The sequence below is a fragment of the Rahnella sp. AN3-3W3 genome, from assembly GCF_003263545.1.
GTDB lineage: Bacteria > Pseudomonadota > Gammaproteobacteria > Enterobacterales > Enterobacteriaceae > Rahnella > Rahnella variigena.
The window spans coordinates 1-51,277 of record NZ_JYDG01000008.1 but is presented as its reverse complement, the minus strand read 5'-3'; the positions used below and the strand labels follow the sequence as shown (position 1 = coordinate 51,277).

At 52.5% G+C, this 51,277-nt stretch carries 44 protein-coding genes and 1 pseudogene; 24 read left to right on the top strand and 21 right to left on the bottom strand.

Going from position 1 to position 51,277, the window contains the following annotated elements:
* Both UC15_RS04080 and UC15_RS04075 read right to left on the bottom strand, forming a co-directional pair.
* Positions 1-245: hypothetical protein (locus UC15_RS04080; protein ID WP_112287250.1), on the bottom strand; the 245-nt coding region annotated here is incomplete at its 3' end.
* Between the two features lie 65 nt (positions 246-310).
* A complete protein-coding gene (locus tag UC15_RS04075; protein WP_112287249.1) occupies positions 311-1,810 on the bottom strand; it encodes a PLP-dependent aminotransferase family protein in 1,500 nt (499 codons plus the stop codon).
* A gap of 145 nt (positions 1,811-1,955) precedes the next feature.
* On the opposite strand from UC15_RS04075, the gene UC15_RS04070 reads away from it, so the two are divergent.
* Complete coding sequence (locus tag UC15_RS04070) at positions 1,956-2,564, top strand: LysE family translocator (protein ID WP_112287248.1); 609 nt, start codon at positions 1,956-1,958, stop codon at positions 2,562-2,564.
* 130 nt (positions 2,565-2,694) lie between these two features.
* On the opposite strand, the gene UC15_RS04065 is transcribed toward UC15_RS04070, so the two are convergent.
* The 8 genes from UC15_RS04065 to UC15_RS04030 all read right to left on the bottom strand — a co-directional run bounded on the left by UC15_RS04065 (position 2,695) and on the right by UC15_RS04030 (position 14,209).
* Entirely contained in the window at positions 2,695-3,243 is a 549-nt protein-coding gene (locus UC15_RS04065) for an MltR family transcriptional regulator (protein WP_014411435.1), read from the bottom strand.
* 136 nt (positions 3,244-3,379) lie between these two features.
* Positions 3,380-4,528: a mannitol-1-phosphate 5-dehydrogenase gene (locus tag UC15_RS04060; protein WP_112287247.1), complete on the bottom strand. Its 1,149-nt coding sequence runs from the start codon at positions 4,526-4,528 to the stop codon at positions 3,380-3,382.
* Positions 4,529-4,626: 98 nt separating this feature from the next.
* Entirely contained in the window at positions 4,627-6,540 is a 1,914-nt protein-coding gene (locus UC15_RS04055) for a PTS mannitol transporter subunit IICBA (RefSeq protein WP_112287246.1), read from the bottom strand.
* A 523-nt stretch (positions 6,541-7,063) separates the two neighbouring features.
* Complete coding sequence (locus UC15_RS04050) at positions 7,064-7,858, bottom strand: DsbA family protein (protein ID WP_112287245.1); 795 nt, start codon at positions 7,856-7,858, stop codon at positions 7,064-7,066.
* A 177-nt stretch (positions 7,859-8,035) separates the two neighbouring features.
* Positions 8,036-8,758 (bottom strand): DUF3053 domain-containing protein, encoded by a 723-nt coding sequence (locus tag UC15_RS04045; RefSeq protein WP_112287244.1) that lies wholly within the window; start codon positions 8,756-8,758, stop codon positions 8,036-8,038.
* 284 nt (positions 8,759-9,042) lie between these two features.
* Positions 9,043-11,112 (bottom strand): glycine--tRNA ligase subunit beta, encoded by a 2,070-nt coding sequence (gene glyS, locus UC15_RS04040; RefSeq protein ID WP_112287243.1) that lies wholly within the window; start codon positions 11,110-11,112, stop codon positions 9,043-9,045.
* A 9-nt stretch (positions 11,113-11,121) separates the two neighbouring features.
* The gene (glyQ, locus tag UC15_RS04035) at positions 11,122-12,036 is read right to left on the bottom strand and encodes a glycine--tRNA ligase subunit alpha (protein WP_014333298.1); all 915 of its coding nucleotides are present in this window, start codon (positions 12,034-12,036) and stop codon (positions 11,122-11,124) included.
* Between the two features lie 166 nt (positions 12,037-12,202).
* Positions 12,203-14,209 (bottom strand): autotransporter outer membrane beta-barrel domain-containing protein, encoded by a 2,007-nt coding sequence (locus UC15_RS04030; RefSeq protein WP_112287242.1) that lies wholly within the window; start codon positions 14,207-14,209, stop codon positions 12,203-12,205.
* Positions 14,210-14,401: 192 nt separating this feature from the next.
* On the opposite strand from UC15_RS04030, the gene UC15_RS04025 reads away from it, so the two are divergent.
* From UC15_RS04025 to ghrB, 10 genes are all read left to right on the top strand, one after another.
* Positions 14,402-14,974 (top strand): DNA-3-methyladenine glycosylase I, encoded by a 573-nt coding sequence (locus tag UC15_RS04025; protein ID WP_112287241.1) that lies wholly within the window; start codon positions 14,402-14,404, stop codon positions 14,972-14,974.
* Positions 14,971-15,414, top strand: a complete 444-nt coding sequence (locus UC15_RS04020; RefSeq protein WP_112287240.1) for an N-acetyltransferase — start codon at positions 14,971-14,973, stop codon at positions 15,412-15,414. Before UC15_RS04025 ends, UC15_RS04020 begins: the two co-directional genes overlap by 4 nt.
* 221 nt (positions 15,415-15,635) lie before the next feature.
* Entirely contained in the window at positions 15,636-16,298 is a 663-nt protein-coding gene (locus tag UC15_RS04015; RefSeq protein WP_112287239.1) for an OmpA family lipoprotein, read from the top strand.
* Between the two features lie 101 nt (positions 16,299-16,399).
* Complete coding sequence (locus tag UC15_RS04010; RefSeq protein ID WP_112287238.1) at positions 16,400-17,407, top strand: LacI family DNA-binding transcriptional regulator; 1,008 nt, start codon at positions 16,400-16,402, stop codon at positions 17,405-17,407.
* Positions 17,408-17,547: 140 nt separating this feature from the next.
* Positions 17,548-19,674, top strand: coding sequence for an alpha-galactosidase (locus UC15_RS04005; RefSeq protein WP_112287237.1), 2,127 nt, complete (start codon positions 17,548-17,550; stop codon positions 19,672-19,674).
* Positions 19,675-19,732: 58 nt separating this feature from the next.
* Positions 19,733-21,019 (top strand): MFS transporter, encoded by a 1,287-nt coding sequence (locus UC15_RS04000; RefSeq protein ID WP_112287236.1) that lies wholly within the window; start codon positions 19,733-19,735, stop codon positions 21,017-21,019.
* Between the two features lie 68 nt (positions 21,020-21,087).
* Positions 21,088-22,122 carry a LacI family DNA-binding transcriptional regulator gene (locus UC15_RS03995; RefSeq protein WP_112287235.1) on the top strand — a complete coding sequence of 345 codons (1,035 nt, stop codon included), beginning with the start codon at positions 21,088-21,090 and terminating at the stop codon, positions 22,120-22,122.
* Between the two features lie 213 nt (positions 22,123-22,335).
* Positions 22,336-23,085 (top strand): sugar phosphate isomerase/epimerase, encoded by a 750-nt coding sequence (locus UC15_RS03990; protein ID WP_112287234.1) that lies wholly within the window; start codon positions 22,336-22,338, stop codon positions 23,083-23,085.
* A 57-nt stretch (positions 23,086-23,142) separates the two neighbouring features.
* Positions 23,143-24,423 carry an MFS transporter gene (locus UC15_RS03985; RefSeq protein WP_112287233.1) on the top strand — a complete coding sequence of 427 codons (1,281 nt, stop codon included), beginning with the start codon at positions 23,143-23,145 and terminating at the stop codon, positions 24,421-24,423.
* A 38-nt stretch (positions 24,424-24,461) separates the two neighbouring features.
* Positions 24,462-25,442 (top strand): glyoxylate/hydroxypyruvate reductase GhrB, encoded by a 981-nt coding sequence (gene ghrB, locus UC15_RS03980; RefSeq protein ID WP_112287232.1) that lies wholly within the window; start codon positions 24,462-24,464, stop codon positions 25,440-25,442.
* Between the two features lie 68 nt (positions 25,443-25,510).
* On the opposite strand, the gene UC15_RS03975 is transcribed toward ghrB, so the two are convergent.
* Positions 25,511-26,722: a hypothetical protein gene (locus UC15_RS03975; protein WP_112287231.1), complete on the bottom strand. Its 1,212-nt coding sequence runs from the start codon at positions 26,720-26,722 to the stop codon at positions 25,511-25,513.
* A gap of 252 nt (positions 26,723-26,974) precedes the next feature.
* Between UC15_RS03975 and UC15_RS03970 the strand changes: the two genes are divergently transcribed.
* The 3 genes from UC15_RS03970 to UC15_RS03960 all read left to right on the top strand — a co-directional run bounded on the left by UC15_RS03970 (position 26,975) and on the right by UC15_RS03960 (position 30,560).
* A complete protein-coding gene (locus tag UC15_RS03970; RefSeq protein ID WP_112287230.1) occupies positions 26,975-28,225 on the top strand; it encodes a valine--pyruvate transaminase in 1,251 nt (416 codons plus the stop codon).
* 340 nt (positions 28,226-28,565) lie between these two features.
* Complete coding sequence (locus UC15_RS03965; protein ID WP_112287229.1) at positions 28,566-29,357, top strand: YopT-type cysteine protease domain-containing protein; 792 nt, start codon at positions 28,566-28,568, stop codon at positions 29,355-29,357.
* A gap of 414 nt (positions 29,358-29,771) precedes the next feature.
* Entirely contained in the window at positions 29,772-30,560 is a 789-nt protein-coding gene (locus UC15_RS03960) for a YopT-type cysteine protease domain-containing protein (protein ID WP_112287228.1), read from the top strand.
* Positions 30,561-30,633: 73 nt separating this feature from the next.
* Here the strand turns inward: UC15_RS03960 and ibpB are convergent, their stop codons facing one another.
* Positions 30,634-31,068 carry a small heat shock chaperone IbpB gene (gene ibpB / locus UC15_RS03955; protein WP_112287227.1) on the bottom strand — a complete coding sequence of 145 codons (435 nt, stop codon included), beginning with the start codon at positions 31,066-31,068 and terminating at the stop codon, positions 30,634-30,636.
* 156 nt (positions 31,069-31,224) lie between these two features.
* Positions 31,225-31,635 carry a small heat shock chaperone IbpA gene (ibpA, locus tag UC15_RS03950; protein WP_112287226.1) on the bottom strand — a complete coding sequence of 137 codons (411 nt, stop codon included), beginning with the start codon at positions 31,633-31,635 and terminating at the stop codon, positions 31,225-31,227.
* Positions 31,636-32,016: 381 nt separating this feature from the next.
* Between ibpA and UC15_RS03945 the strand changes: the two genes are divergently transcribed.
* Positions 32,017-32,394, top strand: a complete 378-nt coding sequence (locus tag UC15_RS03945; protein ID WP_112287251.1) for a YceK/YidQ family lipoprotein — start codon at positions 32,017-32,019, stop codon at positions 32,392-32,394.
* A gap of 62 nt (positions 32,395-32,456) precedes the next feature.
* On the opposite strand, the gene UC15_RS03940 is transcribed toward UC15_RS03945, so the two are convergent.
* The 6 genes from UC15_RS03940 to dnaA all read right to left on the bottom strand — a co-directional run bounded on the left by UC15_RS03940 (position 32,457) and on the right by dnaA (position 40,866).
* A complete protein-coding gene (locus UC15_RS03940; protein ID WP_112287225.1) occupies positions 32,457-33,719 on the bottom strand; it encodes a DUF3748 domain-containing protein in 1,263 nt (420 codons plus the stop codon).
* A 25-nt stretch (positions 33,720-33,744) separates the two neighbouring features.
* Positions 33,745-34,560: a sugar-phosphatase gene (gene yidA / locus UC15_RS03935; protein WP_112287224.1), complete on the bottom strand. Its 816-nt coding sequence runs from the start codon at positions 34,558-34,560 to the stop codon at positions 33,745-33,747.
* Between the two features lie 155 nt (positions 34,561-34,715).
* Positions 34,716-37,130, bottom strand: coding sequence for a DNA topoisomerase (ATP-hydrolyzing) subunit B (gyrB, locus tag UC15_RS03930; protein WP_112287223.1), 2,415 nt, complete (start codon positions 37,128-37,130; stop codon positions 34,716-34,718).
* A gap of 19 nt (positions 37,131-37,149) precedes the next feature.
* Complete coding sequence (gene recF / locus UC15_RS03925) at positions 37,150-38,238, bottom strand: DNA replication/repair protein RecF (protein ID WP_112287222.1); 1,089 nt, start codon at positions 38,236-38,238, stop codon at positions 37,150-37,152.
* A gap of 131 nt (positions 38,239-38,369) precedes the next feature.
* Positions 38,370-39,470 (bottom strand): DNA polymerase III subunit beta, encoded by a 1,101-nt coding sequence (gene dnaN / locus UC15_RS03920; RefSeq protein WP_013573353.1) that lies wholly within the window; start codon positions 39,468-39,470, stop codon positions 38,370-38,372.
* Positions 39,471-39,474: 4 nt separating this feature from the next.
* Positions 39,475-40,866 carry a chromosomal replication initiator protein DnaA gene (gene dnaA / locus UC15_RS03915; protein ID WP_112287221.1) on the bottom strand — a complete coding sequence of 464 codons (1,392 nt, stop codon included), beginning with the start codon at positions 40,864-40,866 and terminating at the stop codon, positions 39,475-39,477.
* Between the two features lie 695 nt (positions 40,867-41,561).
* Here dnaA and rpmH point away from each other — a divergent pair.
* The 5 genes from rpmH (at position 41,562) to mnmE (ending at position 45,415) form a co-directional block, all read left to right on the top strand.
* Entirely contained in the window at positions 41,562-41,702 is a 141-nt protein-coding gene (gene rpmH, locus UC15_RS03905; RefSeq protein ID WP_009637487.1) for a 50S ribosomal protein L34, read from the top strand.
* 18 nt (positions 41,703-41,720) lie between these two features.
* Positions 41,721-42,080, top strand: coding sequence for a ribonuclease P protein component (gene rnpA / locus UC15_RS03900; RefSeq protein ID WP_071823635.1), 360 nt, complete (start codon positions 41,721-41,723; stop codon positions 42,078-42,080).
* Complete coding sequence (gene yidD, locus UC15_RS03895) at positions 42,044-42,301, top strand: membrane protein insertion efficiency factor YidD (protein ID WP_112287219.1); 258 nt, start codon at positions 42,044-42,046, stop codon at positions 42,299-42,301. The genes rnpA and yidD overlap by 37 nt, the downstream gene beginning before the upstream one ends.
* A gap of 2 nt (positions 42,302-42,303) precedes the next feature.
* Complete coding sequence (gene yidC, locus UC15_RS03890; RefSeq protein WP_112287218.1) at positions 42,304-43,938, top strand: membrane protein insertase YidC; 1,635 nt, start codon at positions 42,304-42,306, stop codon at positions 43,936-43,938.
* Positions 43,939-44,050: 112 nt separating this feature from the next.
* Complete coding sequence (gene mnmE, locus UC15_RS03885) at positions 44,051-45,415, top strand: tRNA uridine-5-carboxymethylaminomethyl(34) synthesis GTPase MnmE (protein ID WP_112287217.1); 1,365 nt, start codon at positions 44,051-44,053, stop codon at positions 45,413-45,415.
* A gap of 71 nt (positions 45,416-45,486) precedes the next feature.
* Here the strand turns inward: mnmE and UC15_RS03880 are convergent, their stop codons facing one another.
* Positions 45,487-46,086 carry a short chain dehydrogenase gene (locus UC15_RS03880; protein ID WP_112287216.1) on the bottom strand — a complete coding sequence of 200 codons (600 nt, stop codon included), beginning with the start codon at positions 46,084-46,086 and terminating at the stop codon, positions 45,487-45,489.
* 100 nt (positions 46,087-46,186) lie between these two features.
* On the opposite strand from UC15_RS03880, the gene UC15_RS03875 reads away from it, so the two are divergent.
* Positions 46,187-47,074: a LysR family transcriptional regulator gene (locus tag UC15_RS03875; protein ID WP_112287215.1), complete on the top strand. Its 888-nt coding sequence runs from the start codon at positions 46,187-46,189 to the stop codon at positions 47,072-47,074.
* 75 nt (positions 47,075-47,149) lie between these two features.
* Here UC15_RS03875 and UC15_RS03870 read toward each other — a convergent pair.
* Positions 47,150-49,044, bottom strand: a pseudogene (locus tag UC15_RS03870) (methyl-accepting chemotaxis protein).
* A gap of 323 nt (positions 49,045-49,367) precedes the next feature.
* Between UC15_RS03870 and UC15_RS03865 the strand changes: the two are divergent.
* The 3 genes from UC15_RS03865 to UC15_RS03855 all read left to right on the top strand — a co-directional run.
* Positions 49,368-50,093, top strand: a complete 726-nt coding sequence (locus UC15_RS03865; RefSeq protein WP_112287214.1) for a 4'-phosphopantetheinyl transferase superfamily protein — start codon at positions 49,368-49,370, stop codon at positions 50,091-50,093.
* 91 nt (positions 50,094-50,184) lie between these two features.
* The gene (locus UC15_RS03860) at positions 50,185-50,754 is read left to right on the top strand and encodes an NADPH-dependent FMN reductase (protein ID WP_112287213.1); all 570 of its coding nucleotides are present in this window, start codon (positions 50,185-50,187) and stop codon (positions 50,752-50,754) included.
* A gap of 85 nt (positions 50,755-50,839) precedes the next feature.
* The coding region (locus UC15_RS03855) for a helix-turn-helix domain-containing protein (RefSeq protein ID WP_157960963.1) at positions 50,840-51,277 on the top strand (438 nt) is incomplete at its 3' end.

Sequence of the window (51,277 nt, the reverse complement as noted above, 5' to 3'; positions counted from 1 at the left end):
TCAGCCTGTTCTTTCTTGGTGATTTCACGACTGAACAGCTTTTCCAGTTTCTGCGCTTCGGTGCTGAGTTTTTTCACACGCACTTCTTTCAGACGCGCGATCTCGGCAGCCAGCTTTTCTTTCTCTTCTTCGTGCTTGTCGATCAGTTCAGCATTACCTGCCTGAATAACGGTCGCATCTTTGTGATTCAGTGCATCCAGCATGTCGCTGAGACGCTTGATCTCGGCTTTTTCGACTTCTTTCATGATTTCAGATCCGTTCATGCCGCAGCGGGCACGATTGTAAATTGGGAATAATAACCGTCAGTGTATCAGGAAGTGCGCGATTCTTCAGCTTGCTCCTGCGTTTCTGCCAGCCCGGGCGGTAAACCACACATCTCGCAGGCCCGCTCGCCAATGCGGATCATCGCCGAAATATAACGGGTATCAAAAACATAACAGCACGACAACCGGAGGCCGTTACTGTAGCGACCGCTCGGCGAATACAGTTGTCCTGGCGTCATGCAGATTTTATCTTTCAGCAACTGGCGAAACAGCGTGACGCAATCAACGCCCGGCGGGAAATCGACCCAAATCACAAAGCCACCCGCCGGTTGTGTGGCACGCGTTCCCTGCGGGAAATGGCGGGCGATCAGCGCGCGCGCCTGTTCAACCTGTGATGCGTAGCGTTTGCGCAAAGCCCGCAGATGATGGTCATAACCGCCCGATTCCAGAAACACCGTCAGCGTTTGAGAAAGCAACGCGGATTCTGCCATTGATGACACCGCTTTCAGTTTATGCAGCTTATCGGCAAAGCGCCCGCCTTCTACCCAGCCAATGCGGAAATCGGGCGCCAGCGTTTTGGTAAAGCTGGTGCAAAACAGGATCCAGCCGTCACGGTCAAAAGATTTCACCGCCGGAGACAGCGTTGCGCCAAACTGAATTTCAGCGTAAAGCCCGTCTTCTATCAGTGGAACCTGATGATCGTTCATCAGGCGTGCCAGCCGTTTCTTCGCTGCCAGCGGCATAGTGAAGCCGAGCGGATTTTGCGCCGTCGGCATGGCGATCACCGCATTCAGCCGTTTCTCGGTGAGCAGCATTTCCAGCACATCCAGCGATAAACCGGTTTGAGGATCGGTCGGGATTTCCACCGCTTTTAGCCCGAGGCTCGCCAGCATCGGCAGCAGATAAAAATAAGTCGGCGTTTCCAGCCCGATGCTGTCGCCCGGTTTGGTGGTGACGCGCAGCGCCAGTTGCAACGCTTCCATACAACCGTGCGTAATCGTGATGTCGGCGGGTTCTAAAATCATGCCGAGCGTCAGCGCACGGCGGGCAATTTGCTGGCGTAACGCCGGACTGCCCGGCGGCAACGCGTATTGCCCGATGAGATTTGGCTGACGGCGCAGCAAAGACGACATAATCCGTCCGAGCTTTCCGGTCGGATAAAAATCATTCGACTGCGGGCAGGCCAGCGACAGATTGGTATACGTCGGGTCGATTTGCGAGGCGAAAACTTTGTCGATCAAATCCAGCACTTCATCTGCCGGTTCTGCGGCGAGCGTCTGCGGTTGTTCGTGTGTCTGATGGGTCAGTGCAGGCAATGCTGCACGGACATAAAATCCGGACTGCGGACGCGCCTCGATAAACCCGCGATCTTCCAGCCGCCGGTAAGCCGCCACCACGGTATTGATGCTGACTGACCAGGTTTGCGCACTGCGCCGCACCGATGGCAAACGGCTGCCGGGCGCGAGTGTGCCCCGACGAATGGCATCTGCCAGTTGTTCCGCCAGCTGGTTATATCGGGTATCGCTGAAATCCGCAGTGTCAGTCATGGTGTCAGTTCCGTGAAAAGTGATGGGTACAGTTTTTCGTTACACAATCTGTAGCCATGACAATAGCGCATTTCTGGTTCTGTTACCTTTCCTGTTCACTGTTTAATCTGGTTGTCTGGAAAACAGGGGATGCAGGAAAACTAAAATGATCGATACCGCTTTTGTCAGTTACGTCACCGTGATGTCAATTACGCCAGGCCCGAACAATCTTTTGCTGGCGGCTTCCGGGGTGAATTTCGGGCTGCGCCGCAGCGTGCCGATGATGTTGGGGATAACCCTCGGCTGCGTGGTGCAGTGCGCCCTGATGACGTCCATGCTGGCGATTTTACTCAGCTGGATGACAGTCGTGCGCCTGCCGATGGCGGCGATCGGTTGCGCGTATCTGTTCTGGCTGTCGTGGAAAATTTACCGTTCAGGTTCGCCGAAAGAAGGCGAAAAACAACAGCCGATGAATATGATTAATGGCGCGTTATTTCAGGCGGTGAATCCGAAAGCCTGGCTGATGGCGACCAACGTAGCGATTCTGTTTACCCCGCCGGATGGCAATATGCTGCATCACACGCTGCTGATTTGCCTCGGCTTCGCGCTGATCAATCTGCCGTGCATTCTGGTCTGGGTAGTGATGGGTGACAGATTACGTCAGGCGTTACGTGTGGAATGGAAACTGAAGATGTTCAACACGATCATGGGCGGCATGATGGCGTTAACCGCGCTGTGGCTGCTGGTGGGTGAAGTGCGCCATGCGCTTAACTAAAACGAATCCCCAAAATAGTTCGGGTTGCAGGAAGGCGGCAAGTGATGGAATCCCGATGAGCTGACTCAAGTAAGTGATTCGGGTGACTGAACGCAGCCAACGCATCTGTGGCTCTAAGTATGACGGGGATTTATTTTTGCACCGGAGAAAGCCTGGAAGGCTGCTGATTACTGATATGGGCGATCAGCCCGGTCACGGAAAGAACCATCGTGGAGCGGACGATTTGCTGGTAACGCTGACGTTGCATGGCGATCAGCGATTCGTCAGCTTCTCCCGGTTTCAGGAACGTCGGTGCCGGTGGCAGCTCCGTCACACAATGCAGTTCACCGAACGGGCCGAGAATTTCATCATCGGTAAAACGATACTCTTCGCCGTCGTAATTCAGCTCTTCACGCAGCGCCATCAGTAATTCCGCATCTTCATATTCATGACGGCTGATCACACCCAGCGCATAAATCAGTTTGAGACGCACCGACAAATCACCGAGCGGACCAGTGCCGGTCAGTAACGGTTCGACCGCATATTTCACCGCGTAATCGTCTTTGCGAAAAACCTGCACCACCAGAATATCCAGCGCTTCGGCCAGTAATTCCACGGCAGTCATCAAAAAACTGCGCACAGTTTTACCCGCATTGAGCTTTTCGAGTACACGGTTTTCAAACGCCTGAGCTTTTTCCATAGGGCTTACTTGCAGTAAAGTGCCGATGCTGACAGCGCCCCTGGCGTCATCCATGATGCGCGCATGTCGGACAGAAACATCCTGCCCGACAGGGCTTTCTTTGCCTGGTGTTGGCGAAATCAAAATAAACGCAGTATTAGTGCATCGATTCGTAGAGAGCGATGGCTTTCGCCACAACTTCGCCATCTTCTGGCAGACCTGAAATCTGGGCGAGGGCGGCTTTTGGCCCGACTTTCTCCAGCAATTCTACCAGTTCTTTAGCTTGCGGGTCTTGCTCGCTGCGGTAATGCATCGCGGCGGCAATCCCTCTGATCAGGTTGTCGTTCGGCAGGCGGTATTCCTGCGTGCCGAGCAACGGTTTGATCAAACGGTCGCCTGCGCTCAGTTTACGCAGTGGCTGACGGCCAACGCGCTCAACGTCGTCATGCAGGTACGGGTTTTCGAAACGGGTCAGAATTTTTTCGATGTAGGCAAAATGTTTTTCCGGGTCAAAACCGTAACGGCGGATCAGCACTTCACCACTTTCTTCCATCGCACCGCGAACCACCAGACGCACCTTCTCGTCCAGGATTGCATCACGGATTGTCGCGTGACCGGCCTGCTGACCGAGATACGCGGTGATCGCGTGACCAGTGTTCAGGGTGAACAGTTTACGCTCGACGAATGCCATCAGATTATCGGTCAGTTCCATACCGGCGATGTGTGGCAATTCACCTTTGAACTGGGTTTTATCCACAATCCATTCGCTGAAGGTTTCAACCGTGACTTCCAGCGGATCGGTAGTACCGGCTGCCGCTGGTGGAACGATACGGTCTACGGCGGAATCGACAAAACCGATATGCGCTTCAACCCAGGCCTTTTCATCTTCCGGCAGCGCGTTGAATACGTGCTGTTTGAACTGGCTGGTGCCGCGCACCATGTTTTCACAGGCGATAATATTCAGCGGCTTTTCGTTGCCCTGCTGATGACGCAGAACCAGACCTTTAGCCACGTTTGGCGCGATTTTTTCCAGCACGGTCGGGCCGACAGCAGTGGTCACCAGATCAACTTCGGCGATCAGGTTAATGGCATCCTGACCGGCGCTGTTTACGGCATTCACATTACTGACAGGCTCAACGGTGGCCTGTTCACCGACAACGTGCACGTCATAGCCTTTGCGGCTGTTCAGCGCATCCAGCAAGGCAGGGCTGACATCGGCAAACGTCAGTTCAATCCCGGCATCAGCCAGTAATTTACCGATAAAACCGCGACCAATGTTACCTGCACCAAAATGTAATGCTTTCATATTTATTCCTTCAAATCGTGAGGAGCACCGGGCTCCGAATCAACAAGCGGGTCTCGCAAGACCCGCTTAGTAATTACTTTTCGATTAACTGCTCAGTATCAGCCGCGAAGAATAGTCAGTACTTCTTCAACGCTGGTGGTGTTCGCCAGACGCTCGATAACACCGTCTTCGTCCAGCGCCGTGGTCAGTTTGGTGATCACGTTGATGTGCTCATTATTGCGTGCTGCGATACCGACGACCAGACGTGCGCGGTCATCTTCATCATCGCCCCAGCGGATACCCGCCGGATACTGGCAGAACACGATACCGGTTTTCAGTACACGGTCTTTTGCTTCGATGGTGCCGTGTGGCACAGCGATGGATTCGCCCAGATACGTCGAGGTCAGCTGCTCACGTGCCAACATCGCGTCGACATATTCTGCCTGAACATACCCGCCTTTCACCAGTTGCTCACCCGCAAAACGAATCGCTTCTTCTTTCGTGCCAGCGCTCAGGCCGAGGAAGATATTGCTTTCGCTGATACGGAACAGGTTTTCGTTTTCATTGTCAGCCACGATGCTGTCGCCCAGCGTCGTCGTCACTTTCTCTTTGTACTGGCTGGCTTTGTTCACTTCCACCAGACGGGAAGTCAGGTCAGTGTACAGGCCGCTGTCGAGGAAGTTGGTCAGCGAAATGTGCTGCGCATGTGGCACCTGACGCATGGCGCGTTCAGTCAGGTCACGGTGCGTAATCACCAGATCCACATCATCAGGCAAATTGTTAATGGCGCTGTTGGTGACTCTGATGTTGGTCAGTCCTGCATCCTGCACTTTTTTGCGCAGAACACCGGCACCCATTGCGCTGGAACCCATACCGGCGTCACAGGCTACGATGATTTTACGTACGGTAGACAGGTCGCCCGCCACGCCTGCAACAGCAGGTTTGCCGCCTTTAGACTGGGCTTTCATGTCCTGCATACGGCGTGTTGCTTCGTCCAGATCGTCGCCGTCTTTCGCTTTGGTGGTTTTCAGCAACAAAGCAGAGATAACGAAGGACACCGCAAAGGCTGCCACGATGGCCGCGATATTAGCGAAGTACGCACCTTTTGGCGTCATCGCCAGCACGGCCAGGATGGACCCCGGAGAAGCCGGAGACACCAGACCGCCGTTCAGCAGGGTCAGGGTAAACACGCCAGTCATACCGCCCAGAATGACCGCCAGTAACAGGCGCGGGTTCATCAGAACGTATGGGAAGTAAATTTCGTGGATACCCCCCAGGAAGTGGATGATTGCCGCGCCGCCAGCAGATTGCTTGGCGCTGCCACGACCGAAGAACATGTACGCCATCAGGACGCCCATACCCGGACCAGGGTTCGCTTCGATCAGGAAGAAGATTGATTTACCGGTTTCAGTCGCCTGCTGGATACCCAGCGGAGAGAAGATACCGTGGTTGATGGCGTTGTTGAGGAACAGGATTTTCGCCGGTTCAACAAAGATAGAGGCCAGCGGCAACAGGTTATGAATAACCATGATGTGCACGCCTGCAGCCAGCACTTTAGACAGCGCTTCTACCAGCGGACCAATCGCCAGGAAGGCCAGGATCGCCAGCAGCATACCGATAATACCGGCAGAGAAGTTGTTAACCAGCATCTCGAAGCCGCTTTTGATTTTACCGTCAACCCAGCGGTCGAAACGCTTGATGCACCAGCCGCCCAGCGGACCTGCAATCATTGCGCCGAGGAACATTGGCATATCCGCACCAACGATAACACCCATAACGGTGATTGCGCCGACCACACCACCACGGTCACCCCCCACCAGACGACCACCGGTATAACCGATGAGCAATGGCAGCAGATAAGTGATCATCGGGCCAACCAGCTTCGCTAATGTTTCATTAGGGATCCAGCCGGTAGGAATGAACAGAGCAGTAATGATACCCCAGGCGATAAACGCGCCGATGTTGGGCATTACCATGTTACTCAGGAAGCGACCAAAGTTTTGAACTTTGATCTTAACGTCTGGTGAAAACATAAAACGCACCCCTATTGATACGCGCTGACAATAGAGCGCGTGATATCAGTTAATTATCGGTGACGGTTGTTTCGGTTTTTGTGCCACTGCTTTAAAAATCCGTCCGTCGAATTGCTGTCTGCGAGGCGGACTCTACCACGTGATTATAGGCCTCGCGTAGCCACCCGGTAGCCCGTGACGGAGATCACACGTATACGGCCACCACCCCCTCATTTTTGGTGATCATGATCACAAAAACACCCTGTAACCCAGCTACACTGATTATTATTTAAACGCAACACCGTCAAAAATGTGATTTACATCACTATTTGTTAACGATTCTTTATCATTAAAATGTGATATTCATCACAAAGTATTTTTGGGCAGACCGGCTTATTTCGCTTAAAAAGCATTCAGACGTGTCACGGGAATGGAAAAGTGAGTTTACGGAGGAGAGGTTGAAATAAAATTACAAGGGGGCGGAAATCAAAACGGCGAACAGTCAGACAGTCCGCCATTTTTTATCATGTCCTGGAAGATGAAATTACTTCCCGCCCTGGGCCTTCACAATGGCCGCCTGCAAATCTTCGGCAGACACGGCTCCCGGCAGCACGGTGGTGTTTTCAGCGGTCGCGCCGCTGGTTGGCATCACCACGAAACCTGGCGTGCCGCTGAAGCCCAGCGTACGTGCCAGTTCATCGTTCGAGGCGATGGCTTCGTGCGTTGCTTTACGCTGTGCGTCGTTCGGTGCTGTGGCTTTGGCGGCTTTCACTGCGCCCGCGATGTCGGCATCGGTGAGTTTACCTTCGTCATGGCCGGTGCGGTAAATGCTGTTGTGGTAATCAAAGTACGCCTGAGCGCCTTTTTCTTTCCAGATTGCCATACCGGTTTCAGCCGCAGAGATGGACGCTTTCCAGCGGTCACCGAAGATTGGCCATTCTTTAAAGACGAAACGCACGTTCGGATTGGCTTTCACGGTCTGCTCAACCAGCGGCGCCATGTGGCTGCAATACAGGCACTGGTAATCGAAGAATTCCACGAATGCCACTTTGGCATCTTTCGGGCCGTAGCTTGGGGTCGCCGGGTCATTCACCAGCGCTTTGGCGTTTGCCAGCACTGCACTCAGGGTTTGCTGTTGTTGCTGATCCGCCTGCTGTGCCTGCAATTTCTGGCTGACCTGCACCAGAATTTCCGGATGCTGCAACATGTAATCCGCCGCAATTTTACCAATGGCTTCCTGCTGCGCCGGGGTGAAATCTGCGGTTGCGCTGTCGGCAGCAAAAGCCAGCGTCGGCGCCAGCACCAGAGAAGCCAACAGAGTCATCGTCTGACGTTTCATCAAAAATCCTTAAAGTGAAATACGGGGAAAATCGGACAGTTGCCTTCAAAAGTAGAGGAATTTGGCCGGATTTGCAGGTTAAAAATTGTCATTTTTTATAAATATAAGGGCAGGAACGGCGGAAATAAAAAAGCCACGTACGCGATGACGTGGCTTGTTTGAAAACGATGGTCTGGATTAGTTGCTGAAATCGCCCTGGGCGACTTTCTGCGCCTGAAGCAATGTCTGCTGTTTGCCGACCAGATTGGACATCATGGTGTTGTATTGTGTTGCCTGCTGCTGCGTCGGGAACTGTACGCCACCATTGGCAAAGGCGACCTGATTACCCTGTTGTTGCAGGTAATCACCGACAGAGACGATATCCTGCGTGAAGCTTTGCAGCGCTGGCACCAGAGGCGTCAGCACGTTCGCTGGCTGGGTGACAACCGTGTTGTACACCTGGCCGTAAACCGCCTTCAGATCATCCGGTTGTTTCAGTGCCGCCATCGCCGTATCGGCTTTCACTTTTGAATCACGCAACTGTGCATTCAGCATACTCAGGGTGCTGGCCGCCTGTTGCAACGCGCTGCGCTGGGTCATGTAATCCTGCGGAGTACGCACCTGACCAATCGCGCTGACCACCGGTACCAGGCTGCCATCTACGGCGCCTTTCATCTGGCGGGAGAATGACAGGATAATGCCGTAGTCGTTCGCGTAATTACCAAAACGTTGTTTCTGATCTTCACTCAGCGAAGGCAAATTTTGCCCGCTGCGCATGACGGTATTTTGCAAATAATCGATAAAGGCTTTGCGTTGTTCCGGTTCTTTATCGCCACAGGCAGTGAGCTGGAAAACGACCAGCAATGCGATAAACGGCGCCAGCCAGCGAGAAAATACACCGCTTCTGATCCCTACAGCCATGAGTCCTGACTCCTGATTTCAATGTTCTTCTTCCGGCCAGTTCCCTGCCGATGCTGTGCATTCCATGCGGGTTATAGGATAGAACAATTGGGGGGAGAACGCTTTTTAAAAAAGCGTAGAAATTGGCATCCGATAAGGTGCCTTGCTCCTCCCCCTGCGAAGGGGGAGGACGGGAGGGGGTATTAAAGACAAAACAAGGGTCAACGCATACTTCAACTTTTTGATGTTGCTGTAATACCCCACCCCAACCCTCCCCTTCGCAGGGGAGGGCGCAAAAGCTAAATTTACTGAAGCAGCGAAATATCCGCGACCTGCAGGAACAGCTCCCGCAGTTTAGACAGCAGCGTCAGACGGTTGATACGCACCGCTTCGTTCTCATCCATTACCATCACGGTATCAAAGAACGTATCGACGGTTTCGCGCAGCGCAGCCAGTTCCACCAGCGCTTCTTTGTACTCACCGGCCGCAAACAGCGGTTCCAGTTTGTCGCGCAGAACCACCAGATGCGTCGCCAGTTTCAGCTCAGCAGGTTCTTTCAGCACGGACGCGTGAACATGATCCAGCAGAACGTCGGTGGATTTCGCCAGAATGTTGGACACACGCTTGTTGGCCGCAGCCAGCGTTGCCGCTTCATCGAGCGTACGGAAGTAGCTCACCGCTTTCACGCGCGCATCGAAATCTGCCGGTTTGGTCGGACGACGTGCCAGCACAGCCTGAATGGTATCGACCGCGTGACCTTCTTCCTGATACCACGCGCGGAAACGACCGAGCATGAAATCAACCACTTCATCGACAACCTTGGCGTTAGTCAGCTTGTCGCCGTACAGGCGCACGGCTTCTTCGGTCAGGGTTTGCAGATCAAGCGGCAGGTTTTTCTCAACGATGATACGCAGAACACCGAGCGCGGCACGACGCAATGCGAACGGGTCTTTATCGCCTTTCGGATGCTGACCGATGCCGAAAATACCGGCCAGGGTGTCCATCTTGTCAGCGATTGCCAGCGCGCACGCTACCAGCGAAGCCGGTAACTCGTCGCCCGCAAAGCGTGGCTGATACTGTTCGTTCAGGGCTACCGCGACTTCTTCCTGCTCGCCGTCGTGACGCGCATAGTGCATGCCCATCACGCCCTGCGTGTCGGTGAATTCGAAGACCATGTTGGTCATCAGGTCACATTTTGACAGCAGACCGGCGCGTTTTGCGTTCTCAACGTCGGCACCGATTTTCTCAGCGATCCAGCCTGACAGCGCCTGAATACGGTCGGTTTTGTCGCGCAGCGTACCCAGCTGTTTCTGGAACAACACGGTTTCCAGACGCGGCAGGTTATCTTCGAGACGTTTTTTGCGGTCGGTGTTGAAGAAGAATTCGGCATCGGCCAGACGCGGACGCACCACTTTCTCGTTACCGGAAATGATTTGCTGCGGATCTTTCGACTCGATGTTAGCCACGAAGATAAAGTTCGGCAGAAGTTTGCCCGCAGCGTCGTACACCGGGAAATACTTCTGGTCGCCTTTCATGGTGTAAACCAGCGCTTCAGCCGGAACCGCCAGGAATTTCTCTTCGAATTTCGCGGTCAGCACCACCGGCCATTCGACCAGAGACGCCACTTCTTCCAGCAGGCTTTCGCTCAGATCGGCGATGCCGCCAATCTCTTTCGCCGCTTTCTCCGCATCCTGTTTGATCAGCGCTTTACGCTGTTCGTAATCCGCAATGACTTTGCCGCGTTCCATCAAAATCTGTGGATACTGATCGGCGTTGTCGATGGTGAATTCAGGCTCACCCATGAAGCGGTGACCGCGAACCGTGCGGGCAGAATCGATACCGAGGATTTTCGCCGGGATCAGCTCATCGCCTAACAGCAGCGTGACGGTGTGAACCGGACGCACAAACTGCACGTCGGAATCACCCCAGCGCATCAGTTTAGGGATTGGCAGTTTAGACAGTGAAGTGGCGATCATCGCTGGCAGCAGTTGTTGCGCGCTTTCGCCTTTGACGTGCGCACGGTAAACCAGCCATTCACCTTTGTCGGTGACCAGACGATCGGCCTGATCAACGGTGATACCGCAACCGCGAGCCCAGCCTTCAGCGGCTTTGCTTGGATTGCCTTCGGCATCGAATGCCTGCGCGACAGCCGGGCCGCGTTTTTCAACTTCGCGGTCAGCCTGAGATTCATGCAGACCGGAGACTTTCAGCGCCAGACGGCGCGGAGCTGCAAACCATTTTACGTCGCCGTGTGGCAGGTTCGCCGCATCCAGCTCCGCAGTCAGGTTAACGGCAAAAGATTCAGCAAGGCTGCGCAGAGCCTTCGGTGGCAGTTCTTCCGTGCCGATTTCCACCAGAAATGTTTTTTCAGTCATGGACTTACCTCACTTCTCGTTCTTTTTGCACATCGGGAAGCCCAGCACTTCGCGGGAAGCGTAATACGCCTCAGCTACCGCTTTAGTCAGGGTACGGATGCGCAGAATGTAGCGCTGACGTTCAGTCACAGAAATCGCTTTACGCGCGTCGAGCAGGTTGAAGCAATGGGCCGCTTTCAGGATGCGCTCGTACGCCGGCAGTGCCAGTGGCTTTTCGAGTGCCAGCAGGGTTTGCGCTTCTTTCTCGTGCTGTTCAAAACAGGTGAACAGGAAATCGACATCGGCGTATTCAAAGTTATACGTCGATTGCTCCACTTCGTTCTGATGAAACACGTCGCCGTAGGTGGTTTTACCCAGCGGACCGTTGCTCCAGACCAGATCGTAAACGCTGTCCACGCCCTGGATGTACATCGCCAGACGTTCCAGACCGTAAGTGATTTCGCCGGTTACCGGTTTACATTCCAGGCCGCCGACCTGCTGGAAGTAGGTGAACTGCGTTACTTCCATGCCGTTCAGCCACACTTCCCAGCCAAGACCCCAGGCGCCGAGCGTCGGGTTTTCCCAGTTGTCTTCAACGAAGCGGATATCGTGGATCAGCGGATCAAGACCCAGCTCTTTCAGCGAGCCAAGATACAGCTCCTGAATGTTTTCCGGTGAAGGTTTGATCATCACCTGGAACTGATAATAGTGCTGCAGACGGTTCGGGTTTTCGCCGTAGCGGCCGTCGGTCGGACGACGTGATGGCTGAACATACGCTGCCGCAAAAGGCTCAGGGCCGAGTGCGCGCAGGCTGGTCATCGGGTGCGAGGTGCCCGCGCCGACTTCCATATCCAGCGGTTGAACAATGGTGCAGCCCTGCTGCGCCCAATAATCTTGCAGTGTCAGGATCAGGCCCTGAAATGTCTTGGTATCAAACTTTTGCATGTTGGATTCGCACGCGAGAAAGTGGGTGTAAAGAGAGTGCGACAGTATACCCGCTGCACGGAAGATAATCAGCCAGAATCAGGCAGCAGAGAGATTCGGAAAGGTATTGTTTAGTTTTCAGCGATCTGCTAGCGCAGTAAAAAGGGGCTGAACGCCCCTTTATCCCTTAAAACCGCGCACTGATCCCCGCGTTATAGGAAGTTTGCTCGCCGGAATCCAGCCCGGTGGTTTGAGAAATAGCCGCAAATGCTGAAATGCTGTGGGTGATTTGCACGTTTAAGCCTGCGGTCATATCAACCCAGTCGTCATCCTGCTCGCCGGTGGTGCGGCTGAACCGCGTGCGGGTGGATTTGATCGCGCCGGTGGTGGTGTAGGTTTTATCCCCAAACTGCCGGTCATACGTTACCTGCGCGTACGGATTAACAATGCCGAGTTCGGCATTTACACGCCAGCCCAGTGCGCCGATTTGTGAATGGGAAGTCTGATCGCCAAAGCGCATTGAGGTGCTGTTATTCCCCTTCTCGCTGTAACCGTCAACACTGCTGTAATCCCAGCTGTATTGCGCCACCGGCCCGGTTTTCAGCACCGGCAGCACCGGGAAATCCCAGCCTGCGGTGACGCGTCCACCGATCTGTTTGCCGTCGGTATCACCACGTTCGGTACGGGTGGTGGGTCCGAGGGTGATGCGACGTTTGATGTCGTCATAATTGAGCGAACCATAATGCACATCGCCGTTGATCCAGCCATTTTCGGCGATTTTAATGCCCGTGAATGCGGTCGCCATCCAGCCGCGCGTGCGGTAGCTGTAATGATCGGTCGGATCGTCTTTATCATCGGAACCGGAAAGCATCAGCCCCATCATCCAGCGATCGGTCATCTGATAATCCATGCCGATATTCAGCGAGTTAGATGTCAGGTCGCCATCGCCCAGACCCATCGACGGACTGAATTTGCTGTCCGCACTTTGCCCGGCGTAGCCGCCAAACATGCCGAAAGTTCCGGCGTCATTATCCTGCGTGCGCAGCTGCTGATAACGGCTGTCGAGCAATCCCTGCGTATTTCTCGCCAGCGCCAGTGACCCCTGACTCAGCGCCGAGGCTTCCAGCGGGCCGTCGATCACCGACTGCATATACTGGGCAATCAGCGCGTGCGCCTGAGGTGTCGGGTGGAAATGGTCAGAAAACAGGAAAGCTATACTGGTGTCGAAGCCCGGCAGGTTCGAGGTACATTCCGACGCGGATGTCCCGACCGGACAGGCCGTACCGGCAGTATTGGCGAAACCGTATAACGCCGGATCGGCCACTACTTCGTTGAACAGCCCGTTAATATCCACACGCGCAATATTGCCACCGGTTTTCGCCAGCGCGATATCTTCGGTGGTGTTGTAAGTGTCTGTCAGACCGCCAGCCACGTCTTTCAGCGCGTCATAAGCCGCTGCCAGCCCTTTGGCGAGCACGTCCTGCACCAGCGGAATACCGGAGCCTTCCGCCGCAGCGGCTGCCAGCGCATTGTGAATGGCTTCGGTGCGGGCATCGGCATTCGGCGTATTTTGTGCATTGAGATACTGATATGCCGCTTCCAGCGCCTGTTGCTGCACCGGCAATAATCCGACCTGTATCACGCCTTCCATCAGCACCGGCGTCAGGCCGATATTGGGCACCGTTGGCACGACGACCGTTCCGGCTCCGGCTTTCAGTAAATCGTTCACCTGCGAGGCCGCCTGCGTCGCGCTGTTGGTGGCAATTTCAACCGCCGTGATCGGGTTCAGGCTCAGCGCCGCAGCGGCCAGATCGTTGCCGCCAATCCAGTGCACATACAGCCCGTTCGGGTCGGCTTTGCCGCCGGTCGAGGCCAGATAGCTTTTGACCTGATCCTGGGTGGTGTAGTCAGAATCCAGCCCCGGTACCGCGACGCCGCCGCCTTCGGCATAGTTCAGGCCGCCTTTTGAGGACGGCGTTAACGTTGTGCCGATGTTATTCGCCAGGATTTCGTCATAGAGCTGATGTGAGCTGCTGTCGAAGGTCCAGCGGCCAATATTGCCGGTATCACTCAGGCTGTCGCCGAAAACATAAAGTTGGTCAAAAGCCTGCGCAGGAGCCTGCATTCCCAGGCACAGTGCCACCGCGAATGCCCCTTTCGTCAGCCGTAAAATGGACGTCTTTTTTCCGGTCATAAGTGTGATATCCCTGATAGATCGGTGTCGCAACGCTATGATTGAATGTAAGGATTGCGTAATAAGTGGCTTTAAATATTGTTCAGATCCGACCAGCGTCAAGGCAGAGGTTCAGAAATTGCGACGTTGCAGAGTTATCCGAGAAGCCACACACTGACGCCACGCATTTCAGCCTCTTATAAGGACAACAGAATGGCGACCACCCGATGCAGCTGGGTTTCGAAAGAGCCGGTTTACCTCGAATATCACGATAAAGAATGGGGCGTTCCGGTTCAGGATGGACGCGAACTGTTTGAAATGCTGTGTCTCGAAGGCCAGCAGGCAGGCCTGTCGTGGATCACCGTGCTGAGAAAGCGTGAGAATTATCGTCAGAACTTCCATAATTTTGACCCCAAACGTATCGCGAAAATGACCGATGACGATGTGGAACGTCTGGTGCTCGACGCGGGTATTATTCGTCACCGTGGCAAAATCAAAGCCATTATCGGCAACGCACAGGCGTATCTGGCGATGCAGGCCAGCGGGGAGGAGTTCTCAGAATTCATCTGGAATTTTGTCGGCGGTCAACCGGTCATCAATAATCCCCCCGGTCCCGAAGGCGTTCCGGCGAAAACGGCGGTGTCAGATGCCATGTCCAAAGCGCTGAAAAAGAAAGGTTTTAAATTCATCGGATCCACGATTTGTTATGCCTTTATGCAGGCCGCCGGGCTGGTGAACGATCATCAGTCGTATTGCTTCTGCCATCCCGCGAATCAGCCGTCATGATCCGCGCTGCGCAGCCCGGCGATACCGAAGCCATTCTGATGCTGTGGCTGCGCAGCTCATTACTTTCCCATCCTTTTATCGCCGATTCTTACTGGATTGAAAGCCTGCAAATGGTCAGGGAAGAGTTTCTGCCCAAAGCGCGCGTCTGGGTGGATTGCGATGCGAATGATGTGATTTGCGGATTTATCGGCGTACTGAATCAGCAGTTTATCGGTGCACTGTTTGTCGAAGAATCCCATTACGGCGACGGCACCGCACAACGGCTGATGGGCGCCGCTAAAGAGGAATATCCGGTGCTGCTGCTGGAGGTCTATCAGCAAAATCATCGCGCTGTCGCGTTCTATCACAAGGAAAAGTTTGAAATCTCCGCCCGCACCCGCCATCCCGGCACTGACTTACCGACCTATATCCTGCGCTGGTTCCAGCCCCTTTCTGAATAAGTTCCTGAAACCGGTAAAAATACAAAAAGGGATATCCGGAATTCTCCTACTGCTTAACACCGCGAAATTGCGCATAAAGAGCGCCAGAACGCCGCAGGACTGATGTCCTCCCGTTGCATTTGTTTATGTTTTGACACCTTTTTCTGTGCAACTTCTCAGAAAGCGCGAAGTCATAATGCAGCGGTTAAGTTCTGAATAATAAACATCCTGAAGGAAATAAGATGAGCAAAAGATTAGTTGTGGTTGCGGGCGTACTTTGCGCCACCCTGGGCCTGTCGGCCTGTACCACTAACCCTTACACCGGCGAATCAGAAGCAGGGAAATCCGGCATTGGCGCAGGTCTTGGGGCCGCGCTCGGCGCAGGCGTCGGTATGCTGTCTTCTTCTAAACACGACCGCGGCAAAGGCGCGTTGATCGGTGCCGCAGCCGGAGCCGCACTGGGCGGCGGTGCAGGTTATTATATGGATGTGCAGGAATCTAAACTGCGCGACAAAATGAAAGGCACCGGCGTCAGCGTGACCCGTCAGGGCGATAACATCGTGCTGAATATGCCAAATAACGTGACCTTCGATACCAACAGCAGCACGCTGAAACCCGCTGGCGCTAACACGCTGACCGGCGTGGCGATGGTACTGAAAGAGTATCCGAAAACCGCCGTCAACGTCGTCGGTTACACCGACAGCACTGGCACCCGTGCGCTCAACATGAAGCTGTCGCAGCAACGTGCTGACGGCGTGGGCAGCGCGCTGATCACGCAAGGTGTTGAAGGCAGCCGCGTTCATACCACTGGCGCTGGCCCGGACAATCCGATCGCCAGCAACAGCACCGAAGCGGGCAAAGCGCAGAACCGTCGCGTCGAGATCACCCTCAGTCCGTTGCAGTAAATTTCGTCCTGCCCCTGATAAAAACGAGCCACCCGGCTCCGTTTTCGCGTTTGTGATATTCTCCCGCCACGTGCCTTCCCACCTGTGTAACGGATGTGAGTATGTCTCTGAAAGCCATTGCGAAAGATCTCGGTCTCTCTGTCACCACCGTCAGCCGTGCGCTGAACGGGTACGATGACGTTTCAGCTGACACCAAAGCACGCGTTCAGGCGGCGGCAGATTTACGTGGCTACCGGCCCAACACCCTCGCCCGCCGGTTGAAAATGGGTAAAATCGACGCCGTTGGCCTCATTTTCCCCTTCACTTCTCATCCGTTAAGCAATTCCGCGTTTATCGAAATGGTCGGCTGTATCACCCGCGAACTGGCAAAATATGAAATCGATTTACTGCTGGTGCCGGATGAACTGGGCACCTTTTCGTGGCGCAGACTCATCGAAAGTAAACGCGTCGATGCCATGCTGGTGGCGCATACGCTGGATAACGATCCGCGACTGCTGGATTTGCAGCAGCGTAATTTCCCGTTTCTGGCGCTCGGGCGCAGCGGATGTCTGACGCAGGATTACGCCTGGTTTGATTTTGATAACCGCGCCGGTATGCAGATGGCGGTCAATCATCTCGCCGCGCTCGGGCATCAGCGCATCGCGTTTCTCGGCGAAAATAATCAGCAATCGTTTATCGGTCAGCGCTATCAGGGTTATCTCGACGGATTGCAGTCAAACGCCCTGCCACATCACCCTGATTACGTGCATAAAATCAGCCCGAGCCGCCGCGCCGGTTATCAGACTACGCAGGCGCTGCTGGCCTTACCGGTGCCACCGACGGCGATCGTCTGCGACTGCAACATGCATGGCGAAGGTGCTGCGCTGGCGTTGCATGAAGCCGGATTACTGCTCAGCGGCGGTGTTTCCCTGATTATCTTTGACGGATTGCCGTGCGACAGCGTGCCCGATGTGGCTGTGACCGCTGTCCGTCAGGGCACGCGTGAAGCGGTCGGGTTACAAATCGCTACCATGACCATGGCTCTGATCCGCAACGAACCGCTGAAAAATTTGCAGGTTCTCTGGCAACCGGAATTGCAGGCGGGCGTCACCGTCCATCCACCACGCTGATATTTCCCCCTTAGATTATTTTTCCACCCTATATCACAGTTTTTAACCTTCACATTTCCCATCCGAAACGTTTCGGATCAATAGTTACTCCACCTGATCGCGTCTTATCAGCGCAAATTTTTCTCTGGAGCAGTGACTATATGGAAAACCAGATTGTTCATTTAACCGGCGGGCATACCAGCCTGATCGTCCGTTGCACGCCTTACGCCGAAATTCTTTACTGGGGAAACCGCCTCAGTCAGTTTTCCGCAGATGACATCATTTCGCTGAGCCGCGCCGTGCCCAATGGCCGGATTGATGTGGAAGCGCCGGTGAATGTCAGCGCGGACTCCGGACGCGGTTCTTTCGGCACACCGGGCGTGGAAGGCCATCGCGACGGGCTGGACTGGTCGCCGGTGTTCAATACCACGCGGGTAAAGCACGACGAAAACCAGCTCACCATCACCACCGAAGACACGATCGCCGGGCTGCAATTTCGCAGCGAGTTGCGCCTCGATGACAGCGGCGTTTTGCAGGCGCGTAACGCGCTGACCAATCTCAAGCCTGGCACCTATCAGGTGACGCGGCTGGCCGTGACGCTGCCGCTGCCGGAACGCGCCGCCGAAGTAATGGCGTTTCATGGCCGCTGGATCAAGGAGTTTCAGCCGCACCGCACGCTGCTGGATCACGGCGGCATCATTCAGGAAAACCGGCGCGGTAAAACGTCTTCCGAATATTTCCCGGCGATGATGATCGGTCATCCGGGTTTCAGCGAAGAACAGGGCGAAGTCTGGGGGATGCATCTGGGCTGGAGCGGCAACCATCGTCTGCGCGCTGACATCAAAATCGACGGCCGGCGTCTGGTGCAGGCCGAAGCGTTGTATTTCCCCGGTGAACAACGGCTTGAACAAGGTGAAACGCTTGAAACGCCGTGGCTTTACGCCAGCTATTCCGCCTGCGGCCTGAACCGCATGAGTCAGCAATTCCACCGCTTTGTGCGCGAACAGATTTTGCGCTTCCCGGCTGAGAAACCGCGTCCGGTGCATCTCAACACCTGGGAAGGGATTTATTTCGATCACGATCCAGACTACATCATGCAGATGGCGACTGAGTCCGCCGCGTTAGGCGTGGAACGCTTCATTATCGACGACGGCTGGTTCCGTGGCCGCGACCACGACCGTGCCGCGCTGGGTGACTGGTATCTCGATGAGAAGAAATACCCGCACGGCCTGAAACCGGTGATCGACCACGTCAAAAATCTCGGCATGGAATTTGGTATCTGGGTCGAACCGGAAATGATTAACCCGGATTCCGATTTATATCGCGCCCATCCCGACTGGCTGCTGGCATTGCCCGGTTATCAGCAACCAAGCGGGCGTCATCAGTTCGTGCTCGATCTGAATAATTCGCAGGTCTTTGATTATCTTGTGGAGCGCATGAGCTGGCTGCTCGGAGAACACGATGTGGATTACGTGAAATGGGACATGAACCGCGAAATCGTTCAGCCCGGTCACGAAGGCCGCGCGGCGCTGACGGCACAAACGCATGAGTTTTACCGTCTGCTGGATGTGCTGGGCGAACGCTTCCCGCACATCGAGTTTGAATCCTGCGCGTCCGGCGGTGGCCGTATTGATTTCGAGGTGCTCAAACGCAGCCATCGCTTCTGGACATCTGACAATAACGACGCGCTGGAGCGGCAGAAAATTCAGCGTGGCATGAGCTATTTCTTCCCGCCGGAAGTGATGGGATCGCACATCGGCAACAAGCTGTGCCACGCCACCTCGCGCCAGCACAGCATTGAATTCCGCGGCCTGACCGCGTTGTTCGGTCACATGGGCATTGAGCTGGATCCGGTGAAAGAAGGCGAGGCGGAGCGCGCCGGTTTTGCGAAATACACCCGCCTGCATCAGCAGCTGCGCCCGTTATTACACAGCGGCGATGTTTACCGCGTGGATACGCATGACGAGACGATGCTGATTAACGGCGTGGTCAGTAAAAACGCCGGCAGCGCGGTATTTCTGATCAGCCAGCTGGCGATGCCGACCTGGTCATTGCCCGGATCGTTACGGGTGCCGGGGCTGAAACCTGAAGCACGTTATCGCGTGACGGTGCTGGATGAACCGCCGTTGCTGAAAGGCGGCGGCAGCGGTCACACCATGCGCGTGCAACCGGCCTGGCTGCATGAATCGCCGGTGCTGAGCGGTGAATGGCTGGCGAATGCCGGGCTGGCGTTGCCGGTGCTGGATCCGGAAAGCGCCCTGCTTCTGGGCTTCGAAGAAATCAGATAACAACAAAAAACGCCGGTACGACAGTGCCGGTTTTCATGGTTTCGGCAAGGAAATCACTATGAACCCTACACAAACTTCCGATCGTTGCTTCTATAAAAACAATACTAACTTCTGGATATTCGGCAGCTATTTTTTCCTCTATTTCTTCATTATGGCGACCTGTTATCCGTTTTTACCGATCTGGCTTTCTGACGTGATCGGCCTGAGTAAAACGGAAACCGGCATCGTGTTTTCCAGCATGTCGCTGTTCGCTATTCTGTTTCAGCCGATATTCGGCATCATTTCTGACAAGCTCGGCCTGAAAAAACATCTTCTGTGGGTCATCGCCGTGCTGCTGTTCCTGTTTGCGCCGTTCTTCATTTACGTCTTCGCGCCGTTGTTAAAACTGAATATTGTGCTCGGGGCCATTCTCGGCGGCGCCTATATCGGTTTCGTCTTCGCGGGCGGTTCCGGCGCAACTGAGGCGTATATCGAAAGAGTCAGCCGCAACAGCTCATTTGAATACGGCAAGGCGCGGATGTTCGGTTGTTTCGGCTGGGGAATTTGCGCCTCGACGGCGGGCGTGCTGTTTAACATCAATCCGGACATCGTTTTCTGGATGGGTTCCGGCGCGGCGATCATTTTGATGATTTTGCTGCTGATTGCCCGCCCGCAGGAAAACAAAAACGCGCAGGTGCTGGATAAACTCGGTGCCAATCAGCCGCAATTCTCGCTGAAAACGGCGGCGTTGTTACTGAAAGAGCGCAAACTGTGGATGCTGATTTTGTATGTAATTGGCGTGGCCTGCGTGTATGACGTGTTTGATCAGCAGTTCGCGACGTTCTTCAAAACCTTCTTTGCTTCTCCGCAACAGGGCACGGAAATGTTCGGCTACGTCACCACCGCCGGAGAGTTGTGTAACGCGCTGATTATGTTCTGTTCTCCGTGGATTATTAACCGCATCGGCGCAAAAAATACGTTGCTGCTGGCGGGTACGATTATGTCAATCCGCATTGTCGGTTCCTCATTTGCGACCACGGCCATCGAAGTGATCCTGCTGAAAATGCTGCACGCGCTTGAAGTGCCGTTCCTGCTGGTCGGTGTGTTCAAATACATCACGCAGATTTTTGACGTCCGGTTCTCGGCGACCATTTATCTGATCGGGTTTAACTTTGCCAAACAGCTGGCAGCGATTTTCCTTTCCGCCTTCGCTGGTAACCTGTACGACCGCATCGGGTTCAGCGATACCTATCTGATCCTCGGCGGTATAGCCTTTGGCGTGACGATCATTTCGGCCTTTACGCTGAGCAGCAGACCGAAGTCCGATGCGGTTTCCGGCGTCCAGACGGCAGAAGGATTGCGCTGACTTACGGGATGCAGCCTTTCGGCACTCTGTGCTAGTCTCCGTGGGACAAGCATGAGGGGAGAAAGGCTGTGAGTAAAAAACAGGAACCGGGCGCGGCGGTTCGGGCAACGATACGTGACGTCGCCAGCGCCGCTAAAACGGGTAAAACCAGCGTTTCACGTTATCTCAACGGTGAACAACACCTGCTGTCCGATTCGCTGAAAGAACGCATCGGCCGGGCAATCTCCCTGCTCGATTATCAGCCGAGCCAGATGGCGCGCAGCCTGAAAAGCGGCCAGACGCGTCTTATCGGGCTGATCCTCGCTGATATTACCAATCCCTATTCTGTCGATGTGATGCGCGGCGTTGAAGCTGCCTGCCGTCAGGAAGGGCTGACGCTGCTGGTGTGTAACACCAACAACGAGCTGGATCAGGAAAAACATTACCTGCAACTGCTCAGCAGTTATCGCGTGGATGGCATTGTAGTGAACGCCGTGGGTATGCGCGAAGCGGCGATTTCCACGCTGCAACAGGCCAATTTACCGATGGTGCTGATTGACCGCAAAGTCGCGAATTTCGCCTGCGACGTCATCGGCCTGAAAAACGTCGAAGCCACACAGATGATGACCGATCACCTCGTACAACAAGGTTTCGAAGCGCTGCTTTTCGTCAGCGAACCCGCCACCGTCAATACCCGTTTCGATCGCCTGCGCACGTTCCTGCAACGGATGCAGCAATCCCCGCAACTGACGGGCGAACAGGGTGAGATTGAGCTGTATAACACCGAAGGGCTGGACAATTTGCTGCGCGATTTTGTCGCGCGACACGCGGATAAACACAAAGCGGTGATGTGCGTGAATGGCGCACTGACGTTACAGGTCGCGCGCGCCATGCAGCGGCTGAATCTCCGCTGGGGGCCGGACATCGGTTTATGCGGTTTCGATGAACTGGTGTGGGCCGATCTGGCAGGCGTCGGCATTACCACCCTCAAACAACCCACTTACGACATGGGCGTGGCGGCGCTCAGACAACTGGTGACCCGCATTCAGGGCAATACTGAGCCGGTTAAAGACCTGGAGTTCTCCGGCGAACTCATTGCGCGCGGTTCTACCGCAGCTCGCTGATCCCTTTTACTTCCCGATTTCCAGCCCGTTCTTCGTGAGCGGGATCATATTTTCGGGCTTTTGTTCTGTCGTCTGGAACCGGTTCCAATTAGGTTGTATAAAACGAAACAAAACGTTAACAACGGCACGACGTCTCATTTGCTTGACTAAAATGAGGTGTCGAAATGATTGCCTGCACCTTATTGGCAGCGCGCCCACACAGGAAAAACGTTCATGAAAAGAGAAATCGTCATTGTCACCGCCGCCTACGGCAACAGCGTGGTGAAAGACCTCGGTGGTCAGGCTGAACTGCTTTCTGTCATTGCCGCGGCAAAAGCCGATGGCGTGGAAATCCGCCGTGAATTGTTCTCCCCGCAGGAGCTGGATACGTTGCCAGCGCTGGCGGAAAAAATTCAGCATCACGGATTGTTTGCGGTTTACTCGGTGCCCTTCCCGCTGTTTTTGACGGGTGGCGAGCTTAATCCTGATGCACCACAATATTTTGAAGAGGCGCGCATTCTCAATGCCCGCACGATTAAGTTTTCACTCGGTGAATTTGAACCGGGTCAGGATCTGACACCGCTGAAAGTGGTGCTGGCATCCAGCCCGGTGAAGCTGGTAGTGGAGAACGATCAGACCCCGGAATGCGGAATTCTGTCGCGCATCAATGCCTTCATGTTTGCCGCGGAATCCCTGCATTTGCCATTGAGTATGACTTTCGACATGGCCAACTGGCTGTGGGTCGGACAGGATCCGGCGATTGCAGCTGAGCGTCTGGCACGTCATGTCGGTTATGTGCATGTGAAAGCAGCGGAAAAACGTGCCGGTAAATGGCACGCCGTGGCGCTCGATAACAGCGATGGCAGCTGGGAACCCTTATTGAAAATGTTGCCTCAGGATGTTCCGCGCGGCATCGAATTCCCGCTTGAAGGGGATGATTTGACCGCCGTAACGCGCCATTACGTGGACGTTTTACGCGGCTGATTTCGCGGCACCCTCACCGGTGCGGGGAAGGCTGAAGCATTATCAGGAGATACCGTTATGAACAAGTCCAGACTGGCCTCGCGCCGCTGGTGGTACATCATGCCAATCGTGTTCATCACTTACAGTCTGGCGTATGTCGACCGCTCAAACTTCAGTTTCGCGTCGGCGGCCGGTATCAATGATGATCTTCACATCACCAAAGGGATGTCCTCCCTGCTCGGTGCCCTATTTTTCCTCGGCTACTTTTTCTTCCAGATCCCCGGCACGATTTATGCCGAACGGCGCAGCGTTAAGAAACTAATTTTCTGGTGTTTATTGCTGTGGGGCGGTTTTGCTTCGCTGACCGGCGTGGTGACGAATATCCCGATGCTGGCGGTGATCCGCTTTGCCCTCGGCGTGGTGGAAGCCGCCGTGATGCCCGCCATGCTGGTCTACATCAGCAACTGGTTTACGAAATCCGAACGCTCGCGCGCCAATACGTTTTTGATTTTGGGTAATCCGGTCACGGTGCTGTGGATGTCGGTGCTTTCCGGCTATCTGATCAAATCGTTTGGCTGGCGCGAAATGTTTATCTTTGAAGGCATTCCGGCGGTGATCTGGGCGATTATCTGGTGGTTCAGCGTCAAAGATAAACCCGAAGAAGTCAGCTGGCTGAGTGAGCAGGAGAAAAAAGCCCTGGCCGAACAGCTGGAAAAAGAACAGAAAGACATTCAGGCAGTCGGCGGTTACCGCGAAGCCTTCCGCTCGCGAAATGTGATTTTCCTCTGTCTGCAATATTTCTTCTGGAGCATCGGCGTGTATGGCTTTGTGCTCTGGCTGCCGTCGATTTTGCGTGATGGTAAGTCGATGGGCATGGTCGAAGCGGGCTGGCTGTCTTCCGCTCCTTATCTGGCAGCCACCATCGCGATGATTCTGGTGTCATGGGCATCAGACAAAATGCAAAACCGTAAGCTGTTTGTCTGGCCGCTGTTGCTGGTCGGCGCCCTGGCGTTCTTTGGATCCTGGGCCGCTGGCACAAACAATTTCTGGCTTTCGTACAGTTTACTGGTAGTCGCCGCTGCCGCAATGTATGCCCCGTATGGTCCGTTCTTCGCCATTATTCCTGAAATGCTGCCGAAGAATGTGTCCGGCGGCGCCATGGCCTTAATCAACAGCCTGGGTGCGCTGGGCTCGTTCTTTGGTTCCTGGTTTGTCGGCTATCTGAACGGCAGCACCGGAAGCCCGGCCGCCTCATTTATTTTTATGGCCGTCTCGCTACTGCTTTCTGCGGGATTAACCCTGGTCGTCAGGCCACGAAAGGCCGCAATGAAACCGAAAGGGAAAGTTTCCTTAACCTGAAAATCTGAAAATACTCATTTAAAGAGTTGGAGTTTGTAATGAATAAGCCGTCAATTGTTCTGTACAAAAAACTGCCTGCCGATTTGCATCAACGTCTTGAAGAGCATTTTGCTATTACCGAATTCGATGGCATCACTGACAAAAACCGTGCGGAGGTTTTTGATGCTCTGCAAAACGCAGAAGGGCTGCTGGGTTCTGGCGGAAAAATCGATAAAGAGTTGTTCGACCATGCGCCACGCCTGCGTGGGGTTTCTACCATTTCCGTCGGCTACGATAACTTTGACGTGGCAGAACTGACCCGCCGCGAAATCCCGATGATGCACACACCGACGGCGCTGACCGATACCGTCGCTGATACCGTGATGGCGCTGGTGCTATCTACCGCCCGCCGCGTGGTGAATGTGGCCGAGCGCGTAAAAGCCGGTGAGTGGAACGAAAACATTGGCGAAGACTGGTTCGGCATCGATGTTCACCACAAAACCATGGGTATCGTCGGCATGGGCCGTATCGGTCTGGCGCTGGCGCAACGTGCGCATTTCGGTTTCGACATGCCGATTTTGTATAACGCACGCAGCCAGCATAAAGAAGCGGAAGAGAAGTATGGCGCACGTAAATGCGAGTTGGACGAGTTGCTGAAAGAGTCTGATTTCGTCTGTATCTTGCTGCCAATGACCGAACAAACCTTCCATCTGATCGGTAAGGAAGAACTGGCGAAAATGAAATCCAGCGCGATTCTGGTCAGCGCAGGCCGTGGCCCGGTCATTGATGAACCGGCCCTGATCGAAGCGCTGAAAGCCGGTACGATTTATGGTGCTGGCATGGACGTGTTCGAGACTGAGCCGTTGCCAAAGGATTCTCCGCTGCTGAGCCTGCCGAACGTGGTGGCGCTGCCGCACATCGGTTCCGCAACGCATGAAACCCGCTACGATATGGCGGCCTGCGCAGTGGATAACCTGATCGCCGCCCTGAAAGGTGACGTGAAACAGTTCTGCGTGAATCCGGAAGTTCTGAAGAAGTAAGATTAAGAATGGGCAAGACCGGTCCGGGCGCAATCCTGCGGCCGGTCTCCCGATTATTCTTCGAAGGGTCAGAGGTACCTCATCAATATCTCTCTGATTTTTCCGTCAGCTTTTCTTGCATATATTTCGTTGTTAAACGCATGAAGACTGTTTTTCAGTGACAGCGTCGGGACATCGTCGGGTGCCAGGAGCTTAAAGGACAGGCTGCCAGTAAAGGCCTTTCTTCCGGCGACCATCGACTTAAATTTGTTGAGCAACTCTTCTCCCCCCAGTTCACGGGCACGGACTTTCAATCCTTTAATAAGAGGGTCTTTCCAGGTTTGCTTGTCGTAATAAGGTAAACGTTTTTTCAGTGACAAATAGTCGGAAAGGCTTTGATCGCCCGACATCATGCCAGTCTTGCTAATACTGGTCAGATTTTTAAACGTTGTGCCGGGAATGGTTTGGGTAATAACGATATGTACTTTTTTCTTCCCCGTTCCGCGGGAAAAGCCGTGGCACTGGAATATATTTTCGTCTTTCATGGTTGAATAATGACATTCAGAAAACAAATCATTATAAATTGACCCTGATAAGGATTCTTTGAGGTTTTTCAGCAATCGTTCAATACTTCCTTTTTCCCTGCACACCAGGACATAAGCTGAATTATTCGGTAATCCACTGTCTTCTATCAACGAATTAATAATAAAAATCTGAGCGCAGGTTGTCACGGTATCAGAACTTAAATAGGCAAGATATAAACTACAATTTGCCGGCAACGATAAGTTGTAACTGTCCAGTAATTTAATGATTTCCTGTTTTGCTGATTTTTGTATATCGATAACTTCCTGCTCGGGCATAGGTAAATAACCTATCGATTTCTTAGCGAATCCAAGGCTATGGACAATGATATTTTCTAAGCACAGACTCAACAGGGCAGCTTTATAATCACGATCAGATGAAGCGGCACTCCGGGTGACGTCCATTTCATCAATCAGAATAACGGTGTCGCACGTTATTATGTCCAGCTGATAGAAAAAATCAGCCAGCATTGTCGATAATACATCGGGAGACAGAAGACTGTGGGGAGTTACAATAATCACCGGGTCATCATAATTCAATTTTTTACCCGGATTGAACATTTCCATTCCCTGGATGTTAATATGTCTGGTCTTGGCATTTACCGTAATTAACGCCCCCTCAGCCTGGGTGCTCCGCGCGATGTCTTTTATTTTCTTTCCCAGCGCATGGTCTCCTCCGCCTGCCGTGAAGATATTCAGTATAAGTATGCTTCTTTTCATTTTATCAACCTGATTTATATATTCTTAAACATAATTATGCCAAGGGAGAAAAAATATCATAAGCCGTTTTTTATTACTCCGTCATTAAGCATAAAGGGATCCGTTCAGGGATATTCCAAAAAATACAGTGAATGATTTTTCGTATTCATCTTTTTTAATACTTCTCCGCGTCAAAACCCGCTGGTCCGATTGCACTGTTTTGCTGCAGGCGTTATGGTGGAAGACACATTTTGATAACATACAAAGTTTTCTATGACGTTTTCTGCTTTCGGTGACAAATTTACCCGTTTCTCAGGTATCACACGCCTGATGGGCGATATGAATGACGGTCTGCGCACACCTGGCGCCGTGATGCTGGGTGGCGGCAATCCGGCGCAAATTCCGGAGATGCAGGATTATTTCCAGACGCTGCTGTCGGAAATGCTGGCCGCCGGCAAGCTGACCGAAGCGCTGTGCAACTACGATGGTCCGCAGGGCAAAGACGTGTTGCGCCACGCGCTGGCAGAGATGTTACAGAAAGAGCTCGGCTGGCAGCTGGATGCGCAAAACATTGCGCTGACCAACGGCAGCCAGAGCGCCTTCTTCTATTTGTTCAACCTGTTCGCCGGACGCCGTGCCGACGGGAGTATGTCAAAAGTGTTGTTCCCGCTGGCACCGGAATACCTCGGTTATGCCGACGCCGGTCTGGACGAAAATCTGTTTGTTTCAGCTAAGCCAAACATCGAATTGCTGCCGGAAGGCCAGTTCAAGTATCACGTCGATTTCGATCATCTGAATATTACTGATGATATCGGCCTGATCTGCGTTTCCCGTCCGACCAACCCGACCGGCAACGTGATTACCGACGAAGAGCTGATCCGCCTCGATGCACTGGCACAGCAGAAAGATATTCCGTTACTTATCGATAACGCCTATGGCGTGCCGTTCCCCGGCATTGTATTCACTGACGCGACGCCGTTATGGAACCCGAATATTATTCTGTGCATGAGTCTGTCGAAACTCGGCCTGCCGGGCTCACGGTGTGGCATCGTGATTGCAGATGAGAAAATCATCAAAGCGATCAGTAACATGAACGGCATTATCAGCCTGTCTCCGGGCAGCGTCGGACCGGCGATTGCCCATGAGATGATTGCGCGTGGCGATTTACTGCGCCTTTCAAACGAGGTCATCAAACCGTTCTATTTCCAGCGCGTGCAGGAAACTATCGCCACGCTGCGCCGTCATCTGCCGGAAGAACGTTGTCTGATCCACAAACCGGAAGGTGCGATTTTCCTGTGGCTGTGGTTCAAAGATTTGCCGATCACCACCGAAGTGCTGTATCAGCGCCTTAAACAGCGCGGTGTGCTGATGGTGCCGGGCGATTATTTCTTCCCGGGGCTGGAACATCCGTGGCCTCACACGCATCAATGTATGCGCATGAATTACGTGCCTGACGCGGAGCAGATAGAGCGCGGCGTGAAGATTCTGGCAGAAGAAGTGGAAAAAGCGCACGCGGAAGGTTGAGAGTCGATTATCACTTATGATTTAAGGTCTGGAAGAGGTGTTTAACCTTTTCCAGACCTTTTTTATAAGCGTGATCATTATTACTAGATAAAATAGATACTTACCCCACCTCTTTCTATTACACGCCTCATTTATTTTTTCCTGATAACAAAAAAGTTATTGCAGCCCTGGAATTATTTTTCTGCTTAAAACCATTGATTAATGAGATAAAAAAGTCAAATAAACAAAAACTTAATTTAACTTTAAGTATCTTAATATAAAAAACCTGTAGTGTATAAACCAATCTTTTAATGTGATTTGTTCTCACACCTCAATCTTAAACCATATAAAAATCATATTTATGTTCAAGAAATTATCAAACTTTATATCCAGAACAGATGGCGAGAGCCATAGTTTCAGTCAAGCTCAATATATGCAGAAAAATAACTGGATGAGCAATAATCCAAGAAATCTGCCCGGTGCCTGGATTGGCAGTTTTACTGATCCGAGGACTAACCAAACAATGTATGGCTTACAGGGAGCATGCCTTGGGTTATCCGCCGCTTATCTGATCAAAGGACAGAACTGGAGCACGTTTAAACAATATCTGGATACCCCGGAATGCCACAGACTCACGCTTGGCATTATGAACTATCAGGAACAATATGGTGATGTAATACAGGCACAAAACCGGGCAGCGGCGCTTGCAAAAACGCAAATTCCTGTGAAACAGAATAAATCATTATTTAGCCGGTTTACTCATAAAAAAAAGGCAGAAGCGCCAAAAAATATAACCTACCTCTCTTCCTCAGAGGCCTTCAATCACATTGTAAAAGTTCAAGGTGGGATTAACTTTATTGATATAGTGCGTTTAAAACCTATTGAAAATACTATGGAAAGAATAGATGTTCTGATGGCACATATTGCTTCTAACTTTAACTACAGAATAAACATGCACCGTCCTGGTGGCGGACATGCTGTGGCCATTACAACCGGAAGGAAAAGGATAAAATTCTTCGATCCTAATCAGGGAGAGTTTTCATATCCCGATACGGCGGAAGGACGTGAATACTTTAAGGTCGCTCTGGCTTTACTCTTAGAAGACCGTTATCCAAGGTATAAAGAATTGTCAATTTCCCGTTATACCTGCTAAAGAGAATGGTTTTCTTTCTGTACCTTGTAAAACAGTGCCTTCTGAAAGGAAGCACTGACAGAATAAACCTTGTTCAGCCTGATATTCCAGATTAGGTTTTCAGTGCTAATCAGGATTTTTTGTTTTCAACGCCTGCATAGACATTTCACATTAGCCAGCTCCTGACAATCTGCGGGGAATTTCAGTACAGGGAAGGAATCATAATAAATTGATATTATAAATTGTATTATTAAGAAAAATATCATAACCACATTTGTAATTTATATAGACAAAACAAGACATTAAGAAAATCACATCACTATAGGCATATCCTTAATTTATCATTAAGCACTTCGCTTATGAAAAAACCTTAGTATGAAACCCTACTTTTTCGTAAGAAACTCAATCATAAATTAGATCTTAGAAAAATTACCCATGCCTATAGAAAATAAATTAGCGCTATTTGCCTCTCAAACTCATGGTCAATACTCTCCTTTTGATCAAAATGCTTATACGCGGAAAAATCACTGGGTAAGCGATAACCCCAGAAACCTGGCAGGAGCCTGGATTGGTAGCTTCCGACTTCCGTGGATGAATAAAGAATTATATGGTTTACGAGGTGTGTGCCTTGGCCTGTCTGCGGCCTATCTGGTTAAAGGACATAACTGGAGCACATTCAAACAATATCTTGATTCCCCTGAGTGCCATCGGCTCACACTGGGCATCATGAATTATCAGGAACAATTTGGTGAGATCAGTCTGGCGAGAAAGGTTGCCGCTGAACAGGCAAAATCCCAGGCAACGGCACAAAATGGCGCATCAGCAGTCAGCAATACCAAAAAGATAGCTGTACCCAAACAGATAGAATACGTCACTACTGCCGATGCTATTAAGTTGTTGGTAAAGGTTCAGGGAAATATTAACTTTATCAGCAGAATTGAACTGTCACCGGTTGAAGACGTTGAGGAAAGAATAGAAGCCTTAATGAAACAGATTGATTCGAACTTTGGCTACCAGTTGAGCATCAGAGGCGGGGGCAGCGGACATTCAGTAAGTCTCACCACAGGGCAAAAAAGGATAAAGTTTTTTGATTCTAATTTCGGTGAAATATCCTACCCCGACACAGAAGTCGGGCGGGAGTCTTTTAAGTCTTACCTTTGCTTTTTATTTAATGAAGTTTATAAGAAATTCAATATAATAATTATCTCTCGTTTTACTTACTGATTAAGATAATACTCCCCTCGTCATACGCTGTTTTATGTTCCCCCTTACCGGGGGAACATAAACAGATCACGTCTTAAGCCGACGTGTTTTCCAGCGCAGGTTTTTCAGTACCAATCGCAATTTTCTGCGGCTGCAACGCTTCCGGAACATCTCGTACCAGACTGATATGCAGCAGGCCATTGGTAAATTCAGCTGCCGATACGTGCATATGCTCTGCCAGAGTAAAGCTCAGGGTGAAAGGCTTGATCACTAATCCCTGATGCAGATATTCCACTTTTGTTTCCGGCTGAGCAGGCGTACCGCTGACGGTTAAACGCGGCCCTTCGACCTCAATATTCAGCTCGCTCTGCTGGAAACCGGCCAGCGCCAGTGAAATGCGATAATGATTGTCGTCAGACTTTTCAATATTGTAAGGAGGAAAAGCCTGATCCGCGCCCTGCATTGAACTGGCTAATTTATCGAAACCAATCCACTGACGCAGTAATGGGGAAATATCGTAATTACGCATGGTATAACTCCTTCTTTGAAGCGAGATTTAACATTCCGTCATCCTGTCTGGATGTGACGGCGCAGCTCCCTGACGGCGAGCCTAAACTTTTTCATTTTCTGGCGGTCAATAACGATGGCCGCCAGTGACTTAGTGCCGGCACTTATTGCCGACAAATCAGCGAATTTCGATACGCCGCGGTTTAGACGTTTCAGGAACGATGCGTTCCAGATCGATATACAGCAAACCGTTCGACAGATTGGCGGCTTTTATTTGAATATGTTCCGCCAGCTGGAATTTGCGTTCGAAATTACGTTCAGCGATGCCCTGATATAAATAAGTGCGGTCGGTTTCAGTCGGTGCATGTGCGCCTTTCACCACCAGCATGTTGTCATGGGCCGTGATGTCCAGCTCTGACTCGGCAAAACCCGCGACCGCGATAGCAATCCGGTAATGGTTTTCGTCAACCAGCTCGACATTATATGGGGGATAGCCGCCACCCTGATTCTGACCCGATTCGATAAGATTAAATAAACGGTCAAAACCAATGGCAGAACGGTATAACGGGGATAAATCAAAATTACGCATGCCCACTTCTCCTGATATTCAGCGAGTATTTTTAAATAGCCTTCCATTCGGACAGGCCAGCGTCGCAGTGATGACAGGAGAACCCTTCCGGCGTTCCTCCTCCTGCGTCGTACAGTAAAAATGGAGACGAAAGGGATTTTTTCAAGCCGGTAAAAACAAAAAAATTTGGCTGTTGTTTATATGCTGACAGCCAAAATACATGACAGGTCATGGCGAAAAGCCATGGTGAGCAGGCAGTTTCCTGCAAGATTTCAAATAGTAATTACACTTAATGGGATCGCAGCCACAGAGCTACAGCTTGCTTTGTTAATTTTTTGTGCTGAGTGGTATAAGTCACTTTGACTTAAAAGCTCAGCCTGACAGCATAAGATGAGTTCTAAAATGATGAAATTTGCACTGACGCCGCTGATGACAGGATGTGTTTTTTTAGCGACGAGCGGTTGTTCCAGCGTGATGAGCCATACCGGGGGAGACACCGGATATTATTCAGGCGCACGTGCTGATGTGAATATGATGAAAAGCGATGATACCAGCTGGGCGATGACGCCTCTGCTGCTCATTGATTTACCGTTCAGCGCCCTGCTGGATACGGTATTACTGCCTTATGATTATTACCGCAGCGGAAAAGTGACGACGCGCGATCGCGTCAAAGCGAGTGAAGAACACAATATTGCGCTGAGCAACGGCGTGGATATTGACCACGTTCCGCCAATGACCACCACCGATCGCGGACACAAGTCTTCGGCACATAAAAAATAAGCGTAAAAAAACCGGCCACCATGATGAGATTTTTTCAAACCCTGGCCGGTTTACTCTATGAGCTACTGAGCGTCGGTAACAAAAATCTGAGCAAATTCCCCGCACTGGCGCATAAACGCCACTTTGCCGCCATCCGGTGAATACACTACCGCATCGGCGCAAGGCGCAATCTCTGTTCTCTGCGTTAACCGCTGCATTTCTCCGCTTTTAACATCCAGACGCATCACGCTGTTATCGCAGACCAGCGCCAGCGATTTTCCGTCCGGGCTCCAGCTGAATGCCGACTGAATTCCGTTGTCAGAATGGCTGATCTGCACAGGTTCACCGCCGTTGGGTGACACCGTCCAGACCTGAACCACATCGTTTTTATCCTTCATCAGAAACGCAATCTGTGCGCCATCCGCTGACGTGCGCAGCCAGTGACGCGGTTGCAGGGCAATGCCCATTTCAGTGAACGTGATCCGTCTTTGCTTCACGCCCGCCGGTGGCGCAGGCAATGTTTCCGGCGTGCCTTGCAAAGGTTTATCACCCGCCTGACGATAATCCGCATCGTTCTCAGGTAAATCCACCACGAAGATTTCCGGATGCTTTTTGCCATCAGCAGAAAGGGTATCGCCGATAAAGGCCAGCGCCCAGCGCTGCCGGGAACCGTCGGCTTTTACATAGCCTTCCTGCCCGATCCAGCCTTCTTCATAAGCGCGGTTGATATCATTGCTGGCGGGCTGAGGAGCAGGCGTTGTTTCGCTGACCAGTACGCTGTAATGGCTGCCATCGTATTCACGAGAGTGATGCTTTGGTGGCGTAACGGGATAGCCGGAAAGGGCGATACCGACATTGCGCAGGTCGAGAGCCGGATTCAGTTCATGCAAAACATGGTCGTTATAGGTAAAACTCAGACGCGAACCGTCCGGACTGAAAACGTGGACGTGCGTGCCGCCGCGCAGGGCGCCGGCGGTATAAGGCGCGGTGATATCCATCGCATCCAGCGTGACCGCCTTTTCGCACGCGGGGTCAGACACGATAACGCCGCGACGATGGTGAAAATCGTACTGCCAGCTGGCATCCGGATTTTCCGGGCCATGAATAAATGCATAACGGGCGGGAAGGTCGGGGCTGACCGTTACCACACCCACGTGTACCCCATCTTGCGCCTGATAAACCACTTCCGCTTCACCGGTTTCGACATTCACCCGCTCAATGGTTGAGCCGCTGAAAGAACCGCCATGCGGACGCACGTCGTACACCAGCCACTGGCTGTCCGGCGTCCAGACATTAATGTTAGTCAGCTGATGCCCGCGGGCATCAGAAGTTAATTGTTTTTCCATGGCTGCGAGGTTCCTATCTGCCAACTCAGTCGTTCAGAACAAACTTCTCGACCGCAAATGCCACACCGTCTTCGGTGTTGGTTTTGGTGACGAACTGGCTGACGGCTTTCACGCTGTCCAGCGCATTGCCCATCGCGACACCGATTCCGGCGTATTCCAGCATAGCGATGTCGTTTTCCTGGTCGCCCAGCGTCATTACGCTCTCGCGTGCGATACCCAGTTTTTCCGCCAGCACTTTCACGCCTTCGCCTTTATTGACGCGTTTATCCAGAATTTCGAGGAAGTACGGCGAGCTTTTCATGATGGTATAGCGTTCTTTGGCTTCAGCAGGAAGCTGACTGATGGCGCGATCCAGCAGTTCAGGATCATCAATCATCATCACTTTCGGGAAGGTCAGTGCCGGATCCATTTCGTCTGCCGGGCAGAATTGCAACGGAATACCGGTGGTGAAGGATTCATGCACGCTGTATTTGCTGATAAAGCGGTTGGCGGTAAACAGGTCAGTCTTAGTCAGTGCATGGAAATGCACACCCAGCTCGCGCGCCAGCTGTTCAAAGTAGTGATAATCTTCAATCCTGAGGGATACTTCGGCAATCACGCTGCCATCTTTGGCATTGTGTACCAGCGCACCGTTGTTGGTGATGCAGTAACAACCGTCCTGCTGCAAATCCAGTTCCATCAGGTAACGCTGCACGCCGACGAACGGACGGCCGGTCGCCAGAACGATTTGCACACCTTTCGCCCGTGCTTCTGACAACGCTTTTTTAACGGCAGGCGTCACTTCATGCTGCGGATTGAGCAACGTCCCGTCCATATCAATTGCAATTAATTCAATAGCCATAGCATCCTCAGAGTTTAAGAAATCTTCCTCAATGCTATCGCGATTACCCGCTGTAAAGCCAGCCGGAAAGCGGGTTCGCACAGACGAAAAAAAGTCCGAAGCGGTTTCCCAGTTCGGACTCTGTATCAGCTCATACCTTGATCAGATATCGATTATCAGATATCGATGTTGGCAGCTTTCAGCGCGTTCTCTTCGATGAAGGCGCGGCGCGGTTCAACCGCATCACCCATCAGCGTGGTGAACAACTGGTCAGCGGCAATGGCATCTTTCACGGTCACACGTAACATGCGACGTTGCTCAGGATCCATGGTGGTTTCCCACAGTTGATCAGGGTTCATTTCGCCCAGACCTTTATATCGCTGAATCGACAGACCACGACGGGACTCTTTCACCAGCCATTCCAGCGCCTGTTCGAAGCTGGTCACTGGCTGACGGCGTTCGCCACGTTCGATGTAAGCGTCTTCTTCGATCAGGCCGCGCAGCTGTTCGCCCAGCGCACAGATTTTGCGGTATTCGCCGCCCTGAATGAAGTCTGCATCCAGATCGTAATCCGTATCGACACCGTGCGTACGAATACGCAGAACCGGTTCGAACAGCTGATGTTCGCGGTTTTCACGCACGATCGCGCTGTAAGAACTGCCGTGCTGCTCTTTCTCGTTGAGGCGCGCCACCAGCGATTCCATCCAGGCCTGAACTTTCGCCTGATCAGTCAGATCCGCACCCGGCAGGGTTGGCTGATAGATCAGGTTGTTCAGCAGCGCACGCGGATAACGACGTTCCATACGGCCAATCATTTTCTGCACGCTGTGATGTTCAGCCACCAGTTTCTCCAGCGGTTCACCCGCCAGGGCCGGTGCATGGGCGTTGGCGTGTAACGTTGCCCCGTCCATGGCGATGGAAATCTGATACTGATCCATCGCTTCGTCGTCTTTAATGTACTGTTCCTGCTTGCCTTTTTTCACTTTGTACAACGGCGGCTGTGCGATAAACACGTGGCCACGTTCTACAATTTCAGGCATCTGACGGTAGAAGAAGGTCAGCAGCAGGGTACGGATGTGTGAACCATCGACGTCGGCATCGGTCATGATGATGATGCTGTGATAGCGCAATTTGTCCGGGTTGTATTCGTCACGGCCAATGCCACAACCGAGTGCGGTAATCAGCGTTGCCACTTCCTGAGAAGAGAGCATTTTGTCGAAGCGCGCTTTCTCGACGTTGAGGATTTTACCTTTCAACGGCAGAATCGCCTGGTTCTTACGGTTACGGCCTTGTTTTGCAGAGCCGCCCGCTGAGTCCCCTTCCACTAAGTACAGTTCGGAATGCGCCGGGTCACGTTCCTGACAGTCCGCCAGTTTGCCTGGCAAGCCAGCCAGATCCAGCGCGCCTTTACGACGGGTCATTTCACGCGCTTTACGCGCCGCTTCACGGGCACGCGCCGCGTCGATGATTTTACCGACAACGATTTTGGCGTCTGACGGGTTTTCCATCAGGTAATCCACCAGCTTCTCGTTCATCAGCGTTTCAACGGCCGTTTTCACTTCGGAAGAAACCAGTTTGTCTTTGGTCTGAGAAGAGAACTTAGGATCCGGAACCTTCACCGACACCACAGCAATCAGGCCTTCACGGGCATCGTCACCGGTGGCGCTGATTTTAGATTTCTTGCTGTAGCCTTCTTTATCCATGTACGCGTTCAGGGTACGGGTCATCGCCGAACGGAAACCGGCTAAGTGAGTCCCGCCATCGCGCTGTGGAATGTTGTTGGTGAAGCAGTAAATATTTTCCTGGAAACCATCGTTCCACTGCAACGCCACTTCAACGCCAATGTCATCTTTTACCGTGGAAAAATAGAACACGGTCGGATGGATTGGGGTTTTGTTTTTGTTCAGATATTCCACGAAAGCTTTGATACCGCCTTCATAATGGAAGTGATCATTTTTACCATCACGTTTATCCAGCAGGCGGATAGCCACGCCGGAGTTCAGGAATGACAGTTCGCGCAGGCGTTTCGCCAGAATGTCATACTCGAATTCGGTGTGATTGGTGAAGGTGTTGAAGCTTGGCCAGAAACGTACCGTGGTACCGGTCACGTCAGTATCGCCAATCACTTTCAGCGGATCCTGAGGCTCACCGTGCACGTAAGTCTGAGTATGGACTTTGCCTTCGCGGCGGATAACCAGTTCCAGTTTTTCCGACAGGGCGTTAACGACGGAAACACCCACGCCATGCAGACCACCGGAAACTTTATACGAGTTATCGTCAAATTTACCGCCGGCATGAAGAACGGTCATGATGACCTGAGCAGCAGAAACGCCCTCTTCTTCATGAATACCGGTCGGAATGCCACGACCATCATCCTGTACGGAAACAGAGTTATCCGCATGGATCGTGACCTGAATCTCTTTACAGTGGCCCGCGAGGGCTTCGTCGATAGCGTTGTCCACAACCTCGAATACCATGTGGTGCAGACCAGTGCCGTCATCGGTATCGCCGATATACATGCCGGGGCGCTTACGCACCGCGTCCAGCCCTTTTAATACCTTGATACTTGAGGAGTCATAAGAATTCGACATCAACGTTTCTCGCTCATTTTTAGTCCTGTGATAGAACGGCTATTTTACCTTGTTCCACGCGGAACATCTTGCCCTTTTCACCCATCATGTCGGTCACTTGCTCAGCGCTTATCGCACTGACAAAAACCTGTGCCTGGGTGGCTTTCAGGCGATCGGCCAGCAACCGACGTCGGTCGGCGTCCAGCTCAGAGGCAAAATCGTCAAGAAGATACAGGCAACGCCGCCCGCTCTGTCGGGTGAGAAACTCACCCTGCGCCAGTCTCAGCGCACACATCAGTAGCTTCAGCTGTCCACGGGACAGTAAATCTTCCACCGGCGTGCCGTCGGCACGAATGCGGAAATCCGCTTTATGCGGGCCTGATGCGGTGTAAGTTAAGGCTCTGTCGCGCTCAAAATTACGCTCCAGCAACTCGCCGTACTCAGTCTCCTTGTCCCATCCACGCTGGAAAGAAAAACTGAGGGCGAATTCAGGCAGGAATTGTGCGCAGGTCGCGCTGATATCAGCCGCGATCGCGTCGCTGTACGCTGCCCGCCATTCGCTAATGCGCTCGGCTAACGGGATCAGTTCCTGATCCCAGGCACGAATTTGCGCATAACGACTCACCTGTCGCAGCGCGGCGTTGCGCTGCTTGAGTAACCGTCGCAGGTTGCTCCAGGCGATAAAAAAACCGGGGTCGTGATGAAAACAACCCCAGTCAATAAATGCCCGCCGGTACTTCGGTCCGCCGTTGAGCAGGGTGAAGCCTTCGGGTGTGATCAGTTGCATCGGCAGCATTTGTGCCAGTTCAGACACTTTATGGCCGTCACTGCCATCAATGCGCACTTTGCTGTCGCCCTGGCGGCTTTTGCTCAGGCCAATCGACAACTCACGATCGCCGCCGTCATCTACACGGGCGTGAAGAACAAACTCCGGCTGATCGTGACGGATAACGCGTCCGGCCTGCAAACTGCGAAAAGCGCGGCCATGCCCCAGCGTATAGACCGCTTCGAGCACGCTGGTTTTACCGCTGCCATTGGGACCGACCAGAAAGTTAAAACCGGGCGACGGATCTAAATCCGCCGCCTCGATGTTGCGGAAATCTTTTATCAGTAAGCGCGTTAAGGCCATCTAAACCAATTCCAGGGCGTCTTCGTCGCGGTCAGTTTGCGTGCGGACAGCGCACAACAAGCGGAGCGTACTCAAGTACGTGAGCATTGCGAGCACTGCCCAATCGCAAAATGACAAGTAAGATAGCCCGATCAGAGCCTCATTGGCATAACGACGTACGCGGCCGACTGGCTCGCAGCGTCTTCGATCTGCACGCTGGAAACAGAGTCTGTCAGCAGCAGATTAACGTCTTCGCACTTGAGCGCATTCAGCACATCGAGCACGTAACTGACGTTAAAGCCGATTTCCATTTCGGTGCCTTCGTAGCCGACATCCAGAATTTCTTCTGCTTCTTCCTGTTCAGGGTTATTCGCGGTGATTTTCAGCTGGTTATGGCTGACATACAAACGCACGCCACGGAATTTTTCATTGGACAGGATGGCTGCACGGGCAAATGCCTGTTTCAGCAAATCGCACCCGGCCTGCAGCGTTTTGTCCGGATTTTTCGGCAATACGCGGCGATAGTCGGGGAAACGACCGTCAACCAGTTTGGACGTAAAGATAAAGTCGCCGACATGAGCACGGATATTGTTGCTGCCGATTTGCAGCTGCAATGTGGTGTCACCGCCGTCAAGCAGACGCACCAGTTCCATCACGCCTTTACGCGGCACGATCACCGAATGCGACGGCAAAGACTGGCCGATTGGCATAGAACATACGGCCAGACGGTGACCGTCGGTCGCAACAGTACGCAATTCTTCACCTTCGGTTTCGAACAGCATACCGTTTAAATAATAACGAACGTCCTGATGCGCCATAGAAAACTGCGTGGCTTCGATCAGACGTTTCAACGTGGCCTGCGGCAGGGTGAATTCTACTTCGCTTTGCCAGTCGTCGAGATTAGGGAAATCTGTTGCCGGTAAGGTCGACAGCGAGAAACGGCTGCGGCCTGATTTTACCAGCATGCGGTCGCCATCGAGAGCGACGGAAATTTCCGCGCCTTCGGGCAATCCACGGCAGATATCAAAGAATTTACGCGCCGGTACCGTGGTGGCACCCGCTTCATGTGGCTGAGACAGCGCGACTTTCGCCACCATCTCCATTTCCAAATCCGTCCCGGTCAGCGACAGCGCGCCATCCGTCACCTGTAATAACAGGTTACCCAGAATAGGCAACGTCGGTCGTCCACCCAGCGGGCTACTGACCTGTTGCAGTGGTTTCAGCAAATGCTCACGTTCAACAATAAATTTCATAGCGCTAGGAAGATAATGTTCTGATTAAGTTGGAGAAATCTTCTTTGATGTCGTGACTTTCTTCACGCAACTGCTCGATTTTACGGCAGGCGTGCAACACCGTGGTATGGTCCCGACCACCGAACGCATCGCCGATTTCTGGCAGGCTGTGGTTGGTCAGCTCTTTCGCCAGCGCCATCGCCATCTGGCGTGGGCGGGCTACCGAACGGGAGCGCCGTTTGGAAAGCAGGTCAGCGACCTTGATTTTATAATATTCGGCCACTGTTTTCTGAATATTATCGATAGTGACCAGCTTCTCCTGAAGCGCTAACAAATCGCGCAACGCTTCACGAACGAAGTCGATGGTAATCGCACGGCCGGTAAAGTTGGCATTGGCGATCACACGGTTCAGTGCGCCTTCAAGCTCACGCACATTAGAACGCAGACGTTTAGCAATAAAGAAGGCGACTTCGCCCGGCAGACGGATATCGTTCTCGTCGGCCTTTTTCATCAGGATCGCCACGCGGGTTTCTAATTCTGGCGGTTCGATCGCCACCGTCAGGCCCCAGCCGAAACGCGATTTCAGACGATCTTCAACACCGTTGATCTCTTTTGGATAACGATCCGAGGTCAGGATGATCTGCTGATTGCCTTCCAGCAGGGCATTAAAGGTGTGGAAGAACTCTTCCTGGGAACGTTCTTTATTAGCAAAGAATTGGATGTCATCGATGAGCAACGCATCGACTGAACGGTAGTAACGTTTGAACTCTTCAATGGCGTTGTTTTGCAGGGCTTTTACCATGTCCTGCACAAAGCGCTCGGAGTGCATGTACACCACTTTCGCATTCGCTTTACGCGCCATGATGCCGTTGCCGACCGCATGCAATAAGTGGGTTTTACCCAGACCGGTGCCACCATAAAGGAAGAGCGGGTTGTAGGCGCCGCCCGGATTGTCCGCCACCTGACGCGCCGCCGCGCGGGCCAGCTGGTTAGACTTACCTTCTACGAAGTTATCAAAAGTGTGTTTTGGATTGACGTTCGAGCGGTATGAAAGCTCGGGCTGAACAGGCGAACTGTCCCAGCTCGGACGTGAAGGCGCCAGACGCGGAATAGCAGGTGCAGTCTGAGAACTGACGCTGGCCGCAACGGGTTGACTGACGCGCTGAATCATGGGTTTGCTGCCGACTTCAAAACGCAGCAACGGCGCATCCGCCCCACAGAAATCGTTGAGCAAGCCGTTAATATTGTTTAAGTATTTGTCACGAACCCAATCAAGGACAAAACGATTCGGGGCGTAAAGCGCCAGCGTATTGTCGTTGAGTTCCGCCTGCAGGGGGCGTATCCACATACTGAATTCTGTGGCAGGTAGTTCATCCTGCAAACGGGCAAGACATTGCTGCCAAAGCGAAAGTGACACGGCGGACTCCACTCGAACAAGTATCAAAAAAGAAAAGGATCAGGATATTTTTTAAATCATGATTTTTGGCACACGTCCCGCCTGCCTGTATAAGGGGATGGGGGAAATTTCTCTCACCACCCTGTCAGTGGCGTAAAGTCACGTGCGAACCGCTTTTTACGGTTTGTGTCGAAAGCTACCCAGCCGGGATCGCGATCGGAATGGCGGATCATAACGCAATCCGACACAGAGATCCTCCCCTTCCTGACAGTTTAGATCCTTTTTATCCACAGGCAGCGGTCGGCAAGTGGGTAAGCTTAGCCGATCCTTTTTAAAATAGGCGATGTAATCATCACTGTGGTGAAAAAATAGGAGTCCGCTGAGCTAAATTTCATCTCATTGCGAGAAAGATCTCCGCCCTGTGGATAAGGATCAGGCGAGGATCCTTGCGATTTACGGCAGAGTCCGTATAATCTTCAGCCCTACGTGTGAAGCCTGTGTTCCTGATGGTCATAACCAGATGGATATTGCGGTGTGACCACGGGCAATTCTGGTAAACACTTGAACCATTTCTGGCAATGTAAATTGACTCAGGACTGTACAGTTATTACAATCCCGCTTCTTTATATGTTGCGACAAAGGCACCGGTCTTTTTTTTGCCGAAATGTCTTCGCGTTTACTGATCAGTAATAATTTAAGTTTAGGTAGAAATCGCCATGAAACGCACTTTCCAACCGTCCGTATTGAAGCGCAACCGTAGCCACGGCTTCCGTGCTCGTATGGCCACCAAAAATGGTCGTCAGGTTCTGGCTCGCCGTCGTGCGAAAGGCCGTACCCGTCTGTCAGCTTCTAAGTAATAAAAGCTAACCTATTTAGTGGTTAAGCTCGCTTTTCCCAGGGAGTTACGTTTGTTAACTCCCCGTCATTTCACTTTCGTCTTCCAGCAGCCACAACGGGCTGGCACGCCGCAAATCACTATACTCGGCCGCCTGAACGAGCTGGGGCATCCCCGCATCGGTCTCACCGTCGCAAAAAAACACGTCAAACGCGCACATGAACGCAATCGGATTAAACGCCTAACCCGCGAAAGTTTCCGGTTGAATCAGCATACGCTGCCGTCGATGGATTTTGTGGTGGTCGCCAAGAAGGGTGTCGCCGATTTAGATAATCGCGCGCTGACGGAAGCGTTGGAGAAATTATGGCGTCGACATTGCCGACAGGCTCCCGCATCCTGATAAAGCTGATACGTGGTTATCAGTTATTCATCAGTCCGTTGCTCGGGCCACATTGCCGCTTTCGACCAACCTGCTCTCAATACGGTATTGAAGCAATTGGTCGTTTTGGCATGTTAAAAGGCAGTTGGTTGACTTTGAAACGCGTATTAAAATGCCATCCTTTGAACCCAGGTGGTGATGACCCCGTACCGCCGAAAACCGACAATAACAGAGAACTCTAACGATGGATTCGCAACGCAATCTTTTCCTCATCGCTCTGCTGTTCGTGTCTTTCATGATCTGGCAGGCATGGCAAACGGACCACGCTCCGCAACCGGCCAACCAGACCACGCAACAGACTGCGAACACTGCAAACGGTGATGCTGCTAACCAGGCTGTTCCTGGTAGCGGACAGGGCAAATTAATTACAGTTAACAGTGATGTGCTGTCATTAACAATCAACACCCGTGGTGGCGACATTGAGCAGGCTCTGCTGAAGGCTTACCCGACGACTTTGGGCTCTGACCAGCCTTTCCAGTTACTGGAAACCACTCCTAATTTCATCTATCAGGCACAAAGCGGTCTGACAGGTAAAAACGGTCCTGATAATCCGGCTAACGGCGAACGTCCTCTGTTCCAGACCAGCTCGGATAACTTCACGATGTCTGAAGGCCAGTCTGAACTGCGCATTCCGATGACTTACACGGCGGCAAACGGTGCGATTTACACCAAAACCTTCGTGATCAAACGTGGCTCTTACGCGGTGAGTGTTGAATACAATATCAACAACACCACAGCAGCTCCGCTTGAACTGACTCTGTTCGGTCAGTTGAAACAAACCACCGAATTGCCTAAGCACCGTGACACCGGCAGCAATAACTTTGCTCTGCACACGTTCCGCGGCGCGGCATACTCGTCAAGTGATGACAAATATCAGAAGTACGCGTTCGATAAGAGCGAAGTACTGAATGTCACCACTCAGGGCGGTTGGGTTGCGATGCTGCAGCAGTACTTTGCGACTGCATGGATCCCGTCAGCTAAAGACACCAATACCTTCTTTACCAGCACCAACAACGGCATTTCTTCGATTGGTTTCAAAGGCACGCCGTTTACCGTTGCACCAGGCGCACAACAACAAGTGGTTTCCACTCTGTGGGTTGGCCCGGAAATTCAGGACAAGATGGCGGCAATCGCGCCTCACCTTGATCTGACTGTTGACTACGGTTGGTTATGGTTCATCTCTCAGCCACTGTTCAAACTGTTGAAATTCATTCAAGGGTTCGTCGGTAACTGGGGCTTCTCGATCATCGTAATCACCTTTATTGTCCGCGGTATCATGTATCCACTGACCCGCGCTCAGTACACGTCGATGGCGAAAATGCGTATGCTGCAGCCAAAACTGGCCGCCATGCGTGAACGTATCGGTGATGACAAACAGCGCATGAGTCAGGAAATGATGGCGCTGTATAAGTCTGAGAAAGTGAACCCGCTGGGTGGTTGTCTGCCGCTGGTTATTCAGATGCCAATCTTCCTGGCACTGTATTACATGCTGTCTGGTTCCATTGAATTGCGCCACGCGCCATTCATCCTGTGGATCCATGACCTGTCAGCGCAAGACCCGTACTACATTCTGCCGGTTCTGATGGGTATCACGATGTTCTTCATTCAGAAGATGTCGCCGACCACCGTCACCGACCCGATGCAGCAGAAGATCATGACCTTCATGCCGGTCATCTTCACCGTGTTCTTCCTGTGGTTCCCTTCCGGTCTGGTGGTGTACTACATCGTCAGTAACCTGGTAACCATTCTCCAGCAGCAGCTGATTTATCGCGGGCTGGAAAAACGTGGCCTGCACAGCCGCGACAAGAAAAAGTCATAAGTGAATGTCAGGGCGGCTTTCGTCCTGACCGCTAAACTTGATGATAAAAGACAAAGGCGGTCATTTGACCGCCTTTTGCATATCCGTAAAAAGACCAACAGAGATCATTGCTATGAGCACCTCAGATACCATTATTGCCCAGGCAACCCCACCCGGCCGCGGTGGTGTGGGCATTTTGCGCATTTCCGGCCGTGCGGCGCGTGATGTGGCACAGGCTGTCTTAGGTAAACTGCCCAAGCCGCGTTATGCCGATTATCTGCCGTTTCAGGATGCAGACGGCAGCACACTGGATCAGGGCATCGCGCTGTGGTTCCCCGGCCCGAATTCCTTCACCGGTGAAGACGTGCTTGAGCTGCAAGGCCACGGCGGCCCTGTGATCCTGGATTTGCTGCTTAAACGCATTATCGCGCTGGAAAACGTGCGCATTGCGCGTCCGGGCGAATTCTCTGAGCGTGCTTTCCTCAACGATAAGCTCGATCTGGCGCAGGCAGAGGCGATTGCCGATCTTATCGACGCCAGTTCCGAGCAGGCCGCACGTTCTGCAGTTAACTCACTTCAGGGCGCTTTCTCTCACCGTATTCATCATCTGGTGGAAGCACTCACTCACCTGCGGATCTTTGTTGAAGCCGCTATCGACTTCCCGGACGAAGAGATCGACTTCCTGTCTGACGGCAAAATCGAAGCCAAACTCAATACAGTGATGGGCGATCTGGATGCGGTGCGTGCTGAAGCACGTCAGGGCAGCTTACTGCGCGAAGGGATGAAAGTGGTGATTGCCGGGCGTCCGAACGCCGGTAAATCCAGCCTGCTGAACGCGCTGGCTGGTCGTGAAGCTGCGATCGTTACCGATATCGCGGGCACCACACGTGACGTTTTGCGCGAACACATCCACCTCGACGGTATGCCGTTGCATATTATTGACACCGCCGGTTTACGTGAAGCCAGCGACGAAGTTGAGCGTATTGGTATCGAACGTGCATGGAATGAGATCGAACAGGCTGACTTAGTGCTGTTTATGGTTGATGGCACGACAACCGCAGCGACCGAGCCCGCGGAAATCTGGCCAGAGTTTATGGCCCGCCTGCCCGCGTCTTTACCGATTGTCGTTGTGCGCAATAAAGCCGATATCACCGGCGAAGCACTGGGGCAAACCGAAGTGAATGGTCACTCACTTATTCGCCTTTCCGCCCGTACCGGCGACGGTGTTGATCTGCTGCGTGACCATCTGAAACAGGTCATGGGCTTTAATCACAATATGGAAGGTGGATTCCTCGCCCGTCGCCGTCATCTGCACGCACTGGAAGACGCCGCACAGCATCTGGTTCAGGGTAAAGATCAACTGCTTGGCGCCCGGGCCGGTGAATTACTTGCAGAAGAACTGCGCATGGCGCAGCAGTCGCTGAGCGAAATCACCGGCGAATTTACGTCGGATGACTTGCTGGGGCGCATCTTCTCCAGCTTCTGTATCGGTAAGTAATCCGACATTCGCATCAGACAAAACCCACATTGCAAAATGTGGGTTTTTTATTGTATTCAAAGTATTACAGCTTACCAGACTTTATAAACGCGTCCGGTCTGCGCCCCTTCCACGCTGCGGCGATACGCTTTCGCCACGCGAGCCGCCGGAGCGGCTTCAAAGCCCGGGAAGAACGGGCCGTAAGCTTTCAGCGACTCTTCTACTACGGTCGGGCTGACCACGTTGATGCGGATGCCGCGTGGCAGTTCAATCGCCGCACCACGGACAAAACCTTCCACGGCCGCATTAACCGTGGTGGCGTTTGCGCCCTGACGGATAGGTTCATCAGCAATAATCCCGCTGGTCAGGGTGACGGAGCCGCCATCATTCAGGAATGACTGACCGATCAGCGCAATACGTACCTGCCCGAGCAGTTTGTTCTGTAAACCAGTATTGAATTGTTCTGCGGTCATTTCAGTCAGCGGGCCAAAGTGCAGGTTGCCGGTAGTGGCGATAATCGCATCGACTTTCCCGGTACTTTTGAAAAGCGCTTTTACGCTGTTTTCATCGAGGATATCGACCTGAAAATCACCGCGCGTCTTGCCTGCAGTGATAATTTCATGTTCTGCGCCGAATTCCCGGATCACCGCTTTACCCAATGTACCCGTCCCGCCAATCACTAGAATTTTCATCACAGCTTCCTCAACGTTATTTGTTGGATCATCTTTCACCAAACTGAGAGTTAGATATAGACTCGTATTATTCGTTCTGTACTAACTCAGGGTTTGTAATGTGGATAAGCTGCGGAATATTGAAGTCTTTGTCAGCGTAGTAGAAACCGGAAATTTCAGCACTGCGGCGGAAAAACTGGGGATTTCGGCGGTGATGGTCGGTAAACACATTCAGCAACTGGAAAAGCATCTCAATGCCCGTCTGCTGCAACGCACCACGCGCAGGCAAAGCCTGACCGATGCCGGTGAAGTGTTTTATGAAAACGGCAAACGGGTGCTGGAGCAGATGAAATTCACGGAAAGCGCGATGGAAAGCCTGCAAAGCGTACCGACCGGATTGCTGCGGGTCAGCGCGCCGGTATCCCTTGGCTCGAGCGTTATAGCGCCGATGCTGGCCCGTTATCTGCAAACACACCCGAAAGTGAATGTGGAGCTGATACTGAGTAACGCGAGGGTGGATTTGATCGGCGAAGGTTTTGACGCAGCAATTCGTATTGGCGAAATCGGCGATGACCGGCTGGTTGCGAAGCCGATGAAATCTTATGAAATGGTGATCTGCGCGTCTCCAGGCTATTTGCAGCAGTTCGGCACGCCCGCGACGCCTGAAGACCTGAAAACGCATCCATGTCTGGTGCATACCGTCTGGAATCAGAGCGAAGGCTGGCATCTGGCGAATGCAGAACGCACCACGTCAGCGTGGCCTGTTAACAGCCGCTATGTGTCCAACGACGGTCATGCGCTGCGTGCTGCGGCACTGGAGGGCGCCGGTTTGCTGTTGCAGCCCAAAGTCCTGCTGGCGGAGGATATCGCCAGCGGAAAACTGATCCCGGTGCTTGAGTCTTTTATCCCGAAACCCCGGGCAGTGCATCTGGTTTATCTGCCCGATTTCAGGCCACGCGCCAAACTGACCAGCCTGATTAACTTCATGACTGAACACGCCTTTTACTGAGCATTATGCAAAATACAAAACGGTAAGTGATCGCTCACTTACCGCTCAGTTTTTAACACTTTTAATCAGACGAAATCAGAGCTTAAAGCCTGCTACCACGGTTTCCAGCTGAACGGTCTGATCCTGCATCGCCTGCGCAGCGGCAGAAACCTGTTCGACCAGCGCGGCGTTCTGCTGCGTGGCGTTATCCAGCTGCGTGATAGCCACATTTACCTGCTCGATGCCCAGACTTTGCTCCTGACTGGAAGACATGATTTCGTTCATCAGTGTCGCAACATTATTCACGCCACCCATGACTTCATCCATCGTCGTTCCGGCGGTCGCCACCAGTTCGCTGCCGGTGGCGATATCCGCCACAGAATCTTCAATCAGCTTTTTGATTTCACGCGCAGAGGTCGCCGAGCGTTGCGCCAGACTGCGCACTTCGGAGGCCACCACGGCAAAACCGCGCCCCTGTTCACCGGCACGTGCTGCTTCTACCGCCGCATTCAGCGCCAGAATGTTGGTCTGGAAAGCGATGCCGTCAATAACACTGATGATATCGACAATTTTGTGGGAGGAACGGGTGATCGACCCCATCGTTTCAACCACCTGTTTCACCACTTCCGAACCTTTTTCCGCGACTGCCGATGCGTCACGCGCCAGCTGGTTAGCGCCCTCCGCATTGGCTGCGTTTTGCTTAACGGTGCTGGTCAGCTGTTCCATTGAGGCTGCCGTTTCGACAATTGAGCTGGCCTGTTCTTCAGTTCGCGCGGACAAGTCCAGGTTACCGCTGGCAATCTGGCGCGACGCCGAGGTGATAGCCAGGCTGCTGTCGCCAACCTGACGCAGAATGGATTGCAGGAAAGACAGGAAACCGTTGAAGTTCTGGTTGATCTGATTGAACTCAGGGCTGCGGCTTTCCGGTAAGCGCCGGGTTAAGTCGGCACGCCCGCAGAAAGCTGGGCGATATTTTTATTCAGTGCCGCCAGCTGGCGCATGAAAATTTTAATCGCGGCGATCAGAACGATCAGCAATAGCAAGACCATCGGGATTTGTACCAGCCCGAGACTCGTCAGAATGCTATGGCTGCGCGCCAGCAACTGACTGGTCGGCATATCGGTGGCGATATACCACGGGCCCTGAATTTTACTCATGAACATCGTATGCGACGTGCCGTCGTTGTCGTAATCCGCCACCAGAGAGGATTGATCGTTAATCTGATCCAGACCTTTGCGGATTTGCATCGCCAGCGGAGAAGTTTCGCCCAGAGACGCCAGTTTCGGCAGCTTTTCATCCGTGGAATGGCTGGTCCCGACAATGGTGCCGTCTTTCTCCACAATATAGATTGTCGCGTGAACCTTTTTCTCCATTTCCGTCACCAGCTGGTTAAAGAAGCCCAGCGTCACGTCGATAGTGGCAACGCCCCACTGTTTGTCGCCTTTATAAATCGGCATCGCACAGTTGGTGCGTGGCTGGGTGCTGGCGTCATCGAAATAGGCCGGAGCCCAGACGCACTGCCCCTTTTCACCTTTGGAGGCGGCGAGATACCAGGACTGATCGAAATAGTTCGGCGATTCTGCGCTGTTCCAGAAAGTATTCACCGTCAGCTGATTATTACTGTTTCGGGCAAAGAAGGTGCTGAATTTGATTTTTGCCGTGTCGCGCTGGTTCGGCAACGGCCAGATACCGCCTCCAAACACGGCGGCATCACCGTACTGATCAACCAGAGCAGGCAGCAGCCGGTCGATACTGTCGCTGTCAATTTGTGCGACGGTCTGGGTGATGGTGCGTACCTGAGACTCAACTTTATTCAGGCGATCGTTAATGGCGACGGCCACATCATCCACCTGGTTAGCCACCAGATTACTTTCGGTTTGTTTCAGCTGAGGAGCAATAAAGACCTGGATCACGATAAGCGTAACGATGACCAGCACAATAAAAAACAAGCTGATCAATGCGATAAAGCGGGATTGCGTTGTTTTTAACATTTTAGGGTACTCACAGGCGAAGCAGCGAGATCGCTGCTTAACTAGTAACGGCATTTTCTGACGTTTCTTTATGTTGCTATAGTAGATATATCTGGCACCCGGATCGTATGAGTGAAAATCCAGAACATCATTCCGATGAGATTTCTTCTCAAATGGCGATTAAAACTGTGATTTGTTTCACTTTATGGTGATGAAAATTTGTCTGAAAAGTGAATGAAGTGTGCGCCACTGCGAGTTTTAAGCGGTTTTTAATGATTTCTCTTAATGTTATTCTTTAGAACAATTGAGAAAATACGGTCGAACCATTAATCATGGAGTGAACAATGGCGTGCCATTTTGCAAGATGGGCAATGACGGATGCAGAACCGGATACACACCGGTTGCCCAAAGAGATCGTATTATTCGCAAAACACCTTTCCGAAAAACAGCGCAAGCGTTTCTTAAACGGCCGCGTGCTTCTGGCAGAAATGATTTTCTACCTGTACGGAATTGCTGAACTTCCTAACGTGATCACCTTACCCAGCGGTCGTCCGAGTTTCGAATCCCTTGATCTCCCTGATTTCAGCCTGGCGTATGCCGGTAGCACTGTCGGTGTCTTAATCAGCAGTGAAGGGAAAGTCGGTCTGGATCTCGAAATCATTCATGCCCGCAGTGCGCTGGTGAATCCGCAACAGCAGTTACAGCTTTCTGCGGTGGAGAAAACCTGGATTGCCATGCAATCCGATCCTGTGGAATCCTCGCTGCAACTGTGGTGTATCCGCCAGAGCATGCTGAAGATGTCCGGCCTCAACGATCAGGGTCCGCTGACGCTCAGCCTGAATCCGGCTTCTGGCCGTTTGCGGTCTGCCGTGACACCGGAGGCGCAGGTAATGAGTGATATTGAAGGGTCGATAACCTGGTCATGCGCGCAATCTCCCTCGATAATCCGCTTGCAGTGCTGGCGCTATGAACCCGAAAACGGTTTCACCCGCACACAAACACTTTCCACAGATCAGCAGTCCGAATCACCGCACTTTATGAAATTCATCAGCCTGCCGCCTGCTAAATAAAACTTCACTTATGTTTACGCTCGTCGACCCGTTTTTCGTTTATGGTTACAGGCAGTTCCTTTCGTAAAATCATCCATAACAGGAGTTAGCCATGTCAGTTACACCACTGAAGTTTGTCACACTGTTAGGTAGTCTTCGTAAAGCGTCATACAACGGCATGGTGGCGCGTACATTACCGAATGTCGCCCCTGAGGGCATCGTGATTGAAGCATTACCTTCCATCGGTGCCATTCCACTCTATGATGCGGATATTCAGCAGGAAGAAGGCTTTCCGGCGGATGTTGAAGCGATTGCGGAACAAATCCGTCAGGCGGATGGCGTCATTATCGTCACGCCGGAATATAACTATTCCGTACCGGGTGGCCTGAAAAATGCCATCGACTGGATTTCACGTTTGCCAAACCAGCCGCTGGCCGGAAAGCCCGTGCTGCTCCAAACCAGTTCAATGGGGCCGGTCGGTGGCGCACGCTGCCAGTATCACCTGCGCCAGATCCTGGTTTTCCTTGATGCCATGGTCATGAACAAACCTGAATTTATGGGTGGCGTCATTCAGAGCAAAGTGGATGAGCAGACAGGCGAAGTGGTTGATCAGGGGACGCTCGATTTCCTGCGCGGCCAGCTGACGGCATTTGCCGACTATACCCGCCGCGTCAGCAAATAATTCCTGTCATCAGAAATGCAAAAAGCCCGCAAATTGGACTGCACCCCAAAAGTTGGACACCCAACTGAGTAAGGTGCAGTTTTTTATGGCGAAGCCAAAATATACCCTCGAAACCAGAATGGCTGTGGTCAGCCATTACCTCTACGGCAATGACGGGACACAACGGACCGCAGAACGTTTTGGTGTCGAAAGAACATCCGTTCGTCGCTGGGTCAGAGCCTGGCAATTACACGGTATTGATGGCATTACCTGGAAAAATGACCGCCATTCTCCGGCATTCCGGATTGCTGTTGTCCGGACTGTTCTCGGTGAAGAACTTTCAATGCGCGAAGCTGCCGCACGGTTTAATATCTCAAACGAGACCGTTGTCCGGCACTGGGTTAATGTCTACAAAGACGCTGGTGAGAATGGACTTCTGAGCATAAAACCTGGCCGGAGCAAAGGCATGACAAAACCCAAAAAAGCATCCCCACTTACCGATGAAGCGCTGGAAAAGTTATCTCCCGAAGAGCTGCGGGCTGAG

What these genes read in the sequence shown, in the direction of transcription:
- rpmH (WP_009637487.1), top strand. Translation starts at nt 41,562, where the DNA reads ATGAAACGCACTTTCCAACCGTCCGTATTGAAGCGCAACCGTAGCCAC.
- mnmE (WP_112287217.1), top strand. Translation starts at nt 44,051, where the DNA reads ATGAGCACCTCAGATACCATTATTGCCCAGGCAACCCCACCCGGCCGC.
- recF (WP_112287222.1), bottom strand. Translation starts at nt 38,238, where the DNA reads ATGGCCTTAACGCGCTTACTGATAAAAGATTTCCGCAACATCGAGGCG.
- UC15_RS03880 (WP_112287216.1), bottom strand. Translation starts at nt 46,086, where the DNA reads ATGAAAATTCTAGTGATTGGCGGGACGGGTACATTGGGTAAAGCGGTG.
- ibpA (WP_112287226.1), bottom strand. Translation starts at nt 31,635, where the DNA reads ATGCGTAATTTTGATTTATCCCCGTTATACCGTTCTGCCATTGGTTTT.
- gyrB (WP_112287223.1), bottom strand. Translation starts at nt 37,130, where the DNA reads ATGTCGAATTCTTATGACTCCTCAAGTATCAAGGTATTAAAAGGGCTG.
- glyS (WP_112287243.1), bottom strand. Translation starts at nt 11,112, where the DNA reads ATGACTGAAAAAACATTTCTGGTGGAAATCGGCACGGAAGAACTGCCA.
- dnaN (WP_013573353.1), bottom strand. Translation starts at nt 39,470, where the DNA reads ATGAAATTTATTGTTGAACGTGAGCATTTGCTGAAACCACTGCAACAG.
- UC15_RS04060 (WP_112287247.1), bottom strand. Translation starts at nt 4,528, where the DNA reads ATGAAAGCATTACATTTTGGTGCAGGTAACATTGGTCGCGGTTTTATC.
- UC15_RS04025 (WP_112287241.1), top strand. Translation starts at nt 14,402, where the DNA reads ATGGCGACCACCCGATGCAGCTGGGTTTCGAAAGAGCCGGTTTACCTC.
- UC15_RS03970 (WP_112287230.1), top strand. Translation starts at nt 26,975, where the DNA reads ATGACGTTTTCTGCTTTCGGTGACAAATTTACCCGTTTCTCAGGTATC.
- UC15_RS04005 (WP_112287237.1), top strand. Translation starts at nt 17,548, where the DNA reads ATGGAAAACCAGATTGTTCATTTAACCGGCGGGCATACCAGCCTGATC.
- UC15_RS04070 (WP_112287248.1), top strand. Translation starts at nt 1,956, where the DNA reads ATGATCGATACCGCTTTTGTCAGTTACGTCACCGTGATGTCAATTACG.
- UC15_RS04010 (WP_112287238.1), top strand. Translation starts at nt 16,400, where the DNA reads ATGTCTCTGAAAGCCATTGCGAAAGATCTCGGTCTCTCTGTCACCACC.
- UC15_RS04000 (WP_112287236.1), top strand. Translation starts at nt 19,733, where the DNA reads ATGAACCCTACACAAACTTCCGATCGTTGCTTCTATAAAAACAATACT.
- UC15_RS03965 (WP_112287229.1), top strand. Translation starts at nt 28,566, where the DNA reads ATGTTCAAGAAATTATCAAACTTTATATCCAGAACAGATGGCGAGAGC.
- ghrB (WP_112287232.1), top strand. Translation starts at nt 24,462, where the DNA reads ATGAATAAGCCGTCAATTGTTCTGTACAAAAAACTGCCTGCCGATTTG.
- UC15_RS04030 (WP_112287242.1), bottom strand. Translation starts at nt 14,209, where the DNA reads ATGACCGGAAAAAAGACGTCCATTTTACGGCTGACGAAAGGGGCATTC.
- ibpB (WP_112287227.1), bottom strand. Translation starts at nt 31,068, where the DNA reads ATGCGTAATTACGATATTTCCCCATTACTGCGTCAGTGGATTGGTTTC.
- UC15_RS04065 (WP_014411435.1), bottom strand. Translation starts at nt 3,243, where the DNA reads ATGGAAAAAGCTCAGGCGTTTGAAAACCGTGTACTCGAAAAGCTCAAT.
- UC15_RS03960 (WP_112287228.1), top strand. Translation starts at nt 29,772, where the DNA reads ATGCCTATAGAAAATAAATTAGCGCTATTTGCCTCTCAAACTCATGGT.
- UC15_RS04020 (WP_112287240.1), top strand. Translation starts at nt 14,971, where the DNA reads ATGATCCGCGCTGCGCAGCCCGGCGATACCGAAGCCATTCTGATGCTG.
- UC15_RS03985 (WP_112287233.1), top strand. Translation starts at nt 23,143, where the DNA reads ATGAACAAGTCCAGACTGGCCTCGCGCCGCTGGTGGTACATCATGCCA.
- UC15_RS04050 (WP_112287245.1), bottom strand. Translation starts at nt 7,858, where the DNA reads ATGAAACGTCAGACGATGACTCTGTTGGCTTCTCTGGTGCTGGCGCCG.
- glyQ (WP_014333298.1), bottom strand. Translation starts at nt 12,036, where the DNA reads ATGCAAAAGTTTGATACCAAGACATTTCAGGGCCTGATCCTGACACTG.
- yidA (WP_112287224.1), bottom strand. Translation starts at nt 34,560, where the DNA reads ATGGCTATTGAATTAATTGCAATTGATATGGACGGGACGTTGCTCAAT.
- UC15_RS04015 (WP_112287239.1), top strand. Translation starts at nt 15,636, where the DNA reads ATGAGCAAAAGATTAGTTGTGGTTGCGGGCGTACTTTGCGCCACCCTG.
- UC15_RS03865 (WP_112287214.1), top strand. Translation starts at nt 49,368, where the DNA reads ATGGCGTGCCATTTTGCAAGATGGGCAATGACGGATGCAGAACCGGAT.
- UC15_RS03990 (WP_112287234.1), top strand. Translation starts at nt 22,336, where the DNA reads ATGAAAAGAGAAATCGTCATTGTCACCGCCGCCTACGGCAACAGCGTG.
- UC15_RS03940 (WP_112287225.1), bottom strand. Translation starts at nt 33,719, where the DNA reads ATGGAAAAACAATTAACTTCTGATGCCCGCGGGCATCAGCTGACTAAC.
- yidD (WP_112287219.1), top strand. Translation starts at nt 42,044, where the DNA reads ATGGCGTCGACATTGCCGACAGGCTCCCGCATCCTGATAAAGCTGATA.
- UC15_RS03860 (WP_112287213.1), top strand. Translation starts at nt 50,185, where the DNA reads ATGTCAGTTACACCACTGAAGTTTGTCACACTGTTAGGTAGTCTTCGT.
- yidC (WP_112287218.1), top strand. Translation starts at nt 42,304, where the DNA reads ATGGATTCGCAACGCAATCTTTTCCTCATCGCTCTGCTGTTCGTGTCT.
- UC15_RS04055 (WP_112287246.1), bottom strand. Translation starts at nt 6,540, where the DNA reads ATGTTTTCACCAGACGTTAAGATCAAAGTTCAAAACTTTGGTCGCTTC.
- UC15_RS04045 (WP_112287244.1), bottom strand. Translation starts at nt 8,758, where the DNA reads ATGGCTGTAGGGATCAGAAGCGGTGTATTTTCTCGCTGGCTGGCGCCG.
- UC15_RS04075 (WP_112287249.1), bottom strand. Translation starts at nt 1,810, where the DNA reads ATGACTGACACTGCGGATTTCAGCGATACCCGATATAACCAGCTGGCG.
- UC15_RS03975 (WP_112287231.1), bottom strand. Translation starts at nt 26,722, where the DNA reads ATGAAAAGAAGCATACTTATACTGAATATCTTCACGGCAGGCGGAGGA.
- UC15_RS03945 (WP_112287251.1), top strand. Translation starts at nt 32,017, where the DNA reads ATGATGAAATTTGCACTGACGCCGCTGATGACAGGATGTGTTTTTTTA.